The following is a 56,296-nucleotide window of genomic DNA, read 5'->3' on the forward strand; positions in this document are numbered from 1 at the left end:
CCGGACGCGGCTCCGCTGCTCGAAGGGATGCGGGTCAACGGCAGCTTCCAGTTCTCACAACCGCGCGATCCGTTCCGACCGCTGATAGTCGAAGGCGGGATCATCGTGACCGGTCCGGGCACTACCGACCCGGGGACGACGGATCCGGGTACTACCGACCCGGGGACCACTCCGGTCGAGGGCACGGTGGTCCGGTTGGTCGACATCTACGAACTCGGCGGTATCTTCCGGGCGCGCGTCGAGGTGGTCGGCGTCGAGTACGACGTCGGCGTCGGAGACACCTTCGCCACGAATTTCAAGATCGTGAGCCTGGATGCAGACTCCGCGGTGATCCTGTTCGGCGATAACGCTTTCGAGCTGCTCATCGGCCAGGAGATCATCAAGTAGGCGTTTCTGGTTCCTGGTTCTCCCTTCCGGCCTTCTGCAACCCACGACCCAAGACTCACAACCTCGAACCTGTTGCCTGTTACCTGGTACCTTCCTAGCCATGATTCGATTCCTAACTGCCGGTGAGTCGCACGGCCCGGGTCTGGTCGCAATAGTCGAAGGGCTTCCGGCCGGCCTGCCGTTCTCGACAGACGACCTCGCCGCCGAGCTGGCCAGGAGGCGGATGGGATACGGTCGTGGGAACCGGATGAAACTCGAGACGGATGAGCTCGAGGTCATCGGCGGGGTGCGACACGGGTTCACCCTTGGAAGCCCTGTTTGCGTATTGATCCGAAACACGGAGTGGCCGCGCTGGGCAGAGGAGATGTCGGCGGAACCCGGCCATTCCAGGCGGGCCATGACTACGCCCCGCCCCGGACATGCCGATCTCGCCGGGATGCTCAAGTACGACACGCACGACGCGCGCGACATCCTCGAACGGTCGTCGGCTCGTGAGACGGCCGCCAGAACCATCGTCGGTTACCTGTCGAAGCTCCTCCTGTCGCGGGTGGGTGTGGAAATCGTGAGTCACGTCGTTGCCATCGGGTCGATAGAGACGTCTGCGGGCCCTTTGCCGGAACCGAAGGATCGGCAGACCATCGACGACTCACCCGTGCGTGTCTTCGACCCCGCCGGGGAGCAGGCGATGATCGCTGAGATCGATGCGGCGAAGGCGGACCGTGACACTCTCGGGGGTGTCGTCGAGGTGATCGCCTACGGCCTACCTCCCGGAATTGGGAGTCACGTGCATTGGGATCGCCGTCTCGACGCGCGTCTGGCCGGCGCGCTGATGTCGATTCAGGCTTTCAAGGCCGTGGAGATCGGAGACGGTTTCTCCACGGCGCGTGAGCGCGGGTCGGCCGCGCACGATGAGATCTTCTTCGCAGATGGAGAATGGAGCCGGAACCGGGATAGGGCGGGCGGGACCGAGGGCGGGATGACGACGGGTCAACCGGTGAGGGTGCGGTCCTCGATGAAGCCGATAGCGACGCTCATGAGACCCCTGGCAAGCGTGGATGTCACGACCAAGGAGGCCGGCGTCGCATTTCGGGAGCGCTCAGATACCTGCGCCGTGCCGGCGGCCGCCGTGGTAGCCGAGCAGATGGTCGCCTTCGTTCTTGCCGATGAGATGCAACGTTCGTTCGGAGGCGACACGGCCGAGGACTTCGTGCGCAGCGTCGCCGCCTATCGGGCCCGGCTCGCTTCGTTCTGATGCGACACCTCTGGCTCATCGGGATGATGGGATCCGGCAAGAGCGAGGTGGGGCGTCGGGTGGCCGAACTGACCGGGTTTCCGTTTGTCGATCTCGATGAGCGAGTCGTTGCAAATCGAGGGCAATCAATATCGGAGATATTCGCCGGTGAGGGCGAGATTGCCTTCCGACGGCTCGAGCGAGATGAGCTCAGAGCGGCGGCCGACGAGGATCCGGCGGTGATCGCAACCGGGGGCGGCGTGATAACCGGCGTCGGCACCTCCGCGCTCATGCGTGCAAGCGGAACGGTCCTGTATCTGGCCGCGGAACCGGCCACGCTGGCCCGGAGGGTGGGAGCGGATTCTCATCGGCCGCTCCTCACCGGTGGTGATCGGGTCGATATCCTGACCGAGATCCTCCGCCTCAGGGCACCTCTGTACGAGGCGGCGGCCCATCACACTATCGATACGGAGAACCACACGATCGACGAGGTTGCCGGGGAGGCCATCGGGCTATGGAACAGATCCTGATCAGCGAAGCGTCCGAGATCCTGATCGGGCGCGGAGTCCCCGCCCCCTATCTCCCGGTGAGGTCGTCCAGATCGGGCGCGGCCGTGCTTGCGCAGCCGGGAGCACGCGCCGCCGCAGAGCGCGCCGTTGCCGCCATTCGGGATGACGGCATCCCGGCGACCGTGCGGATCGTGCCGGACGGCGAAGCAGTCAAGACTCTGACGGCGGCCGGCGAAACCTACGAGTGGCTTGCAGATCTGGGTATCGGGCGCAACGACACGATCGTGGGAATCGGTGGCGGCGCCGTCACCGATTTCGCAGGCTTCGTGGCCGGAACATGGTTGCGTGGAGTTGAAGCCGTCTACCAATCGACGACCCTGCTCGGCGCGGTCGATGCCGCGGTGGGGGGCAAGACCGGACTCAATCTGAGGGGCAAGAATCTGGTCGGCCTCTTTCGGCATCCCAGCAGAGTGGTTATCGACGTCGACGAACTCGAGCAACTGCCGTCCCATCTGCTGCAGGAGGGTTTCGCCGAAGCCATAAAGGCGGGGTTCATCGCAGATCCAGGACTCGTCGATTTGTTCGAACGGGACGGGTCCGGCGCCGACCTAGAACAGGTGGTCTTCCGTGCCGTGAGGGTGAAGGCGGACGTGGTCGCGGCGGATTTCCGGGAATCCGGACGGCGCGGGATCCTCAACTACGGTCACACGATCGGTCACGCCATCGAGGTGGCGGCCGGCATCTCACACGGCAGGGCGGTAGCCATCGGGATGGTTGCGGCCGGCGCCGTCAGTGAGGTGCGGTGCGGGTTTCCGGGCGCAGCCAGACAGCGAGCCTTGCTCGACATGCTCGGGTTGCCGGTGGTCTCTCCGGAGGTGGATGCCGATGATGTGCGCCGCCTCATCGGCTTCGACAAGAAGCGTGACGCGGGCGGACTGAGAATGGCTCTCCTGGAAGACTTCGGCCGGGTGAGGCTCGAATACGTTTCCGACGAAGACCTGGCGGTTGGCATGGCCGCGATTGGTCTCGCATGACGGCGGTTACACTTCGGCGAGTTCGAAGTCCGAGAGGTATCCGTCCATGATCTCCACCAATGACGTCAAGCCCGGCATGGCGCTTCAGTTGAGCGACGGTCTGTTCCAGATCGTCGAGTACCAGCATGTGAAGCCGGGCAAGGGCAAAGCCTTCGTCCGCATGAAGCTCAAGAACGTCGAGAGCGGCGCGGTGCTCGACAAGACCTTTCGTGCCGACGAGGACGTCGAGCGGGCGATAATCGAGAAGAAGGATCATCAGTATCTGTACCGGGATGACCTCGGTCTCCACTTCATGGACATGGAGACCTACGGCCAGTTCGCCGTCTCCGAAGATCTGATCGGTGACGACCAGCGCTACATGATCGAAGGCATGACCGTTGTGCTGGTGATGTACGAAGGAACACCTCTCGGTGTCGAGCTCCCGGCCGCCGTCGAGTTGAAGGTCACCGAAGCCGAGCCGGGCGTCAAGGGCGATCGGGTCTCCGGGGCGACCAAGCCCGTAACGGTGGAGACGGGCCTGGTGGTCCAGGTTCCGCTGTTCGTCGATGTCGACGACGTGATCAAGGTCGATACGCGCAGCGGCAACTACCTGACCCGCGCGTGACCTCGGAACCGCGCCATGAGGCTCTCGAGCGTCTCTACGAAGCCGAGCAACGCGGTTCGGAAGAAGCGGACCTCAGCGATATTTCCGCGAAAGCGGTCCGCATCATCCGCGGCGTTCTCGAACACAGAGAAGACCTCGATCGATCGATCGAGGAGACTTCAGAACACTGGCGGATGGATCGTATGCCGCCGGTGGATCGCACCGTGCTCCGTATCGGACTCTACGAGTTGCGTCATGAACCCGGGGTCCCTGCCGCGGTCATCGTGTCCGAAGCGGTCGAACTGGCCAAGACCTTCTCCACGGAGCGCAGCGGCTCATTCGTCAACGGGGTGCTCGGCCACCTGGCCCAGTTGGAGCGTCCGCCGGAAGGGGGATAGCCTCGGCCGGTGGGGGAGCAGTGCTACGCTGCCGCCGGACGTCCTTTACGCCGGTCCTGTTAGGCCGACAAGGAGAACACATGCTCAGAGCCTTTTCACCAACCGCCCTCGGGGCGGTTTTCTCGTTGGGGCCGTCGTGACCGGGGCGAGATCCGTCGATCGGGCCATGTTTTGGGAGGTCGGCGGGTGATCGTTCTGCGCGGGGGAGCAATCGTCACGTCCGGCGGACTCGTTCGAGGGGACATCGGCATCGCCGATGGACGAATCGTTTCGATGGGTCAATCGCTGAGCGGTGATGAAGTTGTCGACTGCTCCGGCTGCATGATCGGGCCGGGATTCGTCGACATTCACGTCCACTTCCGTGAACCCGGCCAGGTGTGGAAGGAGGACATCGAAACGGGATCACGGGCCGCGGCCGCCGGAGGATTCACCGCGGTCGTCCCGATGGCCAACACAGAACCCCCTACCGATAGCCGTGCCCTGGCCGCAAGCATGATCGAGCGCGGGCGGCGGGTGGGCCTGGTCGAACTGGTGCCGGCCGCCGCACTGACGCGCGGGCGCCGCGGGTTTGAGGTCTCCCCTCTTGAAGAACTCTGGGACGCCGGCGTGCGGATCTTCAGCGATGACGGTGACAGCGTGGCCGAAGCAGACGTGCTCGAGGAGGCCATGCGGCGTGTTGCCGGGCTGGGTGGGGTGGTAGCACAGCACGCGGAAGATGCCGCGATGACGCAAGGCGGGCACATGCACGAGGGAGCCGTGTCGGCTCGCCTCGCCATCGGCGGCCTGCCTGCCGAAGCGGAGGAGAGGGTCGTTGCCCGCGACCTCGAACTGGCGGCGAGGACGGGCGTCCACTACCACGTTCAGCATGTGTCGACGGCGGGCAGCGTGGCGCTCCTCCGTGACGCCAAAGCGGCAGGCCTCAATGTCACGGCCGAAGCGACCCCCCATCATTTCTCTCTTGATCATCACCGCCTGGAAGACCGCGACACGATGATGAAGATGTATCCGCCGCTTCGCACTGAAGACGACACGGCGGCTGTGGCGGCTGCGGTGCGGGATGGGACGATCGATGCAGTCGCAACCGACCACGCTCCTCACACCGCAGAGGAGAAGGAGGTTCCGTTCGAGCAAGCCCCGCGCGGGGTGATAGGGCTCGAGACCTCGGCCGCCGTCACCTGGTCGATTCTCGAGGCAGACCCCGTCGCCTTCTTCGAACGGATGTCGGTAGCCCCTGCTCGCATCGGCGGTTTCAGACAGCAGGGTCGGTGGCCGGGAGTCGGGGAAGTTGCGAACCTGGTTGTATTCGATCCCGACATGATCTGGATACCGGAGAAGTTCGAATCTCGTTCCCAGAACTCCCCGTGGCTCGGCAGCACTCTGAGGGGCCGCCCCGTCGCCACGTTTCGGCGCGGCCGCCGGATCTACGGGAAAGATCCGGAGTGCTAGTCCTCGTGGTCGATGCGCAGAGAGGTGGAAGGGCGCGCCACGACGGCCGCCGCATTCGGTGGACAGTCCGCCTTCCCTCGGTGCCGTGCGCCCGGACCGGGCGGGGAGATACGGACACCGCGCGGAGCCCGGCGGCTGCGGAGCGGTCATCACTTGAGGTCGATAGCCTGCAAGAGTGGCACCGATGATCGATCTGACGACGACCCTTGGACCGTTGGAACTCCGCACACCGTTGATCGGAGCGGCCGGCACCGTCGGCTCGGTTGTCGACTTCAGCGGTGTCGCCGACCTCTCGATGTATGGAGCCGCAGTGGCCAAATCGGTGAGCGAGGACCCGTGGCCGGGCCGGCCCGCTCCTCGACTGGCTCCATCCGGGTCCGGCATGCTCAACAGCATCGGAATCCAGAATCCCGGGATCGCGGCATGGGTCGAGGAGTTCGGGCCGCAACTGAGCAGTCTGGGAGCACCGGTGTGGGGCTCGGCGGTCGGCAAGAACCCGGCGGAATTCGCCCGCGTGGCCGGCAAGCTCGAACAAGCAGGAGTCCAGGCGATCGAGGTCAACCTCTCCTGCCCGAATCTCGAGGGTCACGGTATGTTCGCACTGGAGGCCACAGCCACCCATGACGTCGTTTCGAAGGTGCGGCAGGCGGTCGATATCCCGATCGGGGCAAAACTGTCCCCGAATTCTGAGGACATCTCGGCCATCGGTCGTGCGGCGGTCGAGGCCGGGGCGGATTGGCTGGTGCTAACCAACACGGTGTGGGGTGCCGGCATCGACGTTAGAACGCGCCGGCCTCTCTTGACGGGGCTGATCGGCGGATACTCGGGACCACCTCTCAAGCCGATTGCGATCCGGTGTGTGCTCGAGACGCGGGAGGCGCTGCCCGAGACTCCGATCGTGGGCTGCGGTGGCGTGACCGTCGGTGAGGATGTGATCGAGTTCCTGCTGGCCGGCGCCTCCGCAGTATGTGTGGGCACGGCCCATTTCGATCATCCGCGAGCTGCTTCGAGAATCATCCGCGAAATAGAGTCGTTCATGGCCGAGCAGGGTTCGAAGTCGATTCGCGACTACATCGGAAGGGTTGAATTGTGGTGAACTACCTTGCTGATCCCCCGATCGTCGTCGCTCTCGATGTGGCTAATGCCGAGGAGGCAATCCGACTGGCCAAGAAGGTTTCGCCGGCAGTCGGGGGTTTCAAAATAGGCCTGGAGCTGCTCATGGGCCCGGGACCGGGTCTCGTCGGGATTCTCGACCAACTGGGAAAGCCGGTGTTCGTCGATGCCAAACTCCACGACATTCCGCACACCGTCGGCCGCGCCGCGCGACAGCTGGGCATGGCCGGAGCACGATGGGTCACGGTTCATGCCGGCGGAGGTCCGGCCATGCTCGAGGCGGCGGTCGAAGGTCTGGAGGCCGGAGCCAGAGGTCGGCAGGCCGGGATCCTGGCCATCACCGTTCTCACCAGTCTCAACGATGCGATCCTTGCTCACTCGGGCGTGCCGGTCACTGCGGGGAAACTCACATCGAGACGAGCCAGGCTGGCCGCCGACGCCGGCGCGGAAGGTGTCGTCTGCTCGGTGAAGGAACTCGGCGTTATCGACGCGGTCGCTCCCGCTCTGGCCAAGGTCACGCCGGGAATCCGACCACCTGGTGAGGATGCCGGCGACCAGCAGAGAATCGCCACGCCGGACGAGGCCATAAGGCGCGGGTCGAGCCTGCTGGTCATCGGCCGACCGATCACCCGCGCCGCGGATCCCCGTGCAGCCGCAGAGGCGATCGCGGCCGGACTGCACGGTGGGCCGGCACAGGGCACTTGATCTGAAGGCAGCAACTCGCGACGAGCCCCTCGTTGGTAGAGTGCCAGCGGACCCAAGAGGAGAAAACGCCATGGCACCACCGGAACTCTCCGACGACCAGCGGAAGGCAGCACTCGAACGAGCCGCGCACGCACGGCGGATCCGGGCCGAAGTCAAGCAGTTGCTGAAGATGGGCACGATCACGTTCCCGGAGTTGCTCGAAAGGGCGGCAGAAGATGATCTCGTCGCCGGGATCAAGGTCTCCGCCATCCTCGAGTCGATTCCCGGCAACGGAAAGGTCAAGTCGAAACGGATCATGGAGCAGCATGGAATTGCCCCAAACCGCCGCATCCGAGGCCTCGGAGCGCGCCAGCGGGAGGCCCTCCTCGAACTCTTCGGCTGAGAGCGGATCGCTCGTTGTGATATCCGGTCCCTCCGGGGTCGGGAAGAGCACTGTGATCGAGCGGCTGCGGGAGCGTCTTCCGTTTCATTTCAGCGTATCCGTCACGACCAGGCGACCTCGCAAGGGTGAGCGAAACGGCGTCGACTACTACTTTGTGAGCCGTGTCGAGTTCGACCGCCTCCTCGAGAAGGGCGAGCTGCTCGAATCCGCCGAGTACTCGGGTCGATCGTACGGAACGCCGCGCGGACCGGTGATCGCCAGACTCGAGAGAGGTGAGCATGTCCTGCTCGACATCGAGAACCGGGGCGCCATGCAGGTGAAGCGAAACTACCCGGATGCCATCACCATCTTCCTGGCCCCTCCTTCCCGTCAGGAGCTGGAGCGGCGCTTGCGATCGCGCCGCGACACCGACGAGGCGGACATCCAGGCCAGGCTGGAAGTAGCAGGATGGCAAGAGGAAATGGCCCGAGTCGAGTTCGACCATCTGGTCGTGAACGACGAGGTTGGTCGGGTAGTCGATGAAATCGTGCGTATAATCGATAATCCCTCCCACTGAATGGAACTAATGAGTACACCTCCCATGGAAGCTGCCCTCGAAGAAACGGGTGGTCGATTCAGCCTCGTCGTGCTTGCAGCCCGCCGGGCACGCCAGATCAACGCATACTTCAACGAACTCGGAGAAGGCATCGGCCACTATGTGCCTCCACAGGTGCATTCACTGAGCCGCAAGCCGCTGACCATCGCCTTCGAAGAGATCGCGGAGCACAAGGTCACTGCTGCAACGCTCGATGACGCCGAGTAGCGACGTGCTGAGGGATCGCCGGATCCTTCTCGCCGTCACCGGCGGCGTCGCAGCCTACAAGGCCGTCTATCTCGCTCGCCGCTTGCTCGAGCGCGGTGCCGAGATCGAAGTCATCATGACCGAGAGCGCCCGTCGCTTCGTGGGGGAACAGACATTCGCGGCCGTATCGGGCCGTCCGGTGTCGACCGACCTGTTCGGGTCGAATCGAGTGAGCCCGCACACCGAACTGGCCAGATGGGCGGAAGTGATCGTGGTTGCGCCCGCCACAGCCGCCACCATGGCGAGGTTGGCCGCCGGTCTGAGCGAGGACCTCGTCACGGCGACGCTGCTCGCATCCGAAGCGCCCGTGTTGCTGGCCCCTGCGATGCACACGGAGATGTGGGAGCATCCGGCCACGCAGAGGAATGTCGAGCGCCTCAAGGCCGACGGCCATCACTTGATCGGTCCGGCCGAGGGCTCACTGGCCGGTGGCGACGAAGGACCCGGACGCATGATCGAACCGGACGAGATCGTCCAAGCGCTCGAGGCGATGTTGACCGGCCCAATGAGAGGCTGGCGGGTACTGGTGTCGGCGGGGGGCACTCGCGAACCTATAGATCCGGTTCGATACATCGGGAATCGATCGTCGGGCAAGATGGGCTACGCAATCGCCTCCGCGGCTGCCGCCCGAGGAGCCGAAGTGCTCCTCGTTACATCTTCCACGCTGCCTCCACCGCCGGGCGTCGAGCCGTTTCCTGTTGAAACTGCAGAGGAGATGGCCACACAGGTTTGGAACCTGGCTCCGGGCGTGGATGTCGCCGTTCTCACGGCCGCGGTCGCAGACTTCCGGCCGGTGGAGGAGGCTCGTTCAAAACTCCGCCGCGCCGACGGAATGCCCGAACTAGCTCTGGAATCAACGCCGGACATCCTGGCAGGGGTCGCGGCGCTGGACGAGAGGCCCTTCCTGGTTGGTTTCGCCGCCGAGGCCGGATCACTCGACGGTGCAAAGCGCAAGGCCATGGAGAAGGGCGTCGATCTCCTGGTTGCCAACGACGTATCAGAAGCCGGCAGCGGATTCGGCACGGACACCAATCGGGTCACGATCTTCCGCCCCGACGGGGCCGCCGACGAGTGGCCGCTGCTGGCCAAGCGGCAGGTAGCCGAGCGCTTATGGGACCTCATTGCGCGAATCCGTCAGAGCTGACACATATACTTCCGGCGTGCGACCCTGGTATTTCACCTCCGAATCCGTAACCGAAGGCCACCCCGACAAGGTGGCCGACCGGATCTCCGACGCAGTTCTCGACGCCGTGCTCGAGGAAGACCCCAACGGGCGCGTTGCCTGCGAGGTTCTGGTAACCGGCGGCCTGGTAGTGGTGGCCGGTGAGATAAGCTCGACCTTCTCCCCGGATCTGGATGCGATCGCCCGCAGGGTGATCAGCGACATCGGCTACACCGACGCAAGACTCGGATTCGCAGCTGAGACCTGCCGTGTGCAGATCGAGGTGCAGCAACAGAGCCCCGACATTGCGGGCGGCGTGAATCTGGCTCTGGAGGGCCGTGGAGGATCGCACGACCAATACGATCAGCTCGGTGCGGGCGATCAGGGGATCATGTTCGGTTTCGCCTCCAATGAGACCCAGGAATTGATGCCGATGCCGATACAGCTGGCCCATCGCCTTGCCGAGCAACTGGCCCAGGTTCGCAAGACCGGAACACTCGACTATCTCCGCCCGGACGGCAAGACGCAGGTCAGTGTCGAATACCTCGGTGCGGAGCCGGTGCGCGTTTCCAGACTCCTCATCTCGACCCAGCATTCCCCCGACGCGTCGCTCGATACGATGGAAGCGGACCTGTGGAAACATGTGGTCGACGCGGTCATTCCCGGCGAACTACTCGATGGTGCGACCGAACTCTTCGTCAATCCTTCCGGCCGTTTTGAGCTCGGTGGTCCGGCCGCAGACACCGGCGTGACCGGGAGAAAGATAGTCGTGGACACCTACGGGGGGTTCGCCAGACACGGCGGGGGTGCCTTCAGCGGCAAGGACCCCACAAAGGTCGATCGTTCGGCCTCCTACGCGGCCCGTTATGCGGCCAAGAACCTCGTGTCGGCGGGTCTGGCCGACAAGGTCGAGCTGCAAATCGCCTATGCGATCGGGCGCGCCAAACCGTTCTCCGTACTCGTCGACACGTTCGGCACCGAGAGAGTTCCCATCAACGAACTGGAGCATCTGGTGGCCGAGACGTTCGACTTCCGTCCGGCGGCGATCATCGATCACCTCGGTCTGCGGGCTGCGATCTACGAACCGACCTCCGTATACGGGCACTTCGGACGCCCGCAGTTCAGCTGGGAAGAGACCGACGCAGTGGGTGCTCTGCAAGCTGCTGCGGGATGATCGCCCGGGTCGTCCCCGACATCCCCAGTTTCTCGGTCGACGACGGTTTCCGCTATTCGATACCTGCAGACCTCGAAGTCGACGTCGGGGCCGTGGTCCGTGTTCCCCTCGGCGGCCGGACGGTGCGAGGCTTCGTCGTCGGTCTCGAATCCGGCGACGGTGAGAACCTGAAGGCGATCCGTGCCCGTTCGGGAAAAACCGCCGTCTTCAACGAGCGACTGCTGCAGAGCCTGCGGTGGGCGGCCCATCACTATGTCGCGCCGCTGTCGGTCCTCCTACGCCGCACCGCGCCGCCAAACATCCCTGCACCGACCACCGGGCCGGCTCCGGCGGTCGACCGGCGGGAAGCCGCCCAGACGCCCGCCGGTGCACTTGGGCGGAGCATCGCCGAAGGGAGAACCCGCAACTGTCACGTGCAAACCACCAACCCGGAGGATCTCGCCGATCTAGTGGGACCGATTCTCGGCGCGGGCATGTCCGTGATGCTGGTCGCCCCTACCGGGCTCGAGGCGGTCCGGATACATGAACGTCTTGCCGCCACATTTGGGGAGGCCGTTCTGGCGATCACGCCCGACACCTCAGATCGTGAGGCGACCGCGGTATGGGCCAAGTGCCGGTCGGCGGCCGGGTACCTGCTCGTCGGGACCCCGCGCGTCTCACTCTGGCCCGTCGCGCAACTCGGCGCGGCAGTAGTGATGGGTGAGGCACGAAGGGGTATGAAGGACCGTCAGACCCCGACGGTACACAGCAGAGAGTTACTCCGGGCGCGCAGCGTCGTCGAGCGATTCGCCTTGGTGACCACCGGGCTGGTTCCCTCGACCGAGACGATTGCCGCCGGAACCGAAGTCATCGTGGCCGGACCGGGTCGACCCTGGTCGCTGATCGAGTTCGTCGACCGGAGTGTTGACCCGCCGGGAACCGGTCCGCTCTCGGACCGGACCAAGACGGCGATTGCAGCGGCTGCGAAAAGGGCGGAGAACGTGTTCGTGTTCACTCATCGCCGTGGTTACGCGCCTGCGTTCCGCTGCGTGCGCTGTCGTGAGCTGCGCACGTGTGGGAGTTGTGGAGCCAGAACCGGCCGTGAAGACACTTGCCGCCGGTGCGAGAGGGAGCAAGGTTCCTGCCGGTCATGCGGGGCGGATCGATTCGAGCCGCTGGGAGCCGGTGTCGATCGGATCGTCGAACTGGTCAAGCGTTTCGTAGATGCAGACAAGGTCGGCCTGGCCGGCGAAGGACGCCTGGTGACGGTCGGTTCGGTTCGCGACGTGCCTGCGATCAGACGGTGTTCCCTGGCCGTTGTGGTCGATGCCGACGGTCTGGTTCTCGGAACCGATTACCGCGCCGGAGAGGATGCCCTGCAGTCGCTTGCCCGGGTGGCGGCGGTCGTCGGATCGGGGCACGGCCGCCGGACCATCGTGCAAACCTCCAATCCGGCTCACCCGGTTCTCGAAGCTCTCCGGCGCGGGGAGGTGCTCCCGTTTCTCGCAGCCGAACTCGAGCAGCGGGCCGCATTCGGGTTTCCGCCGGTCGGGGACCTGATCGTGCTCGAGTGCAGGGGCTGTCCGGACGGGGCGGCACAGCGTCTGACCGAACGGTTTCCAGAGGTCACCGTGCTGGGTCCTGCCCCTGTTGAAGGCGGCTTGCGCTGGCTGCTGCAGGGGAGCGACCTGAGTGCGGCTCGAAGGGAACTGAGGAAGCTCGCCGCCGAGTGGCGCGACGCAGGCGCCTCGCTGCGGATAGACGTGGATCCGATAGATCTGTAGGGGTCGCGGGTCGCGAGTCAGAAACCCGTACCTCTTGGTTGGTGTTGGGGCGGCCGGGTTGGTTGGGGGTGGACTTGGTTGTGTTGGTTGGTGTTGGGGCGGCCGAGTTCGCCAAGGGCGAACTCGAACCTGTTGGCCGGCGTCGTAGACGCCGGCCAACAGGCGACTAGCCTCTCCCGATCATGGCCATCTTTCCCATACGCACCTTCGGAGATCCGGTGCTGCGCGCCGTCGCGGCAGAGGTCGATGAGATAGACGACGGTATCCGTCACCTGGTCGACGACATGATCGAAACCATGTACGACGCACCGGGGGTGGGATTGGCGGCGCCCCAGATCGGCATATCAAAGCGGGTCTTTGTCTTCGACTGGGCCGACGGATCGGGTGTGCACACGGTGATCAACCCGGTGATGCTCGAGGCGTCGGGTGAGTGGGAGTTCGAAGAGGGCTGTCTTTCGGTTCCCGGCAGATACTGGCCGATCCGCCGTCCGGCCTTTGCGAGGGTGCGAGGGCTGGACCTCGATGGAAACGAGGTGGAGTATTCCGGCGACGAGTTGCTGGGCCGTGTTCTCCAGCACGAGTTCGATCATCTCGAGGGGATGTTGCTGATCGAGAGACTCGAGAGGCGTGTCCGCAAGGAAGCTCTGCGGGACCTACGCGACGAGGCGCTGGGCCTTTGATCTCGAGCGTGTTTCTGGGAACACCAGGCTCATCTGTAGCGGCTCTGGAGGCGACTCTGCGCGTATCGGACGTTCGCCTGGTCGTCACACAGCCCGACCGGCCGCGCGGGCGATCCAAGACACCCCAGCCGTCGGCGGTGAAGGAGGCTGCGCTGGGCCTCGGTTTACCGGTGGCGGAACCTTCAGATCGCCTCGAGCTTCTGGCTGCCGTTGCGCAGGCTGCCCCTTTCGACATAGGTGTGGTTGTAGCTTTCGGAATGATTCTCTCGCCTTCCGTGCTGGCGATTCCGAGAGCGGGCTTCGTGAACGTTCACTTCTCGCTCCTGCCGCGGTGGCGCGGTGCAGCTCCGGTGGAGAGGGCGATCCTGGCCGGAGATGAGCGGACGGGTGTCACGCTGATGGCGGTGGAGAGCGGTCTCGACACCGGTCCCGTCATCAGCAGCAGGGAGGTTCCGATCGAGCCCGGGGAGACCTCCGAGGCGCTGCTCGATCGCCTGACCGAACTCGGCGTCGCCCTCCTGGAAGAGGACATGCCGGGCTATGCCTCCGGGGCTCTCATCTCGACCCCCCAGCGGGAGGACGGCGTCACGTATGCGCGCAAGATCGAAACGGTCGAGGCACATATCCCGGTCGAATCCCAGGCCGGCACGGCTTTGCGCTGGATCCGCGCCTTCAATCCCCGCCCGGGAGCGTTCGGGATACTCGACGGTGAACGTTTCAAGGTGTGGGAGGCCAAACTCGCTCCGGTCTCCGATCTCGAGCCCGGCGAGCTCCGAATCGTCGGCGGGCGCCTTTGCCTGGGACTGGGCGAGGGGGCACTCGAGCTGCTCGAGGTGCAGCCCGCCGGAGGCCGCAGGATGGCGGCCATGGACTGGGCCAGAGGCCGGCACGGCCCGCCGGAGTATCTTCATTGAAACCCGGTGTTCAGGCTCGGCGGGAGGCGGCAACCGCCGTAGGCCGGATTCTTCGAAGCGGCGCCTACAGCAATCGTCTCGTAGACATGTCAACCCTGTCTCAACAGGATTCCGATCAGTTCCGGTTCCTCACCTATACGACACTTCGTCACTTGAAACGGATCGACGAAGTAGTCGAGGAATTCAGCAAGCGGAAGATCCCGAAACTCGATGGCGAGGTTGCGGACGTACTTCGGGTGGCGGTGGCCGAGTTGCTGTACGGTCGCGCACCGGCGCACGCGGTGGTGGATTCTGCGGTCGAGTCGATCAAGTCGGGAAAACGGGGCAAGGCTTCCGGTTTCGTCAACGGGGTTCTTCGGGCCATCGTGCGCGATCGTGACAGGCTCCTGCCTCCGATCGACCCGAGATCGGAATACCCGGAGTGGATGGTCGAGAAGCTGGATGCTCAGTGGGAGAGCAGTGAAGTAGAAGCCTTTCTCAGTGCATCGCTGGCGGATGCCCCTCGCCAGGTACGCGCACGGCCCGGCCGGGGAACCGACGGGCTGTCAGTGATCGAAGCGATACCCGGAGCTTACGAGTGGGTCGCCGGCGGCGAACTTCCGGAGGGTTTCGTGGTTCAGGATGCGGCCAGTGTTGCCGTCGGCAACGCGGTGCCGTTGCATCCGGGTGATCTGGTTCTGGATATGGCCGCCGCCCCGGGTGGCAAAGCAGCTCATATGCGTGACCGCGGGGCGAGGGTAGTGGCCACGGATCGGAACCGCCGGCGCGTGGTCGATGGTCGCAAGCGGTGGCCGGAGATCGACTGGGTGGTTGCGGACGGCCTCGATGCTCCCTTCAAGCCCGGGTCGTTCGATCACGTGTTGCTCGACGCGCCCTGTTCGGGTCTCGGCACGATGCGGCGCCGCCCGGAAGTCCGCTACCGGGCTGATCGCCGGTCGATCGTCGAACTGGGCAGACGACAGCGATCGATGCTCGACATCGCTCTCACGTTGGTGCGACCGGGTGGGACGATCACCTATTCCGTGTGCACGGTGACGTCGGAGGAGACGGTCGACGTTGTCGCAGACCTGCCGGCTGAGGCACCGCACGGGGTACCCGGCAAGCCCTGGGGCAACGGCCTCCTGCTGGCGCCGCACCTGACAGGTACCGACGGGATGTTCATCAGCATCGTGCGGCGTCCATGACCCCGATACACTCGCCCCCAATGGACAACATCAAGATCGCCCCCTCGCTACTGGCAGCCGACTTCGCCAACCTGGCCGCACAGGTGGCGTTGGTCGAACCCTATGTCGACATGCTGCATCTGGACATCATGGACGGTCATTTCGTGCCGAATATCTCATTCGGGATGCCCGTTATCGAATCTCTGCGCAGTCACTCCAACCTGCTATTCGATTGCCACATGATGACCACCAATCCCGACGTCTACTTCACGGAACTGAAAGAGGCGGGCGGGGATCTGGCGATGATCCACATAGAGGCAATCACGGATCCCACCGACGCAGCGGCGAAGGCGCGGGAGGCCGGACTTGGATTCGGCCTGGTTCTGAACCCTCCAACTCCCTTTGCAGCGGTCGAACCTTTCGTCGAACTGGCTGATATGTTGTTGATCATGTCCGTTCATCCGGGCTTCGGCGGGCAGTCATTCATGCCCGAGGTGCTCGAAAAGACCGAATCGGCAAGGAAATGGGTTGATGAACACCGTTTGAGTGTCGATATACAGATCGACGGAGGCATCAATCCGGAGACCGCTCGCCTGGCCGGACAGGCCGGGGCGAACGTTTTCGTGGCAGGCACGGCGATATTCCGAGCTGATGATCCCGTCGCCGCGGTCGAGGAACTGCGGCAGGCTGTCAACGGAAGATGATATGACCGCACGGATCCTGGTCGTCGACGACGATCCAGACATTGTCCAGTTTGTCCGGGTGAACCTCGAACTCGAGGGTTTCGAGGTCAGCACAGCCGGTGACGGGCACGAGGCGATGAGCTCTGCTTTGTCCGGCACGCCGGACGTTGTCGTGCTCGACGTGATGATGCCCGGGATGGACGGGCTCAACGTCCTGAAACAGCTGCGGAGTCATCCGGCCGCCGCCAACACATCGGTGATCCTTCTCACCGCCAAAGCTCTGCCGGAGGATCGGGTCACCGGCCTCGATCTCGGCGCGGATGACTACATAACGAAGCCGTTCGACATCAACGAACTCGTAGCCAGGGTCAAGGCCGTTCTGCGTCGGACCAAGGCGCTGCGAGATGTCTCGCCGCTGACCGGTCTACCGGGCAACTTCAGGATCGCCAGTGAGTTGGAGGCCCGCATCGAATCCGGCGACCGTTTCGCGCTCGTCTATGCCGATCTCGACAACTTCAAGGCGTACAACGACCATTACGGGTTCATGCGGGGCGACCAGGTGATCAAGTTCACCGCACACGCGCTGCTGGAGGCAGCCGCGGCTCTCGCCGACCCTTCCTCGTTCGTCGGCCACATCGGCGGCGATGACTTCGTTGCCATCATTCATCCCGACCAGGCCGAGGCGTTCTGCGAGGAGGCCATCTCGGTCTTCGATGACGGCGTTCTCGACTATTACGAAACAGCGGATGCCTTGCGCGGATACATAGAAGTCACAGACAGGCGCGGGGAGCGACATGCGTTTCCGGTCGTTTCCGTCTCCCTCGGCGTCGCAACCAACACGACGAGGGAGATCACCTCGCAGTGGCAGGCATCGGCGATAGCAGTGGAGATGAAAGAGCACGCCAAGCGCATGTCCGGCTCCAGCTATGAAATCGACCGGAGAATGGGCTGAAGCTGCCGGAGACGGATCGGCAGATGGGTTGCCTTCGGTCGTTCCCTTTTCGGCCGGGATTGGCGCTCGGATGAGGCTCCGTCTTCTAGCCACTGCCGTGCAGGTACAATCTCTGTTGCCCCCTTCAGGGCAGGGTGTGATTCCCGACCGGCGGTGATAGCCCGCGAACCCTTCGGGGTTGATACCGGTGAAACTCCGGGGCCGACGGTAACAGTCCGGATGGAAGAAGGAGGGCGGGCTGATTCGCGCGCGCTCCTCGATTGGAGAAGCTGCGTGAACGATCAACCGATGGATCTTGCGATTCGCCTGGCAAGGCAGTTCCGTCCCCATCCCAATCCGCGTGTCGGGGCCGTGATCGTCGACCAGCACGGGCAACTGGTGGGAGAGGGCGCCCACGCGGGACAAGGCTTCCCGCATGCGGAGGTGATCGCAATCGCGGCGGCCGGCGAGCGGGCCGTCGGATCCACTATGTACGTGACTCTGGAACCCTGCAACCACACCGGTGAGACCGGGCCGTGCGCGTCGGCCATCATTTCGGCGGGGATAATGAATGTGGTCGTCGGAGTTCAGGACCCAGACCGCAGGGTGGCAGGGGCCGGTGTAGCCGCCCTGCGAGCGGCCGGGATCTCGGTCGAGTTCGATGCATCGGCGCCGGGTTTGAGGAATCTGGACCCGGGGTATTTCCATCATCGAAGGACCGGACGTCCACGCTTCACTCTAAAGACGGCGCTCACCCTGGACGGGCAGGTTGCTGCCAAGGATGGATCTTCGCAATGGATCACCGGTGAGGAGGCACGCCTGGACGGGCATCGATTGCGGGCCGAAGCCGATGCCGTCCTCGTGGGGGCAGGCACGCTGCTTGCAGACGATCCCCGCCTGGATGTGCGCCTTCCGGGTTACGAGGGGCCACAGCCTCGTCCCATAGTCATCGCCGGGAATAGACGGCTGCCCGAAACGGCTCAGATATTTGGCAGGAATCCGGTCGTCGTCTCATGTGGTGCGATAGCGCAGCCGGGCGAGGAACTCATCGTTCCCACCGGAGAGGACGGCCGACCGGACCTCATGATGGCGGCCGCATCGCTCGGACGGTCGGGTTGGGTGGATGTACTGGTGGAAGGCGGGCCGACGCTGGCCGGCGAGTTCCTGGCAGCCGGCCTGATCGATCGAGGCGTCTGGTACCTGGCCTCAAAACTCGCCGGAGGTACAGGTCATGCAGCATTCAGCCGCGATTTTGAGAGGTTGTCGGATACTCGCCGGGTCGAGATCGTTGATGTTCGGAAGGTAGGAGCCGACCTGCGCGTCGAGTTCGTGATGGAGGACCATGTTCACCGGGATAGTTGAGAGATTGGGTCACGTTGCGGCCGCTGCTCGTTCGGACGGGGGGATGCGCATATCCGTGTCGGCTCCGGATCTCGATCTGAAGATCGGAGATTCGATCGCGGTGAACGGCGTCTGCCTCACCGTGATCGAGAGCCGGCCGGACGGGTTCGATGCCTATGTGGTTCTGGAGACTCTGGACAAGACCAACCTCGGCGAACTCCGCCCCGACTCGACTGTGAACCTGGAGCGACCGATGCGTGCCGACGGCCGCTTCGACGGTCACCTGGTGCAGGGTCACGTGGATGGCATCGGTGTCGTGGTGGCCGTGGAGCCGGAGGGGGACGGAACACGTATTCGTGTGCAGCTGCCCACCGGTCTCTCGAGGTACGTCGCCGTGAAGGGGTCGATCGCCGTCGATGGCGTCAGCCTCACGGTGGCGGCCGCTGCCGGAGATGAGTTCGAAGTCGCACTTATTCCCCACACCCTCGAAGTCACGACCCTGGGAGTCCGGCCACCCGGCTCGCATGTGAACCTCGAGGTCGATGTGATCGCCAAGTATGTGGAGCGCATGTTGAGCGGGAGAGCGAAATGACCTTCGCCCCAATCGAGGACGCGATCTCGGCGCTCGCCGCCGGCGAACTGGTGGTCGTCGTCGATGATGCGGACCGGGAGAACGAGGGCGACCTGATAATGGCCGCCGAGTTCGCCACCCCGGAGCGAATCGGGTTCATGATCAGGCACACCAGTGGCATCATCTGCCTGCCGGCTCTCGGAGAACGGCTGGATGAGCTTCGCATACCGATGATGGTGGCCGACAACACCGATCGGCGCAGAACCGCTTTCACTATCTCCATCGACTATCACCACGGAACGACCACCGGCATATCGCCCGGCGACAGGACCGCCACGATCAAGGCTGTGGTCGATCCGGACACCCAGCCCGATGACCTCAGCCGCCCGGGTCACGTGTTTCCTCTGCGCTACCGGCCCGGTGGGGTCCTCGTTCGGGCCGGCCATACCGAGGCGGCGGTCGACCTCGCCAGATTGGCGGGCCTGTACCCGGCTGCTGCCCTTGCCGAGGTGGTTTCCGACGACGGAGAGCCGGCGCGGCTTCCCTACCTGATCGACTTCGCCAAGGCGCACGGTTTGGTGCTCATTTCGATTGCCGACCTCATCGAACACAGAAGGCGCCACGAGCAGCTCGTTCTGCGATCCTCCGAAGCGAGGCTGCCGACGGCATTCGGTGAGTTTCTCGCCGTCGGTTACGAATCTCTGGTGGACGGACGCGAGCATGTGGCCATGGTGATGGGGGAGGTGGACGGCAAAGAGAATGTTCTCGTGCGGGTTCACTCCGAGTGTCTCACCGGAGACACCTTCACCAGTCTCCGTTGTGACTGCGGCATCCAGCTGAGCGATGCCCTGCGCCGCATCGGGGACGAAGGAGAAGGTGTGCTCCTGTACATCCGCGGCCATGAGGGCCGTGGAATCGGACTGGTTCACAAGCTCGCCGCCTACGCACTGCAGGATCAAGGCCGCGACACAGTCGACGCCAATCTGGAACTGGGTTTTCCGGCCGATGCGCGAGATTACGGAGTAGGCGCCCAGATCCTGAGCGACCTGGGAATCACCACGATGAGATTGATGACCAACAATCCGACCAAGCGGGCCGGCATCGAGGGATACGGATTGACGATCACGGAAACCGTCCCGCTGGAGACCGCCCCGAATCCGGAGAATCTCGATTACCTCCGGGCAAAGGTCGACAGGATGGGGCATCTGCTGCACCTTCCGGAGGTGGACGATGAAACTGCGTGAGGTCGAAGGTCGACCGGAAGGAGCCGACCTTCGGGTCGGGATAGCGGTCTCCACATTCAACGGGACGATTACCGAAGCTCTGTTGTCGGGTGCCGTCGGCGCGCTGGAGGCGGCCGGAGTGACCGAATGCACGGTCGTCAGGGTTCCTGGAGCGCTCGAACTGGGTCCGGCGATTCTGCGACTCGCCGAGGATCACGATGCGATAGTCGCCATCGGTGCGATAGTCGAGGGAGAGACCGACCACTACGAACATGTGGCCACCCAGGCATCGACCGCAATAACTCAAATCACCCTGGCCACCGGAGTGCCTGTCGGAAACGCAGTACTGACTGTGCGACAGATCGCCCACGCGATAGACCGCAGCTTGCCCGGCCCCGGCAACAAGGGTGCCGAAGCAGCCAGGGCGGCGATTGTGATGGCGAACACCCTGCGCGAGCTCTAACAGAGCCTCCGGCGCTGGATCCCTGGTTGCGGTCGTTCAACGCAACCCAAGACCTATATCCCAAAACCCACAATCTCGATACGCACGACTGGACGGCGGCTCCCGCTTGAGTTGCCGTGCCGACTACGTATACTGCATCAAACAATTGAATGACAAAGAGGAGGCCCGCTGCTTCCCACCCGGCCACGACCAAGTGAGCCGCGGTCGATCACTACGACAAATGCAGCAGTCCTTCTCTGCTGCATTTTTCTCGTAGAGGAGGTCACGAGATCGCCGAACCACGCGTCAACAACGCAATCAGGGCAAAAGAGGTGCGAGTAGTCGCACCCGATGGCTCTCAGGTCGGAGTGAAGAAAATAGAAGAAGCCCTTTGGCTGGCCGATCAGCTGGGTCTGGATCTTGTCGAAGTCGCTCCGGAGGCCAAGCCGCCCGTTTGTCGCATGATGGATTACGGCAAGTACAAATACGAACAATCCATCAAACAACGCGAGGCCCGCAAGAAACAGACGAGAACGGTGATCAAAGAGGTCAGGCTCCGTCCGCGAATCGGGGAGCACGATTTCCAGATCGTCCGCCGAAGAGCCGAGGAGTTCCTCACTGAAGGCGACAAGGTCAAGGTGACCGTTCGGTTCCGGGGACGGGAGAACGAACGTCCGGAGCTGGGACACCGTCTTGCCCAACGTCTCTACGAGGAACTGGAAGAGTTCGCCGTTGTCGAACAGTCGGCCCGGAAAGACGGGCGGACGATGACCATGGTCATGGCGCCGACGAGGAAGGCACTCGACATTGCCGCCGCCCATAAGGAAGCAAGTCCTTCACGGCGGCCGGCAGGCGAGAGCCGCAGGCCCAATGTTGCCGAAGAGAGGGAGACCGAGGACGCGGTCGACCTGGTCGGCGATGTTGATTCGGGCGAGGTGGCCGACGACGCGGATGCGGCGTTCGTTGCCGGTGAAGTGGAGGCGGTGGTCGTCGCCGATGGCGCGGATGCTGATGTATCCGACGAGGTTGATGCAGCAGAAGACAATGACGAATCAGGCGATGGCGACGACGGAGGACCCAATGCCCAAGATGAAAACACATAAGGGAACCCAGAAGAGGTTCAAAGTAACGGGATCCGGAAAGGTTCGCCGCCGTCAGGCTGGTCGGGGACACTTGAAGGCGGCCAAGGGCGTGAAGCGCTACCGCCGCCTATCCGGGGAAACAGATCTTGCTCCGGGCGACGAAAAGCGCGTCAACCGGCTTTTGGGACGCTAGGAGGCCGAGTCATGTCACGAGTCAAACGCGCCGTAGGAGGCCACAAGAAACGTCGCAAGGTGATGGACCGGGCGAAGGGGTACACGGGAGCCAGGAGCCGCCGGTACCGCGCCGCTCGCGAGCAAACGATGCACGCGATGCAGGATTCCTACCGGGATCGCCGAGCGCGCAAAGGTGAGTTCCGACGCCTGTGGATCAGTCGCATCAACGCGGCCGCCCGTCAGAACGGGACGACCTACAGCCAGCTCATCGCCGGGCTGAAAGCTGCAGAGATCGAGGTTGATCGAAAGATGCTGGCAGATATGGCAGTCAACGATCCGGAAGCCTTCGGGCACCTCGTCGAGGTTGCGACAGCCGGCAACAACTGAGCCACTGATGGAGCCGGTCCGCTCGCCTCGCAACCAGCGCGTGGCTGCTGCGGCCCGGCTTCGTCGCGCTCGTACCCGGCGGGCCGCGAACTCGACACTTCTGGAAGGGCCCAACCTCATCGGAGCGGCAGCTGCCGCCGGGGCAGAGATCGGGCCCGTCTTTGCCCTGCAAGACGACCGGGGGACGATGCGAGTCGCAGAGGAAGCCGGATATGAGGTCGTGGTAGTTACTCAAGTCGTGCTCGATCGTTTGGCCCCCACTCAGCATCCGCGTGGCCCGGTGGCCGTGATGCGGGTGCCGGCCTCGGTGGAAATCCACAATCGCAATGCGTCGGTCCTCTGGGGCGTACGCGACCCCGGCAACGTCGGGACCCTGATCAGGGCGGCCGCGGCTTTTGGTTTCGGAATCGTGATCGGACCGGATTCGGCAGATCCGTGGAATCCCAAGGTTCTACGGGCCGCGGCCGGCGCCCATTTCCTCGTGCCCATCGAGACAGATGTCTCCGATCTGCGTCGTTTGCAGGCACGCGGGTTCCACACCGTCGGGTCCGTCGTTGAGGGTGGGGTCGCTCCTTCGGACGTTCGAGGGGACGGTCCATGGGCATTGGTCGTTGGAGACGAGGCGAGAGGCCTGCCGGAGGAACTGGCAGAATCCTGTGAAACGCAGGTGACGATCCCCATGTCCGCCGGTCTGGAGAGTCTGAATGCAGCTGTGGCCGGCTCGATCCTCATGTACGAGCTGGCCAAACGGTCCGGCCGACCGATAGCTCCCCCCGACTAACCTGTTCGATTCGATGGAAGCTTTTGACCAAATCCTCGCACAGGCGCCCGCCAGGATCGATCTGGCCGGCGACCTCGATGAACTCGCGACACTGGAAGCCGAACTCGTGGGCAAGAGGTCGCTGATTGCTGAAACCAGGCGCGGTCTGGGTCGGCTCCCTGCTGATGAGCGGCCGGTCGTCGGAGCCCGGGTTCACGAGGTTCAGCGCGTTCTGCAAGGACTGCTGGGTCAACGTCGGAGCGTTCTGGAGAGGGCCGCCGAGGATCTCCTGCTGGCGCAGGATCGCGTGGACGTTTCCCTGAGTGGGTACGAGCCGTCGATCGGAATGCACCATATTCTGACCCAGACGGTCGACGAAGTCGTCGATATCTTCACCGGACTCGGATACCGGGTTGCATCCGGGCCCGAAGTGGAACTCGCCTGGTACAACTTCGATGCGCTGAACACTCCGCCCACCCATCCCAGCCGCCTGGAGAGCGATACCCTGTACGTGGATTACGGAGATCCTTCCGATGAGATGCTCCTCCGCACCCACACCTCGCCGATGCAGGCCAGGTACATGGAGCAAAACGATCCGCCGGTCTACGTGGTGGTTCCCGGCCGGACGTTTCGCGCAGATGCTCTCGACCCGACTCATTCGCCCGTCTTCTATCAGATCGAAGGCCTGGCGGTGGATGAGAACATAACTTTCGGAGATTTGAAGGGAACGCTGGCGCATTTCGCTCGCGAGTTCTTCGGGCCGGAGCGGAAGATACGGCTGATGCCGCATTTCTTCCCGTTCACGGAGCCCTCGGCGGAGATGCACATGTCGTGCTACGCGTGCGACGGGTCGGGGTGCCGGGTGTGCAGCGGATCGGGATGGATCGAGTTGATCGGTTGTGGCATGGTCGATCCGAACGTGCTCGACGCCGTCGGTTACGACAGTTCCAAGTTGTCGGGCTTTGCGTTCGGCATGGGCGCCGAGAGAATGGCAATGGTTCGCCACGGCATCAACCACATCAAGCACTTCTATGAGAACGACATCCGGGTGCTGAGGCAGTTCACATGAAGCTCTCACTCCGCTGGCTCGAGGAATATGTAGACATCCCGACGGATGACCCCCTCGAGATCGAAGGTGTCCTCGCGTCGCTCGGGCACGAGGTGGAGGGATTCGAGGTACTCGAGGTGCCGTTCTCGAAGGTCGTCGTCGGACGGGTCGCCGAGATAGAGAAGCACCCAAACGCCGATCGGCTTCGTTTCTGCCGTGTCGACCTGGGCGACGGAGCCCTACACGATATCGTTTGCGGCGCCTGGAACTTCGCAGCCGGCGATGTAGTCCCGGTCTCCGTGCCGGGAGCCGTGCTCGCCGGAGGCCTCGAGGTAGGTGTGCGAACGATCCGGGGCGTGACATCGCACGGCATGATTTGCTCGGCGGCCGAGCTGGGCCTCGGCGACGACCACAGCGGGATCATGGTGCTCGATCCGGACACGCCTCTCGGAGCGGATTTCGCCGGCTTCGTTCCCTTTCCGGACGTCGTGTACGACATCTCGATTACTCCGAACCGGCCGGATGCAATGTCGGTCGTCGGCCTCGCCCGCGAGTTCGCCGCCTACTACCGGACCGAGGTACGGATGCCCGAGGCGAATCCGGCAACGGTCGACCGCCCGTCCCCGGTGGAAGTATCCATCGAAGACGCCAAAGGCTGCCCCCGCTACGTCGGATGGCAGGTCGATGGAGTGAAGATCGCGCCGTCACCCGTATGGATGCAGCAACGACTCCGTACATCGGAGGTCAGGCCGATCAACAACGTTGTGGACATAACCAACTACGTCCTCCTCGAGCTGGGTCAACCCCTCCACGGCTTCGATCTAGACGAGGTGGCCGACCACAAGATCGTGGTCCGCCGGGCGCGAGAGGGGGAGACCCTCAAGACTCTCGACGGTGTTGACCGGAAACTCGATGTGCTCGACCTGATGATCTGCGACGGAGGCGGGATCGTCGCATTTGCCGGAATAATGGGAGGTGAAGACTCAGAGGTCACCGAAGCCACCACGCGTGTCCTCATCGAGGCCGCCAACTTCCACCCGCCTTCGGTCATGTTCTCGTCGAAGCGGCACGGGCTGCGAACCGAGGCATCGGCCCGCTTCGAGCGCGGCGTCGATCCAAACCTGCCTGCGTTTGCTGCCGGAAGAGCCGCTCACCTGATGGTGGAACTCGCCGGAGGAGAAGCACTGGCGGACGTCAAGGACTGCTACCCATCGATCATCGAACCCTGGACGGTCGACCTCGAGGTCGGAGAGGTGGAGCGCATACTCGGCGTGCCTTTCGATCGGGACACCGTCGTGGATCTGCTGTCCCGGTTCCGGATGGACGTAGAAGGCGACTCGCCGCTGCGGGTGACGATTCCGACCAATCGCCCCGACCTCACCAGGCCGGCAGATCTGATCGAGGAGATTGCCCGGCTGCACGGGTACGACAAGTTCCCGGAAACCCTTCCTTCCGGGCCTGCCGGGGGCCTATCCGCAGCGCAGGTCCGGGATCGGCAAATCCGGGAGATCATGGTCGGCTTGGGCATGCACGAGGCACAGACGATGACATTCCTCGGCAGGGCCGAACTCGACGCCATGGCTCTGCCGGAGGACGATCCACGGCGCCGCGCCATCAGGGTGCGGAACCCGCTCCGGGAGGAGGAGGCCTACCTGAGAACGACCCTCCTGCCGAACCTGCTCAAAGCAGTGCAATACAACGTCTCCCACGGTTTGTCCCACGTTTCGCTCTTCGAGGTCGGCAAGGTGTTCCTTTCGGCGCCGGACCCGGACGATCCGCGGGTACCGGATCAGCCGGTTCATCTGGCTTTCATCGCGGTGGGAGACACCGGGGCCCGGGGTTTGCATTCCACTCCTCGCCCAACGGATGTCTATACATCGACGGGCATAGTCCGTGCGCTCTTCGACCGACTCGGTTTGCCGATGCGGATACGTCAGGGGACACCCGGCGGATTCCATCCCGGCAGGGCGGCTGAGGTTCTGATGGCCGATCGGGTCGTCGGCACCATCGGGGAGTTGCATCCTGCGGTCGGGCGCGCCTTCGGAATCGACGGGCGTGTGGCGGCGGGGGAACTGTTCCTTGCCCCGTTGCTGGCGGACGAGGGTTGGTGGCAGCTCGAGGCGCCGAGCACGTATCCACGTGTGGAGTTCGACCTCGCCTTCGTTCTCGAAGAGCGGACGCCGGCGAGCGGGGTAGTGGAGGCTATTCGGGCGGCAGCAGGGGAATGGCTCGAGAGTGTCACCGTCTTCGACGAGTTCAGAGGGGCATCAATCGGTGAGGGGCGCAAGAGTCTCGCGGTGCGACTGGTGTTTCGCGCTCCCGACCACACCCTCACCAACGAGGAAGTCGCCCCGCACCGGGAAACGATCATCTCCGCCGTGGCCGACGTCACGGGCGGTCTGTTGAGAGGTACTTGAAATGAACTATCTGAGGGTCGCCGATCTCGGTCGGGACGGTTTCTTGAACGCCCTGGATCTCTCGATGAGGGCCAAGAGCGATCCCGCCCAGTTCGGCAGCGCGCTCGCCGGTTATGAAGTGGGCTTGTTCTATATGAAACCCTCGACCAGGACCAGGGTTTCCACCGAGGTGGCGGTTTCGCAACTGGGCGGCCGACCGATGACGCTGCGCAATGAAGAGGTCGGTCTCGGCAAGCGGGAAGCACCTGCAGACGTGGCGAGGACCCTTGATCGGTACCTGGACGTCCTCGCCCTCCGGGTCTTCGAGCACGAACACCTCGACATCATCGGCGCTTACGCAAAGGCACCGGTGATCAATCTGCTCTCGGACCTCGAACACCCGTGTCAGGCACTTGCGGATGTCCAGACGATGTCGGAATCCCGGTCGCTTCCCGGTTCGGTTCTCACCTTCATCGGCGACGGCAACAACGTCTGCCACTCGCTGATGATCGCGGCGGCGATGCTCGAAGTGGAGGTCCGGGTGGCAGCGCCGGAAGGCTACGCACCGCTTCCCGAGTACGTCGAAGCGGCTTCTCAGTACAGCTCGGTGGTGGTGACGGCGGACGTGAATGCCGCAGTTGAGGGTTCCGATTTCGTCTACACGGATGTCTGGGCGTCCATGGGGCAAGAGGACGAGGCCGCCGAGCGCCGCAGGCTGTTCGAGGCATACCGGGTCGATGAGAGACTCTTCGGAAGAGCCAACGACGGCGCGATCTTCCTGCATTGTCTTCCGGCTCATCGGGGCGAAGAGGTGACGGATGGTGTAGCCGACCACCCCCGATCACGAATCTTCGATCAAGCCGAAAACCGGATGCATTCGTTCAAGGGAGTCTTGCTGCACCTGACCCAGTGACCGACAGGCTCCTGGAACTGCTCGATCGACCGGTCGAACAGGCCGCGGCAGGACTACTCGGGTGGCGTTTGCGCACCGAGCTGGCCGACGGGCCGACCGAAGTCGAGTTGTGCGAGATCGAGGCATACGGAGGGGCCGACGATCCGGCGAGTCATGCCTTCCGGGGACGAACTAGAAGGAACTCTTCGATGTTCGCCGGAGCCGGGACCTTGTATGTGTACCGCTCCTACGGTGTCCATTGGTGCGCCAACGTGGTCACCGGGGAACCCGGAGAGGCTGGCGCACTTCTGCTGCGAGGCGGCGTGCCCAGCGTTGGCCGAAACATCATGGAGGGCCGGCGTGGCCGTCAAGATCATCTGACCGACGGACCGGGGAGGCTGTGTCAAGCCCTCGGCATCGACGGCTCTCACGACGGAACCTCGCTCCTGGGCGGCTCGATTCGCCTGCTGCCCCCTGCGGGTCGGCCGGGCGGGGAGATCGTAGCCACACCGAGGATCGGGATCTCGAGGGCAACCGACCGCCTATGGCGCTTCCGGTTCCAGGTTCCGGGTTCCAGGTTCTAGGTTGCGGTGCTGCGGCTCCGGCAGAACTCAGAACCCAAACTTCCCGGCCTCACGGATTGACCCAGAGGATGATCGGTCCTGCGTTGGGAGCACCGCCGGCCGGGTCTTGCTTCCAAACGACACCGCTTCGGCGTCTGGCGTCATCCGGGTCGGACTCGGCTTCGAATCGCAACTCCACTTCGGCACCGATCTCGTCGAGTCTGGCTTTGGCCTGCTGGAAGGGGTAGCCGACCACGGTCGGGAACACGGAACCGGGCTCGGGACCGGCGACCAGTATGTGGATGGAGCTGCCCGATTGCGCCGGTTCCCCCGGCGAGGGGACCTGATTGAACACAGTTCCGTCCGGTAGGTTCCCTGCTTCCGCGTACTCGACCGACACCCGGTAGCCGGCCTCTTCTGCCAGGTGAACCGCCCCGGCGATGCTCTGACCTATCAACTGGGGGACTTCGCCGGAGCCGACGGCGACGAGGCCCTGGGGGTTGTGGATGTGGCAGATGACCGAAGGAACCTCGGCGGCCGGCAGGTAGACCCGCTGCACATTCTCACGCGGACATAGCGGACCGGCCAGCAGACCCGTTGTAACGTCTACGTCGATTGCGATGAGGTCGCCGAGATCGGCCGTCGCCAACTGTCCGAATCCCGTGGTGACCAGGGCGGAGGCGGTGAACTGCGCCCAGATCTGGGCCGGCCAGCTTCCGCCGGTGATCTCGATGGGCGTCGCCGGGGGGACCATCTCTATCTGGGCCTGGGGGTAGCCCACCCAGACGGCCGTCGCCAGTTCGGGCGTATACCCGACGAACCAGGCGTCCCGGTGCTCCTGGGAAGTCCCGGTCTTTCCGGCAACCGGACGACCGATGTCGGCACGTGCCCCGGTGCCGCGTGCGACGACCTCACTGAGCGCAGCGGTGACCTGCCGGGCAACGGACCGATCGATTGCCTCGGTGACGATCGGCACCCCGCTGTATATGTTGACTCCTTCGTTGGTTTCGATCGCAGTGACGAAGATGGGCGAGATGTGTATACCCTCGGCCGCGAAAGTTCCGTAGGCAGAAGCCATGTCGAGAACGGATGCCTCTTGCGCTCCGAGTGCCAGGGCATGAAACGGCTGGAGATCGGCGGTGATGCCGGCAGCTCTGGCGACGTCCACGACTGCTGCCGGTCCGACCGCATCCACGAGCTGTGCGTATACGACGTTGACCGACCAAACCGTCCCATCCAGCAAGGTGAGATTGCCGAAGTTGGCCCCTCCGTAGTTCTCGACTTGCCATGGTCCGGAATCCGTGGCGATCACGATCGAGGACCCGCCCGCGAACGTAGAGGTGAGGGCGAATCCGTTCTCCAGCGCCGCGGCAAGCACGAACGGCTTGAAAGCCGAGCCGGTCTGGCGTGACCCCTGGGTGGCCAGATTGAACTGTGCCACCGGGTCGGTCGGGTCGTAGAAATCGGCTCCGCCCACCAGGGCGCGAACGTATCCCGTCCGTGGTTCCACTGCCACCAGCGCGGCCGACGGTCCATCTTCCGGCATGACGCCGTCGATGGCCAGCTCCGCAGATTCCTGCGTGAGCGGATCCAGGGTCGTATAGATCCGGAGACCGCCCCGGAACAACGCGTTGTACCGGTCTGTTGCCGTTGCGCCCAGCGACGGATCGTCGAGGAGGAGCTGCTTGACCTGCTCCGTGAAGTAAGGAAAACGCATCTGCTCTGGAGGTTGGGGCGGAGCGAGCCTGAGCCCGGCCGCATCGGCGACCTCGGCGTTCTGCGCGGTGAGCCAGCCGAGTTCCACCATCTTTCCCAGAACGACCCTCCGTCGTTCGAGCGCCGCCTCCGGGTGCCGGTACGGATCGGTCTTCGACGGGGACTGGATCAATCCGGCGAGGAGGGCAGACTCGGGAAGAGTGAGGTCGGCCACCGGTTTGGCGAAGTAGTGAAGCGCCGCGGCGCCGACCCCGTAGGCCCCGCCACCGAGATACACGGTGTTCACATAACGCTCGAGAATCTGCTCTTTCGTGAGGTTCTCTTCCAGCCTGAGAGCAAGGGTGGCCTCCTCGATCTTCCGATCCGCGGTGACTTCAGGAGTGAGCAAGACGTTCTTGAGGTACTGCTGGGTGATCGTCGAGCCACCCTGGACGATCGTCCCGGCTTCGATGTTTTGCACGAGAGCACGGGCAATCGATTTCAGGTCGACTCCCGGATGCGCCCAGAACCGCTCATCCTCGATGGCGACTACCGCGTCGATGAGGTGCCGGGGCATGTCGGCGTACTCAATCAGCACGCGGTCCTCTTCAGCGTGCCACTGCGTCAGAACGGAGCCGTCGGCCGCATAGACGATCGTGGTCAGGCCGAGGTCGCCCAGACCCGGGTCATCGAGCGGTCGATAATTGCACGCCGAAGCGAGGATTAGAAGTGCAACCGCCAGCGCCGGCAGTCGTTTCATGAAGGCCCTATCTACAGAACCGAAGGGTACCGGGGCCCTGATGCAAGGCAGCGTATTTGGCAGGAGGCGATTCGGCTTCCAGCTAGGCTGCCCGGCGATGACCAACGACCGCATGAAGCTGTTTCGAGGGACCGACACAGTGCTTCCCGAAGGGGACCTGGAGAAACTCCTCGAAGAGGGTCGCCCGCTACGGGTGAAGCTCGGTATGGATCCGACTGCACCGGCGGTGACGTTGGGATGGGCGGTGGTGCTGAGGAAACTCCGGCAGTTCCAGGAGGAGGGCCATACCGCGGTGCTGATCGTTGGCGACTTCACGGCCCAGGTCGGCGACCCCTCCGGCAAGAGCGAAACACGGCGCCGGCTCACGGCCGCCGAGGTGCGCGGCCACGCCGAATCGGTTCTCGATGGATTTCGGAAGGTGCTGCTGCCCGAGCGTCTGGAGATCCGCTACAACTCTGAATGGCTCGGCGAAATGGACATGGCGGACGTCCTGGACATGACCGCCCAGGTCACGGTTGCGCAGATGCTGGAGCGAAGCGATTTCGCTCAACGATTCGACGCGCATCAGCCGATTTCAGTGATGGAGTTCATGTACCCGTTGCTGCAAGGTATGGATTCGGTTGCGGTTGAGGCCGATGTGGAACTCGGCGGGGCGGACCAGCTGTGGAATCTGATGATGGGGCGAGTCCTGCAAGAACGGCACGACCAGCGACCGCAGATCGTCATGACGATGCCTCTGCTGATCGGAACCGATGGCGAGCACAAGATGTCGCAATCGCTCGACAACTACATAGGCATCGACGACGCGGCGGATGACATGTTCGGGAAGCTGATGAGCATTCCGGACAAGTTGATAGTCCAGTATTTCGAGCTGGCGACGGATGTGGACATCACCGAGGTAGCGGCGATAAGTGAGGGATTGGCAGGCGGCGATCTGCACCCCGGCGAAGTCAAGAGGCGGCTCTCCAGAGAGATCGTGGATCTCTACCACGGTGAGGGTGCCGGGGAGCACGCGGAGGCAACCTTTGATCAGATCTTCAAACGCCACGAGATTCCGGATGACGTTTCCGACTTCGCCCTGCCGGACGGCGACCCGGTGTTCATCCCGGTCCTGCTGAAGGATGCCGGCCTGGTCGACTCGAGCTCAGATGGCAGAAGGATGATCGGTCAGGGAGCCGTCAAGCTGGACGGCGAGATCATCGCCGACATGGAGGTACCGCGTTCCGCTCTGTCCGGTTCGGTACTGCAGGTCGGCAAGCGCCGTTTCGTTCGCCTGATCTGAACTTCGAGGGGTTTGGGTCAGGGTTCTCTTGCTGTGGCGGACCGGCACCTTGAGTTGCTCAGAACGAGCGGCCTCCAAACCGGAACTCACGATCCGGTGTCGCGGCGAAGTCGCTCAAACGAATCGACGATCGCTTGCGCGAGTTCTGCTTTGCGCCACAGCAGAACGCTGGCGTGGCCACCCGGAATCCACCGCAGCTCGGATCCCGGCCAGTGGTCGTGCAGGCGCTCGAACGCGTGTCGCGGAATGTATCCGTCTGCTCTGGGTGCTGCCAGGACGGCGCTGGCGGCATGAGGCGGAGGGGGGAATCTGAGGGCGGACGCATCGCCGAGCGTTGCAGCTATCTCGTCCCGCAGATCGACCCCGCCCAATGCATCCCATGCGATTGCGCCGCTCAGGAGGCCTTCGCTCCAGACCGGTCCGGGGGAGTGGGAAGCCGCCAATCCGGCAGTGGCCACCGGAAACGGAACCGTCGCGCTGATCAGCGCCGCGATGTTCCCCCCCATCGAGTAGCCGGCAACGCCGGGTTGCGGGCCTTCCTGCCCGTGCAGGTCATTCAGGATTGCCCGCCCCTCCAGGACCGCGGCAGCCCCCATCGTGTAGAAATCGACAACGGTGCGAAGGGGTTGGCCCGGGCCCGGCCTGCGGTTCCCGTAGAAAGGGTTCTCGTGGAGAATCGATGCGATTCCCAGGCGCGCCAGGCGGCGGGCCAGTTGCATACGGGTCTTGTATCCGTGGTCGTTGAAGGCGGCCATGATCAGGCACACACCCGCCGGTTCGAAGTTCGGCACGACTTTTCTGAGGGCGGCAACACGACTGGCGGGAGGGAGCAGGTCCGCCATCGGACTGACGAAGGAACCGTCGATGATCTTCATGGTTCCGGCCGCGCCGGCCGAACGCCATTCGATGTCGATCGCCGGTATCGGGGCGATGACTCCGGCCTCTGCACGGAGATCCCGAAGGCGAGCGGCATCACCCCACCCGTCGGAAAACACACGATCGTAGAGGATGGTCCGGGCGGTGAAGGTGCCGGCGAGGCGATCGAGCCAGTGCATGAACACACAACGTATCACGTATGGAGAAGAGCGAAGCGGGGGCGCGTTACAAACACCGAAGTCCATGGAAAATGGCCACACAGGAGGCCCCTGCACCGTGATACGTTGTAGATGATGCCGAGCAGGGGCTCGGATGAACTTGACATGACCGCGCAGATGGCTAATGTGCCTCAAGCGGCGGATCGCTCCGTCGCATTCTTGACCTGTCAGGACATCGGATCTGACAGGCCATCAGTAGAAGTGGTACGATTCTCGTCTGCCCGCGCGAGCGGCAGACAGACCACGCCAGGCTCTTTGACAACTAAACAGTGTGCCAAAAGTCAGTAAGGCGCTTGAGACGTCCTGCATTGCAGGGCGGGCTCGAGCGGACCGTACTTGAATGAATGCCGGGTTACCTACCCGGCGAACTTCAGGTTCGAACTCATAATTGACCTCTTATATGGCTGAGCCCCGGGTGACCGGGGGGAGGTCGAGAGTGTACGTTGGAGAGTTTGATCCTGGCTCAGGACGAACGCTGGCGGCGCGCCTAATGCATGCAAGTCGAGCGACGCATATTGGAGGAGTAATCCACTGGTATGACGGAGCGGCGAACGGGTGAGTAACACGTGAGAAACCTGCCCCGAAGACCGGGATAGCCCGGGGAAACCCGGATTAATACCGGATATTCTCTACAGATCGCATGGTCTGTTGAGGAAAGGCCTTTGTGCTTCGGGATGGTCTCGCGACCTATCAGCTAGTTGGTGAGGTAATGGCTCACCAAGGCAACGACGGGTAGCTGGTCTGAGAGGACGATCAGCCACACTGGGACTGAGACACGGCCCAGACTCCTACGGGAGGCAGCAGCAGGGAATTTTGTCCAATGGGCGCAAGCCTGAGACAGCGACGCCGCGTGGGGGATGAAGGCTTTCGGGTTGTAAACCCCTTTCAGGAGGGACGAAATTGACGGTACCTCCAGAAGAAGCCCCGGCCAACTACGTGCCAGCAGCCGCGGTAATACGTAGGGGGCGAGCGTTGTCCGGAATTATTGGGCGTAAAGGGCTCGTAGGCGGCTTGGTAAGTCGGTCGTGAAAGCCCGGGGCTTAACCCCGGGACGCCGGTCGATACTGCCATGGCTTGGGTCCGGTAGAGGAGAACGGAATTCCCGGTGTAGCGGTGAAATGCGCAGATATCGGGAGGAACACCAGTAGCGAAGGCGGTTCTCTGGGCCGGTACCGACGCTGAGGAGCGAAAGCGTGGGGAGCAAACAGGATTAGATACCCTGGTAGTCCACGCCGTAAACGTTGGGCACTAGGTGTGGCGGACTCATCAACGTTCGCCGTGCCGAAGCTAACGCATTAAGTGCCCCGCCTGGGGAGTACGGCCGCAAGGCTAAAACTCAAAGGAATTGACGGGTCCCCGCACAAGCGGCGGAGCATGCGGCTTAATTCGATGCAACCCGAAGAACCTTACCTGGCCTTGACATTATGGGAAAAGCCGTGGAAACACGGTGTGCGTAAGCGTCCATAACAGGTGGTGCATGGCTGTCGTCAGCTCGTGTCGTGAGATGTTGGGTTAAGTCCCGCAACGAGCGCAACCCCTATCCTATGTTGCCAGCGGTTCGGCCGGGGACTCATAGGAGACTGCCGGGGATAACTCGGAGGAAGGTGGGGACGACGTCAAGTCATCATGCCCCTTATGGCCAGGGCTGCACGCATGCTACAATGGCCGATACAACGGGCAGCGATCCAGCGATGGTGAGCGAATCCCTTAAAGTCGGCCTCAGTTCGGATTGGAGTCTGCAACTCGACTCCATGAAGTCGGAGTCGCTAGTAATCGTGGATCAGCAAAGCCGCGGTGAATGCGTTCTCGGGGATTGTACACACCGCCCGTCACGTCACGAAAGTCGGCAACACCCGAAGTCAGTGGTCCAACCTTATGGGAGGAAGCTGCCGAAGGTGGGGTCGGTGATTGGGACGAAGTCGTAACAAGGTAGCCGTACGGGAACGTGCGGCTGGATCACCTCCTTTCTAAGGAGCAATCAAAGTCCATACGACGGACTGAAGTGTGAGTAGCTAAGCAATAACGGCGATGGCAACATCGCACGGAGTTTCCGTCAGGAAACTCCAACGTGATGCGAAGCATCACGCGCTCTTAGGTTGATGTACTGATTATTCGACTCTCTTGAGGTCTCTTGCAGGAGGAGGTAACTCCCCGGAGAGGTCGCCTGAGAGTTGGGCACACTGTTTAGTTGTGAGGGAGTCGGCGTGATGGCCCAGCGGCCATCACACTGGAGTCTCCGCAAGGGGACTCCCCCTTGCTGTGATGAGTCCGGCATTGCCAGGTTCACATCTGCCGGCTCAGCCGGCAAACAGGCACATTGAGAACTGCATAGCGAGCACTAATGTCTTGGATTCTTTTATGTCCAAGCTACTAAGGGTCCACGGTGGATGCCTTGGCGTTAGGAGCCGATGAAGGACGTGGCAGGCTGCGAAAAGCCTCGGGAAGCTGTCAAGCAAGCGTAGATCCGAGGATGTCCGAATGGGGAAACCCGGCTGGGGTCATGCCCAGTCACTCCGGTCTGAATATATAGGGCCGGTAGAGGGAACTAGGGGAATTGAAACATCTCAGTACCCTGTAGGAAAAGAAAGCAAAAGCGACTCCCTGAGTAGTGGTGAGCGAAACGGGAAAAGCCTAAACCAGTGCGGTGTCAAAGCCCGACGGCGTTGCCGTACTGGTGTTGTGGGAGCCATCTGATAACTCGTCGGAGTTGTCAAGGAGTTACAAAATCAGGTGATAGTCGAACCGAGCTGGAAAGCTCGGCCGCAGAAGGTAAGAGCCCTGTAGACGAAATCGCACTGATCTCCTGATGGAGTTCCCAAGTATCACGGGGGATATCCCGTGTGAATCTGCGAGGACCACCTCGTAAGGCTAAGTACTTCCTAACGACCGATAGCGGACAAGTACCGTGAGGGAAAGGTGAAAAGCACCCCGGTGAGGGGAGTGAAATAGAACCTGAAACCGTGGACTTACAAGCAGTGGGAGGGATCTTCGGATCCTGACCGCCTGCCTTTTGAAGAATGAGCCGGCGAGTTATTGGTGTGTGGCGAGGTTAAGGCGTATGTCGAAGCCGCAGCGAAAGCGAGTCTGAATAGGGCGTACAGTCGCATGCTATAGACCCGAAGCCGAGTGATCTATCCATGGGCAGGGTGAAGCGAGGGTAAGACCTCGTGGAGGCCCGAACCCACCTAGGTTGAAAACTGGGGGGATGACCTGTGGATAGGGGTGAAAGGCCAAACAAACTCGGTGATAGCTGGTTCTCCCCGAAATAGCTTTAGGGCTAGCGTCACGCGTTCCGCATTGGGGGTAGAGCACTGATTGGGCTAGGGGGCCGACAAGCTTACTGACCCCAGTCAAACTCCGAATCTCAATGCGCTAGAGCGTGGCAGTCAGACTGTGGGGGATAAGCTCCATGGTCGAAAGGGAAACAGCCCAGACCGCCAGCTAAGGCCCCTAAGTGTGTACTAAGTGGGAAACGATGTGGAGTTGCCCAAACAGCCAGGAGGTTGGCTTAGAAGCAGCCACCCTTTAAAGAGTGCGTAACAGCTCACTGGTCGAGTGATTCCGCGCGGAAAATGTAACGGGGCTCAAGTACACCGCCGAAGCTGCGGATTTCCGTCAATAGCTCGGCCCTTTTCCTTCGGGAACTGGGTCTAGGCGACGGGAGTGGTAGGGGAGCGTCGAGCAGCCCATGAAGCGGCGGCGTAAGCCAGCCGTGGAGGCTGTTCGAGTGCGAATGCCGGCATGAGTAGCGAAAGAGGAGTGAGAATCTCCTCCGCCGAATGTCCAAGGGTTCCTGGGGAAGGCTCGTCCGCCCAGGGTTAGTCGGGACCTAAGGTGAGGCCGAAAGGCGTAATCGATGGACAACTGGTTGATATTCCAGTACCACCATATGCGCGTTCAGGCAGAACCCAGTTTGCTAAGGAAAGCCCTTCGGGGCCTACCGACCCAACTGGTATTAAGCCAGCAATGGAGTGACGCGGAAAGGTAAGCAGACCCGGGCGTTGGTTGACCCGGGGTAAGCGTGTAGGACGAGGACTAGGTAAATCCGGGCCTCATAAAGTCTGAGGCGCGATGCCGACCCGCTTTAGGGGAAGCTGCCGATCCTATGCCGCCAAGAAAACCTTCTAGCGAGCTCATATGGTGCCCGTACCCCAAACCGACACAGGTGGACAAGTAGAGAATACTAAGGCGATCGAGATAACTCTGGTTAAGGAACTCGGCAAATTGGTCCCGTAACTTCGGGAGAAGGGACGCCCCGGTAAAGTTTAAGACTTCGCGTCTGAAGGCTTGAGGGGGCCGCAGTGACCTGGCCCAAACGACTGTTTACTAAAAACACAGCAGCGTGCTAAGTCGTAAGACGATGTATACGCTGTGACGCCTGCCCGGTGCCGGAAGGTTAAGGGGAAGGGTTAGCTTCGGCGAAGCTCTGAACCTAAGCCCCGGTAAACGGCGGCCGTAACTATAACGGTCCTAAGGTAGCGAAATTCCTTGTCGGGTAAGTTCCGACCTGCACGAATGGCGTAACGATTTGGGCACTGTCTCAACCAGAGACTCGGCGAAATTGCAATGTGAGTAAAGATGCTCACTACCTGCGACAGGACGGAAAGACCCCGGAACCTTTACTGCAGCTTGGCATTGGAGTCTGGTATACGATGTGTAGGATAGGTGGGAGACATTGAAGCAGCGGCGCTAGTCGTTGTGGAGTCAACCTTGGAATACCACCCTTCGTGTATAGGGCTTCTAACCTCGGTCCGTTATCCGGATCAGGGACATTGCCTGGCGGGCAGTTTCACTGGGGCGGTGGCCTCCTAAAAAGTAACGGAGGCGCCCAAAGGTCCCCTCAGTCTGGTCGGCAATCAGACGGCGAGTGCAAGGGCACAAGGGGGCTTGACTGCGAGACCTACAAGTCGAGCAGGGACGAAAGTCGGGCCTAGTGATCCTACCGTGGCGTGTGGAAGCGCGGTAGCTCAACGGCTAAAAGGTACTCCGGGGATAACAGGCTTATACCCCCCAAGAGTCCATATCGACGGGGGTGTTTGGCACCTCGATGTCGGCTCGTCGCATCCTGGGGCCGGAGCAGGTCCCAAGGGTCGGGCTGTTCGCCCGTTAAAGCGGCACGCGAGCTGGGTTTAGAACGTCGTGAGACAGTTCGGTCCCTATCCGTCGCAGGCGCAGGAGATTTGAGAGGAGCTGTCCCTAGTACGAGAGGACCGGGATGGACGAACCTCTGGTGTGCCAGTTGTTCTGCCAAGAGCACGGCTGGTTAGCTACGTTCGGACGGGATAAGCGCTGAAGGCATCTAAGTGCGAAGCCCACCTCGAGATGAGATCTCCCACCGGATTAACCGGGTAAGGCCCCTGGTAGATGACCAGGTAGATAGGCCGGAAGTGGAAGCGCAGTAATGCGTGCAGCTGACCGGTACTAATCGGCCGAGGGCTTGGACTTGAATTCAATACTTAGTGCTCGCTATGGAGTGCTCAAGGTAGCTTGAGTACTAACGAACTCATCGGCCGCGGCCGCCGAGTTCGTGAAGGTTTGTCCGGTGGCGATAGCGGCGGGGAACCACCCGTTCCCATTCCGAACACGGAAGTTAAGCCCGCCAGCGCCGATGGTACTTGGGGAGCAATCCCCCGGGAGAGTAGGTCACTGCCGGACATTATTTGCGAGGGCCGTCCAAATTGGGCGGCCCTCTTTCTTTGACGAAGGAGCAAGAGGTGCCGGGATCACGCGGAGGAGATCCTCGAGGGGATCGACGGAGTACGCCACCCCGCAATCAAACAGGGTCGCGACGCGATGCTTCGAAAGGCGACCGAGAGCCGTCGAAAGGCCGCGCCAACCCGCCCGGAGAACGCAAGCCGGGGCGGAGCCATACCGCGGTGGGCGCCGGCGCAGACCTGCCCCGGTGGCTGCGCGACGAGATAGTGCGGACGACCAAGAAAGACAGGCGCGACGCGACCCTCAACCTTCTGAGCGCGGCGGCCGGTTCATTCGAGGAAGGTCGCTACGCGGCGGCTCGGAAGAAGCTCCTCGAGGCCAAGGCCCTCTCCTCGCGGGCCGGAGCCATTCGTGAGCTCCTCGCCTTGTCGTGTTACCGGATGGGCCTTTGGCAGGAGGCGCTGCGGGAAATCCGCACCTTCCGCAGGATCACCGGCGACACCACGCACATGGCGGTCGAGATGGACTCTCTCCGTGCGCTCGACCGCTTCCCGGATGTCCATACGACCTGGGAAACGTTCCGGGAACTGGGTGGTTCCAAAGCGGCGGAAGCCGAGATCAGGGTCGTGTACGGCTCCTTCTTGCTAGATCAGGGAGACAACCGCAACGCCTGGGAGATCACCCGCCCGCAGCGACTTTCCAGCGACGCCCCCGAATGGGAGGTGCGGCGCTGGTACGTCGCGGCCCGTGCGGCTGCCCGGCTCGGTGACAAGGACACCGCCAAGCAGATTGCCAGAGCGATAGAGGAGATGGATCCCGCCCTCCCGGGCCTGGACCTACTCCACGACGAGATTGCTTAATCGGTTCGAACCGGGCTCCGATAACATCCTGATATGAAAACGGCAGCTCTGTTCGTTCTGGCGATACTCATCGTGCCGGCCGGTATGGCCGCGGCCATACCGTCGATCGACGGCGATTACACCGTCGCCGGGGAGTGGCCGGTACCCGGGCGGTTCAGCTCGGGGGACCACGGACCCTGGGTGGCGGAACTGCAGATCGCTCTCAACGACGCCGGGTTCCGGGCGGGGGAACCCGACGGCTACTTCGGACGCTCCACGCTGGCGGCCGTGTACGCATTCCAGAAAGTGCACGATCTCCCCAGGGACGGAGTGTTCCTCCGGGACCACTGGGGTCTACTCGGCGAACCGCTGGTTGTGCCAGGGGATGCGCCGGAGGACACCCGGGTCGAAGTCGATCTCGGGCGGCAGGTCCTCTATCTCATCGAAGAGGGCGCCGTCGCGTTCGTGTTGCCCATCTCCTCGGCCAGCGGCGACGCTTACAGGCATTCTTCCGGAAGAGTGGTCCGAGCCAAGACCCCGGAAGGCAGCTACGAGTTCTACAAGAAGGTGGATGGGTGGCGGATCTCCTACCTCGGTGCCCTCTACCGGCCGTTCTACTTCTCCGGCGGGTATGCCATCCACGGCTCTGGGAGCGTGCCACCCTACCCGGCGTCCCACGGCTGCATCAGGGTCGAGATGTGGGATATGGACTTTCTGGCCCCGCAACTCGAGCTCGGCATGCCCGTCTACGTCTACGGGGCACGCAACGAGAGGTCGACGATCGTGCCGGAGCCGCCGTTGACCGTCGGTGAGAGAGCCGGGCGGCGCCTGACGGTCGGCCCGGCGGGTTTCCTCCCCGGGTAGGCGGAGTTCCTCGGCCGAGTCACTCTTGACGGGAACTCATCCAATGGCGGATTCCTCTGACCTGCATCGGCCAGAAGGTGGCCCGGTCGTAGGTATCGATGTCCTCCTCCGAGTACCCGTCGGCCCTATGTCGTTCGATCGTCCACCGGCGCAGTCGCTCGGTGGCTGCGTCGTCGTCGAGTTCGGCCACCTGCTCTACGAACCTCACCCACTCCCAGAGCTGTTGTTCGGACGATGCCAGCGCTTCTTCGACCTGATAGTTCGGTCCGAAATGGGCGAAGCCGAGGAAGGCTGGTCCGATGGAACCCATCCGGCGCATCTGCTCGGTGGCCGCCACCGGGTCGAAGTCCGGTGGGGGAGTGACCGGTTGAACGGCATGGCCGTGGGGGTAGGAGAGGCCGAGTGAGTCCCCCACGAACATCCCACCGCTGACCTCCTCGTAGTAGGTGATGTGGTGCTTCGCATGACCCGGGGTATAGAGCGCCTCCAGGGTGCGCCCGCCGCCGAGAGGGATGCGGTCACCGTCATCCAGCACCAGAAGACGATCCCGGTCGATCGGGATCATCGGTCCCCAGTTCGAGGTGAGCCAGTCCTCTCCGAAGACTTGCAAGGCAGAACTCCACAGACGGTCCGGCTGCTCCAAATGCCTTGCCCCCTTTGAATGCACGCCGATTCGGGCCTTCGGGAAGGATTGTGCGATCTGGCCGGCGCCGCCCGCATGATCGATGTGAATATGGGTCACCACGATCGTGGCCAGATCGTCGATCCCCATTTCGTCGAGCGCGGCCGTCAGGTGATGCAGCGTCGCCGACGGGCCGACTTCGACGAGGACGCGCTCGGGTGTGTCGAAGAGGTAGCACGCCAGACGTTGCGGGTGCTCCTCCATCCAGGCGTCGATCGCATATAGGCCATCCGACAGTCGTTCGATGGAGTATTCGGTCATGGCGCGACCCTACCTCACGGTTTTCTGTCACGCCCACGACATACGGTTCCAACAGTCTCCTCCGCCTTCCCCGGAAAGGTCGAACAATGGACTTCAACCTCGTCGTACTCGGCGGCCATCTGGCCGCCCCGCCGGAAGTGAGAGTGTTCGAATCCGGGGCCCGCTTGCTCCGGTACCTGATCACAGTGAAGAATGACGAACCGCGCCGTCGGGTCGACGTGCTGCCGGTGACCCTGTGGGATCCATCCGATGACTTGCTCGGCCGGGAGTCGCAGGCGGGCGATCGACTCTGGTGTGTCGGAAGTGCGCAACGACGATTCTGGGACGGTCGAGACGGCCGGCGAAGCCGCATCGAGCTCGTCGCCGCCAGCGTGAGCCTCCGGGACCCTGCCGGCCTGTTCCCCGATCCTTCCAATACATGAGTTCCGAACGTGCGGCAGGTTCATGTGCTTCGCTCACAAGCGGCTACCCTGCCGCAGCGATGACCCAAATCGTTGTAGCAGCATCGTCGCAGCTGGCGGCCGACGTCGGGGGACGCATTGCGGATGCCGGGGGGAACGCGGTCGACGCCGCCATTGGGGCCAATCTGACGGCGATGATCACCGAGCCGGGCGTCTGCGCGATCGGCGGCGGGGGCTTCGTTACCGTCTGGCCGCAGCAATCCGATCCCGTCACCATCGACGGGTACATGGAGATGCCCGGCCGGGGACTGGCCTCGGAGAGATTCGGGGGTGGCGCATTCGACGTGACGATGCCATACGGCGGTGGTGTCACCACGACGGTCGGCCACGGCTCCGTGGCAACGCCCGGTGCACTCGCCGCATTCAACCGGGCCTCGGAGAGGTTCGGGGCGATACCGTGGCGGGAGATCCTTGGTCCCATCATCGAAGTCGTGCGAGATGGTTTTCCGCTGTCGCAAGCATCTCGCTTGTATCTCGAGTTTTCGGCCGAATCAGTGTTCGGGTGGGAGCCTGAAGGTCGTGCTGCCCTCTTTCCGAACGGGGAGCTACTCGGAGCAGGCGACCGCGTCTCCATCCCCGAACTCGTCGAAACACTCGGTGTGATCGCCGACCTGGGCGTTGAATCGTTCTATGAAGGTGACCTCGCCCGACTCATGAGCGATGACATAGTCGCCAACGGCGGAATCCTCACGAGGGAGGACCTGGCGGCCTATCGCGCCATCGAACGCCCGTCCCTGCACTCGGAGTTGGACGACTGGCAAATCGCCACCAACCCGGCTCCGGCGATCGGGGGAGCGGCGCTGGCAGCCATGCTGTTCCTCTTGGAAGGAACGGGTTTCCCCGGCTGGAATATAGAAGGAATGCATCACCTCGTCCGGGCGCAGCAGGCGGTCCTCGGGTTCCGGCGAGACTTCGTCGACACGGCGCAAGACCGCCCGGCGGTCATCCAGCGCCTCCTCGATCTTTCGCAGACAGGGGATTGGCGACGGTTGCTCACGTCACCTTCGACCGTGCATACGTCGGCCGTCGACGCAGCCGGCAGCGCCTGTTCCATCACCATGTCCGCCGGATACGGATCGGGTGTGATGCCGCCGGGGACCGGAATGTGGATGAACAACTCGCTTGGTGAACTCGAGCTGAACCGGCTCGGTTTTCATTCGCTTCCCCCCGGTACCCGGTTGGTGTCGAACATGGCACCGACGGTCGCACGCCGCACGGACGGCGCGGTACTGTCGATCGGATCACCGGGAGCCGACCGGATCACGACTGCCATCCTCTCGACCCTTCTCAACCTGATTCACCTCGGGATGGACCTGGATGAGGCCGTTCAGCATCCGCGTCTTCACGTCGAATTCACCGACGAGGGTGGTCGCATTGGTTATGAACCCGGACTCGATGTGGGCAGACTCGGCCTGATATCCCGCCGGTTCGAGACAACGGATATGTTCTTCGGCGGAGTCGGCGCCGCTCTGTTCGACCCGGACCTCGGTCTGACCGCGGCGGCCGATCATCGCCGGACCGGCGGCATCTCCTTCGGCGGCGCGTAGCGCAATGTACGCCTTTCTGCGGCGACCGGCATGGTTGGCCCTTCAACTCGTCGTCCTCGGCCTAGTTGTCTCCTTCCTCCTGCTTGGAAGATGGCAACTGGACCGACTCGACGAACGGAGGTCCGAGAACGCCCTCATCTCCGATCGGCTTGCCGCAGACCCGACCGGTTGGTCGTCCTATTCCGCGGTTCTGCCACCCGAATACACGCTCCTCACCGTCAAAGGTGAATTCGATACCGGCGAGGAGGTGCTTCTCCGCAGTCAGGTCGACCTCGGACGGCCGGGTTTCGATGTACTGACACCGCTCTATCTGGACTCCGGATCGACAATTGTCGTCAACAGGGGGTGGGTGCCGCTGGCGCTGGATCAAGTGCCGGTCGAGGAGGCGACTCCTCCCGACGGCGTCGTGGCCGTCGACGGGTACGTCCGTTATCCTCTCGCCGGCGCTTCGGCAGGGTCGGGATCCGATGGTGACTCTCACATCTTTGCCCGGGTGGACCTGGATCGGTTTGACCTACGGACCGATGGTGATCTGGAACCGTTCTATCTCGAGTTGACCTCGATGAAACCGGCCGGCGGTTCGCTACCGGTCACAGAAGGGCTCCCAGAGTTGAGCGACGGCCCGCACCTCTCCTACGCCGTGCAGTGGTTCGCCTTCGCTCTGGTCAGTACGTTCGGGCTGGCGGCTCTGATCCGATCGACCGCCCGACGCCGTTCCCGGATCAGTCGTCGTGAAGAACCTCAGCAGCCTGACTCATGGTGAACCGGCCGGCGGTTACTTCACGGCCGACGATAACGCCGCCGAGTCGCTTCCCGTCGCTTTCGAGTTCATAGAGCGCCTGGAGATCGGCGAGGTTGCGAGCTCCACCGGCCGCGATCACGGGCTCGTCGACGATCGCAAGTGCGCGCCGGAGGATTCCGAAGTTCGGCGGCTCCTCCAGCGCGTCGCGGCCGGCCTCTGAGACCAGGTACGCCGCCGCTCCGCCTGCCGACAGTTCGATGAGTACCTCTTCGAGGAACCTTCCGGAGTGGGCAGTCCATCCACGCACCACCAGCTCCTCATCCGGCAGGACGTCGAGGCTGACCGCCACCTTGCCGGGATAGGTTCGAAACAGGTCCCATGCCATGACCTGTTCTTCGATAGCGGCAGTGCCCATGACGACACGCCATGCCCCGGCTTCGATCATGCGCGCAGCCTCCTGCGGGGAGCGGATTCCGCCCGCTACCTGAACGGGGATGTCGAGGGCTTCGATGATTTCGCGTATCAATGGGCGGTTCCGGTAGTCGCCGTAGGCGGCGGCGTCGAGATCGACGATCTGAATACGGGTCGCACCCTTTGCAACCCACCCTCGGGCTCGCTCGAGGGGATCGGCATCCAGGGCAATAGCTTCGTGCACGTCTCCGTGGGGAAGCCTGACGGCGCGGCCCTCGAGGATGTTTACGCGTGAGTAGAGATCCATACCACCAGCCTACCGGCTGCTTCGGATCAAGTTGGCTTGCTCCGCCCGAGAGGATGTGACTAGACAGCTTGCGCGCCGGCAGGATGGCTCTGTGGAAATGCCGGCACCTGCCGACAAGAACCATAGGCAATCGACGAGGAACAGGGCATGAAGAAGCACAAGAGCCAACACCACCATTCCTATCGTGTCCACGGCGTTGGGGCAGGACTCCAGCGAGCCGTGTGCGCCGAGTGTCACCACATCAGTATCCGTGTCATCGAAGACGGAGGTGTGCGCGCGATAATCAACCAGCCCGAGCCGAAGATGCCGGTGAGCCTGGCGGGAGCCGTCGCCGGCTAGCCAAACCGCTCTTTCGTCCCGACTGCCTGAAAAGTGAGCGTCCCCGGCATTTGCCGGGGACGCTCGTGATTTTGGGTCGGCCTACTCCGGTTGCGGGTCAGGCGTTTGCTTCTGCGTCTTCTTTGGCCCGTTGCTCGGCAATGGTCTTGTGAACCTCGTCCATGTCGACTGCCAGCACCTGCTCGATCAAGTCATCGAATGCCGGTGCGGGAAGTGCACCCGGTTGCGAGAACAGGACGACGTTCTCGCGAAACGCCATCAGTGTTGGGATCGAGCGGATCTGGAAATAGCCAGCCAATTCCTGCTGGGCCTCGGTATCGACCTTGCCGAAGACGACGTTGGCGTGCTTTTCGGAAGCAGCTTCAAACGTGGGCGCGAACATCCGGCACGGCCCGCACCACTCCGCCCAGAAGTCGACGAAGACCACGTCGTTGTTGGTGATGGTCTCTTCGAAGTTGTCTTTTGTCAGCTCAACAGTTGCCACAGCGGCTCTCCAGTGGTTATCGGATGGTGTCTTGATACTCCGGGGGGTATCCTACATCATGTTCTGGTTCATGCCAACGTTGGTGGGCTCCGGAACATTCCGCGCGATCGATCAGAAATGGAGACGTCCGGTCCGTGGTACCGTGCCGAACGGTCAATCGCTCGGTGCTCACTTATGTATTCCTTCGGCCATCTCTCTGTTCGAACTCTTCTGATCTCCGGTCTCGCGCTCGCGCTGGGGGCGTGTGCAGGAGCCGGAGTGCCGTCGGCGGGTCAACTGGAGGGGATCGTGGTCGACAACCCGACCCACAAACCGTCGTTCGTTCTCACCGACACCGAGGGCCAAGCCTTCGACTTCTCAGAAGAGACGGCCGGAAGGCTGACCTTTCTCTACTTCGGCTATACGAACTGTCCCGATGTGTGCCCGGTGCACCTTGCGCAGCTGAAAGAAGTCTTCGAGCGTCTCCCGGACGTCCGCCGGAACTCGACGGTGGTGTTCGTCACGGTCGATCCGCAGCGCGATTCGCCGGAAGCCATAAGGTCGTACCTCGATGCGTTTCACACCGACTTCATCGGACTGACCGGCTCTCCGGAGGAACTCGAGGCAGCTCAAATCGCCGCAGGCGTGGCCGTCGCCGTGAGAGAAGGGGACGGCGACGCCTATACGATGGGACATGCCGGTCAGGTACTCGTCTACGCGCCCGACGGACTCGGTTACAGCGTCTACCCGTTCGGAACTCGCCAGAGTGACTGGATGCACGACCTTCCGATTCTTCTTGAGCGCACCGGACCATGAGGTGGGCGACGCTGCTGATGCTGCCGGCCCTCGTGAGCGTGGCAGCCGCGTGTGGAGGTGCACCCGCGATCGAAATCCGGTCTCCGGTTGTCGCGATGCCGGCCGGTCCGGTCACCGCGGCCTACTTCGAGGTCGTCAACAACGGAGACACGGCGGATCGGATAGTCGGAGTGCGCTCGGAGATCGGCCGAGCGGAGATCCACCGCAGTTTCTACGACGGAGAACTGATGCACATGGAGCCGGTGTCGGAGCTGCCCGTCGCCGGGGGAGGGGTTGCCGTCTTCCAACCCGGTGGCCTTCACGTGATGCTGAGCGACCTCGGCGACCTCGACATCGGGCAGACCGTCACCGTGACCCTCGTCTTTGAGGTGGCGGGACCGATCGATTTCGAGGCGCTGGTTACGACCTATGCAGAGATCGCCCCATGAAGAGAATGCCGGTCGGAGTGCTGGTTGTTGCATTGATGGTCTCGGCTTGCGGCGGGCTCCCTGCGCTGTCCGACGAGGCAGCCGAGGGCCGCGAACTGATCGTCTCCCTCGGATGTACCGGATGTCACGGCGAAACCGACGGTATGGCTCCTTCCCTGACAGGGTTATGGGGTACGCTGCGCCCGCTGGTCGGCGGATCTACTGTGTTGTTCGACGGCGACTATGTTCGGGAATCGATAACGGAACCGGGGGAGAGGATCGTGCAGGGGTATGACCCGCGGATGCCCGGCTTCTCGTTGAGTGACGGCGATCTCGACGCGATCGTCGCGTATCTGGAGGAGTCGAGATGAGCATCTCCTGGTGGTGCACCGCTATCAGTGAACCCTGGTCGTGGAAGTTTCGAGCGTACCCGGGCATCTGGCTGACGGTGGCCGCTCTGGCAGGGACCTACCTGTGGAGCGTGCGCCGCAACCGTTCCGTCGAGCCGCACTCTCGAAGGCAAACGGCCTTCTTCATGGTGGGGGTGGCCGTCTTCTGGATTGCCTCCGACTGGCCGCTGGGAACCCTGGGAGCCGGATATCTGGCAAGTGCTCACATGGTGCAATACATCCTGTATGTGCTCGTCGCCGCACCGCTACTGTGGCTGGGCACTCCCGAGTGGATGGCCCGTCGAATACTGGCAGCCACGCGCATCTATCGGCCCGGTAGATCGCTGCGACGATTCCCGCTGGTGATGGGAGTCACGTTCAACGCGACGTTGGTGCTGTCCCACACGCCGATTGCGGTAGACGCGCTGCGGGCTTCGCAACTCGGGTCGTTCGCAATGGATGCGATCTGGCTGCTGTCCGGACTTGCCCTGTGGGCGCCGATCGTCGGAACGGTCACCGAGTTCCGTGAGCGGTCCTATCCGGCCCGGATGGTCTACCTGTTCTTCGCTTCCGGAATCGTGACCATCATCCCGGCCAGCTTCCTGACATTTGCCGAGTTGCCCCTCTACCAGACCTATGAACTGGCGCCGAGAGTATTCGGGTTGAGTGCCGTCGACGATCAGCAGATCGCCGGGCTCATCATGAAGCTGGCCGCAGTTCCGATCGTGTGGCCGGTGCTGGCCGCCATGATGTATCGGTGGGCGGCGTCGGAGAAGGCTTCGGCGTAAGTAGGGTCCTCGGTTCTGTGGAGCTTCTGAGGTAGTTTCATCACTGTTATGAAACGTCGTATCGCGCAGAAGTGCATCTGGTGTGGGGAAGAGTTCCTCGACACCCCGGGACCCGGACGACCGAGGCGATACTGCAGGTCCAGCCACCGCCAACGGGCCTATGAGGCGCGCCGGCTTGGAGAGAGCCGGCAGCTGGGCCCGGACGAGGTAATCGTCTCCCGGCGAGCATGGGATGCATTGAGGGACGCCCTATACCGATTGGAAGCGGCCGCCGAGGATGTCGCGATCGATCTCGAGGCGGGGACGCCGACCAAGTCCGACTACGTGCAAGCCCTCGCACACCTCAGCGAGGCGGTTCGCGAGTTGCAGGACGTCTCGGTCGAACCGGTGGCCATCGGAAGCGAGTGATCTCCGGGCGTTGCACAATCCGTCACAGTGATGTAATCAGCAGCGAGCCGAGCACCGAGAGGGGAGCGTTCGAACCGGCCCGAATCTGTACTTCGAAGGCGATCGGGGACCCGAACGCCTTCGCCCGATTCAAGGGACCCGCCGATCGCTGTTCTTCCAGTGAGCAGGCAGTCGAGCGGGTTCCATCACGGTGACGTATTGCACCTCGAGGAAGCCGTCGTTGAGCATCCCGGAAGAGCGGTCGCGCGACGACCAGGACCGCCTCGGTTCGGATCATCGGAGATCCGAATTCAAGACACAGTGCTCCGGTCCAGAGTACATAACGGGCCATGGGAAGCCACCGGCCTCGCCTGGTGGTTGCGGGCCGAGCGCTCCGGCTCGATGTGATCGGCGCTTCCACTCTTCTAAGCAAGCGCCCATAATCATCGTTATGTCAAGTAACTCGGAATCGGCCCGAATTCACCCTGGTCCACCAGTGCACCGCCCTCACTGCTGCTCCAGGCGCTCTGCGGTCTCGGTGAGCTCGAGCCAGCGGCTTTCGGCCTGCTCCAGCGCGTCGACCGCGGCGGCCAGTCGGATCGACAGATCAGCGAAGTGCTGATAGTCCCCTGCTCCCTCATCCACGCTTCCCAGCAGTTGATCCCGTTCGGCTTCGAGAAGCGGGATGATCTCCTCGAGGCGTTCGAGTTCCAGGCGTTCCTTGTATGAGAGACCCCTGGGTGCCTGGCGGATTCGTTTCGACCCGGTGGCCGGTCTGGGCGCCTCCCGGGTCTTGGCGGCGGCCGACCGGTATGCCGCCCATCCGCCGGGATGGTGGACCACCGAGCCGTCCGACTCGATGGAGACGATGTCGGTGCAGGTCCTGTCGAGGAAGTATCGGTCGTGACTGGCCACGACTACGGCACCGTTCCAACCGTCGAGGTACTCCTCCAGGGTGTTGAGGGTGTCGATGTCCAGGTCATTCGTGGGTTCATCGAGAAGGAGCAGGTTGGGGGCTTCCATCAGGCTCAGCATGAGCTCGAGTCTGCGCCGCTCACCACCGGAGAGGTCACCGACCTCCGCTTGTTGCTGCTCTCTGCTGAACTGAAACCGCTCGAGCAGCTGCGCGGCGGACACCCGGATCCCGCTCTCGAGCAAGACCTCGTCGCGATGTTCCCGAACAGCCGCGTGGACCCGTGTTCGAGGGGAGATTGGGCGAGGGTCCTGGCCGTACCACCCACAGTGAACAGTTGAGCCGACGGCCACCCTCCCCTCGTCCGGTTGAATCCGCCCGGCTATCAGGTTGAGCAGGGTGGTCTTGCCGGCCGCATTCGGGCCGACGATGCCGATTCTGGCGTCAGGCGCAAGCTTGAGCTCCACGTGTCTCAGTACCCATTGGTCCCCGTATCTCTTTCCCGCATCGTGGAGTTCGACCACCCGGGCTCCGAGCCGGCGGGCGGGCAGTTCGATCGACAGGTCTCGGCGCACCTGCCGGCGTTGCCCGGCGATCAGGTCCCGGGCCTGGGAGACACGGGCACGCGACTTGGTCGTACGTGCCTTCGGGGAACGCTGCAACCAGGCCAGTTCGGTTTTGATCCGTTGCCGAAGCCGATGCTCGACCGCAGACTCGTGGAGGTCACGGTTGACGGCCGCCTCGAGGTATTCCTCGTAACTCCCCTGGTGTGAGAAGAGGGCGCCTTCGTGGATTTCGACGATGCGGTCGGCAACGCTGTCGAGGAGGAATCGATCGTGAGTGACCATGAGCAATGCCGCGGAGCGTGCGCGCAGGTGATCCTCCAGCCAGTCGATCAGATCGACATCGAGATGGTTGGTCGGCTCGTCGAGAATGAGAAGATCGCAATCTGCCGACAAAGCCAGAGCCAGAGCCAGGCGCTTGCGCTGCCCGCCGGACAAAGCAGACCAGGGCGACTCGGCGTCCGTCAACCCGAGGCGGTGTGCCAGAGCTACTGCGGCCCGATCGTTGCCTACGATTTCGCCGACCGTCGCGTCGGCACGGAAGGCCGGATCCTGCTCCAGGTGGGCAATTCGCAGACCCCTGGCACGAACCATGGAACCATCGTCCGGCTCGACCGTGCCGCCGATGATGGCCAGCAGGGTCGACTTGCCGGAGCCGTTTCGACCGATGACCCCGATATGCTCCCCGGCGGAGATGCCCAGCGAGACGCCGGACAGAACCGGCTTCTCCGGATACGCCTTCGAGATTCCTTCCAGGCTGAGCAGGTGCATGAATCGGCTTTGTCAGTCCCAGAGCGTGGGAATGATCGTTACCGGCCTGGCGGTCGCTTCGCCGGCTTCGGGAGGTCCGACGAGTTGTTCCACCAGAGAAGCCCAGTCGAAGGTGTCGGTGACCTCCGACGCCCGGATGGTGACCAGTCTCTCCATCGGCACATAGTTGGGAAGAATGGCATCGAGTATCGTTTCGATCTCGTTGCGGAACCTGGTGTTGGTGCTGCGAACCCCGTCGATCTTGAGCGGTACGTCCGGGAGCAACCTCACAAAGAGATCGTATGTTTCGCACCACTTCCGGACCAGCGGCTTGATATCGAAAGGGTCCTCTCCGCCGGTTGCTCGAAGGAAGTATGCGAAATTGTCGATCACGGCTCGATCGGTGACCAATACCTCGGCGCGGTTGCGCAGTTCGAGTTCCTGTTGAATCTGCGCCATGATCACCCACAGCTGGGCTTCGGGCGTCGCTCCTTCATTGAGACCGAGCGGGTTGAATCGGATTACTTCGCGCCCGACCTCTACGCTGCGGCCGCTGCGGCCCACTGCACCCGCGAAGGAGTGCACGGCGTTCGTCTTTCTGACCGAGTGCGATCCGATGAAGGCGATCTTGGAAGGTTTGGACATAGGTTTCCAGTTCGAGAACACAGGCACGGTACTGTGAACCACCGCTCTACCCAAAGGCGCGAAAGCGCTGCATCACGCCGGCTTCATCCGAACCGGGAGCAAGAGGCACGTTGCGGGTGTGCTCGCCGCAGCCGGCTTGGCCCCTCGCCTTCCGGGGACCCTGGGCTTGGCCCCTCTACGATCGGACTCGGCATTAGGCTCGCTGATCGTATGAGTATCGAACAGGACGTCGCACGGGAGCTGAATCGGCGGATCCTCGTGCTGGCGCGACAACACGATCACCGGGCACTCCTCGAGATCGACGGCGACCCCGAGACCGAACGGCTACTCGGCTTGCTGTCCGACGATCTGGCCAGCGCCGCATTGCTGCATCTTCAAGGGGCGCGCGCATGGAGGCGCCGGAAGACGGAGGCGAACGGGCGCCGGCTGGCCGAAGCCCGTACGGCCCTCGATGGTTTTGACCTGCCTAGAGCGCGCTCGCTCTTGCTGCGCATCGAGGAGGAGTTTCTGTCTCCGGCGATCGCCGCCGAACGCGATGCGCTCCTGATCGAGTTCGAGGCCCGCTCAATGGAGAACGAACAGCTTCAAGACAGCGCCGACCAGATCATCGATGAGTACACGCCCAGGTGGCGCCGATGGCTGCGGAAGCGACGGTGACCCGATCGCCCTTCACTTCTTCGCCAGATTCGGTGGAGTAAGGCCGGAAACTGCGTGCGGCCTGTACGGTGCCTCGAGAATGGACATCTCCTCGTTGCTGAGGTCGATGTCGAGGGCGGCGACGGCATCCTCGAGATGAGCCAGCTTCGTTGCCCCAACGATGGGCGACGAAACGACCGGGTTGGCGAGCAGCCACGCCAGGGCGATCTTTGCCGGAGATTGACCCCGCTCCCCCGCCACCGACCTGACCGCCTCGACGACGTCCCAATCCGCCGAGTCGGTGTAGAAGATCTGGTCGACCTGGTCGGTCGACGATCGCAGGGTGGAATTGTCTCCCAGGGTCGTTCTGGTGCCGGCCAGCATGCCCCTGGCCAGCGGAGACCAAGGCATGACGCCTATCCCCTCTTCGCGGCACAGGGGCAGCATCTCACGCTCCTCTTCGCGGTAGATGAGGTTGTAATGGTTCTGCATCGAGACGAACTTGGCCCAACCGTTCCGCTCGGACACTGACAGCGCCCGCATCAGCTCGTATGCATACATGGAACTTGCACCGATGTACCGGACCTTGCCCTGTTCGACGAGATTGCTGAGGGCCGCCAGGGTCTCTTCGATGGGAGTGAGATGGTCCAACCTGTGGATCTGATACAGATCGATTGTTTCGATCCCCAGCCGCTGCAGGCTCAGTTCCGCGGCCTGTTGAATGTGTTTGCGGGATAGGCCCGAGCGATTCGGCCCATCGGAATGCGGGAAATAGACCTTGGTGGCTACGACGATCTCATCCCGGTTGGCGAACTCCTTGAGCCACCGACCGGTGACCTCCTCGCTGGCGCCTTTCGAGTACATGTCTGCCGTGTCGAACACATTGATCCCGAGCTCGACGGCGCGGCGGAAGAACGGTTTGGCCGCGTCGGCATCGAGAACCCACGGGCGCCATTCGGGCGTTCCGTAGCTCATACATCCGAGCGTGATCCGGGAGACCTCTAGTCCTGAGTGTCCGAGTCGTGTGTATCGCATGGTCCGAGGCTAATCGGACGTCATTCTCGGCAATACTCTGCATCTCCAGCATCACCAGTATTGCTGAGAAAGCTAATGGGCGTTGAGGAGGAGTTCCGGAACCTCCATTTGGCAGGCCCGCAGATACTCACCCAGACCCTTGGCCTGACCGTCCAACCGAAGTGAAGAGTTGACGCCTTCGCCCAGAATCCCGTGGACCAGGAAATTCAGTGACCAGATATTGGGAAGCTCGTACCTGTCGATCTCCAGGTGTGCGACATCGGGCATCAACACCCGCAAGCGCTCCACCGACAGCGTCTCTGCCATCCACGCATAGGCGAGTGCACTCCTGGCAAACACGCCGATGTTGCCGATTCCGCCCTTGTCTCCGGAGCGCGCTCCGAGGATGCTGCCGAGAGGGGCCCTCCTCGTCGGGCCGGATGGCACCGACGGAATGTCGATCGGATCCGGCGTGACCGGTTCCCGCTCGCCGGGCACCGTCTCCTCGATCTCGAACGTTCGGCCGTCCAGCTCGACCTGTTCGACGATAACCGAACGGTCGACCGTCGTCGGCCAGTATCTGGCGAACGGTGTGGCGGGACTCGGCGGATGCACGATGAACAAACCGGGTACTGAGCCCAGCAGCACGCTGACTGCCGCGTTCGAGAAGGCCCGTCCGACGCGTTCTTCGTCGCGCGACTTCACCGCCATACGCCAAAAGCTCGTGGCTTCCTCATTCGAGGTGGGGTCCTCGGAGCCGACGCCGATCAAGGCCTCGTCGACCCCGTCGTAGTCTTCCCGCGTCCACGGTAGAACCCGCCAGACCTGGTCTGAGATGGTCTTTGCCTTGGCCTCGGCGTTCAATCCTGTCAGCCCGAACAGCATCGAGTTCCGGTAGCCGCCCACCGTAGAGGCCGCCACTTTCAGTGTTTGTGGAGGGGGTTCGCCGCGGACACCCGATATCGCCACACGGTCGGGGCCCACCTGGCGGAGCTGTGCAGTGTCGAAGCGAGCCACCACATCGGGCGCCGCGTAGGCCGGCGGGCCGATCTCATACAACAACTGGCTGACGACGGTGCCGACGGAGACCTCGCCGCCGGTCCCGTCATGCTTGCCGATCACGGAGCTTCCGTCGTCTGCGACCTCCGCCCAGGGAAAAGCCGGATACGTCATGTCCCCTATGTCGCTGAAGAAGGCGTAGTTGCCTCCGGTTGCTTGCATGCCGCACTCGACGACGTGGCCTGCGGCTACCGCGCCGGCCAGTCGGTCGTAGTCGTGGCGATCCCAACCATGCCACCAGGCGGCCGGGCCGGATACGACCGAGGCATCGGCGACACGACCCGTGATGACGATGTCGGCGCCTTCGTGCAATGCACGGGTGATTCCCCAGCCGCCCATATAGGCGTTCGCCGTGACCAGTTCGGACGCCAGCCGCCCCAACGGCTCTCCGGTTTGAAGATTGGTGAAGGTCTCGCCGCCCGCTTGAAGCGAACCAAGCCGATTCATCAAATCATCTCCGGCTATCGAGGCCACCCCGGCAACGAGGCCCTGCGCCTCGAGAGATCGACGAATCGCCTCGGCGGCCCCCCGTGGATCGAGTCCTCCGGCATTGACCACTACCTTGATGCCCCGTTCGATCACCAGAGGAAGGACATCGTCCAATGCCTCCACGAAACTGCGTGCGTAGCCCCCATCCGGCCGGCGCGTCCTCGTCTTCGCCAGGATCAGCATCGTCAACTCGGCCAGGTAGTCGCCGCTGAGCACGTCAACATCGCCACCTTCGATCTGTTCTCGCAGAGCGGCAGGCCGGTCGCCGAAGAAGCCCGAGATGTTCGCGATGCGGATGGGACGTTTGGACATCGGTATGCGCGCTCCCTTCACTCGTCGTCGAGCGTCAGGACGAGTGGACAATCTCGATCCGGGTGCGGAATGACCCGCATCCGCTGCTTGTAGACATCAGAGAGGATATCGCTTCTCAGCACCTCCTCGGGGGAACCGGAGGTCCGAACACGGCCGCCGTCGAGCAGGATGATCCGATCCGCGTGTGCCGCGGCCAGATTGAGATCGTGGAGGACCGCCAACACCGCGGTGCCTCCTGCGGCCGTCGTGCGCAGGAGACGCATAACGGCTTCCTGGTGTCCGATGTCCAGCGCCGAAGTCGGCTCGTCCAGAAGGACAACGAGGGTGTCCTGGGCCAACACCCGGGCGAGGCCGACCCGTTGCCGCTCACCCGTCGACAGGCTGGCGACGGGCCTGGTAGCGAGGTGTGCCACGTCGGTGCTGTTCATGGATTCCTCGACGACTTGATCGTGTTCGAGTCGATCGATTTGCGCTCTCCGGTAGGGATGGCGGCCCATTGCCACCACGTCACGCACCGCGAATGGATTGTCCGCCACCCCCTGCGGGCCCAGATAGGCCCGCAGCCGAGACATTTCCTGCAACGTGGTCGTGGCGGCGTCGTGTTCGTTGATCATCGCCCGACCGGAGGTTGGCGACAGGTCGCCCGCCGCGATGCGCAGCAGGGTGGTCTTTCCGGCGCCGTTCGGCCCGACGATCGCGAGAATCTCCCCTACATCGGCGGTCAAGGTAACCCGATCGAGCAGCACCCTGTCCCCGACGCGAAACCCTGCTCCCTCGATTCTCAATGCCGGACTCATGACAGCGACCTTCCGGCACGAATCAGAAACCAGACGAAGACGGGAGCACCGACGATGGCCGTGAGCAGACCCACGGGAATCTCGATGGGAGCGGCCGCCGTTCTGGCCAGAGTGTCGACGGCGACCACCAGGGCCGCTCCACCGACGGCCGACAACACGAGTAGCCAGCGGTGAGCCGGCCCCACCCAGCGCCGGAGGACCAGTGGGACGACCAGACCTACGAATCCGATGACTCCCCCGAGTCCGACTGCGCCGCCGATTCCAATCCCTGAAGCGATCAGGACCAATCGGACGACGCGATCGACGTCTACACCGAGGTGTCTCGCCTCGGAGTCGCCGAGTGCCAGCAGGTCGAGTGGTCTCGCCATCACGAACAGGGCAAGTAGAGCGATCAGAACGAGGGGCGTTGCGGCGGCCAATGATGTCCAGGTCGCACCGGAGAGGCCGCCGAACACCCAGAATGTGAATGTTGGAACACGCGGGCTATCCCAGGCGAGGACGATCGCCCCCAGCCAGGCCAACATGCCCAGCCCCAGGGCCAGGCCGACCAGCAAGAACTGGGTCGTTTCGAGGACTTGCTGGGCGATTCTCCTCATCAAGAGGGCTACCGCGGCACCGGCGAGGGCCGCCGACAGCATCATGATGACCGGGCTTCCCCCGGCAGGCGTGATCGCGATACCCGTGACCGCTCCGAGGCCCGCCGCCGGAGCGAGGCCGGTGAGATGCGGATCGGCCATGTGGTTGCGAAACGTTCCCTGGAGGGCGGCACCGGTCACGCCCAGGGCTGCGCCGACCAGGGCTCCGGCGAGAACTCGGGGCAGGCGGATGGCCCACAACACGGAGTCGGTGAGCCGTTCGGGATCGTCGGAAAGTCCGAGACGCCTTCCCAGCATGTGGAGCAGGTCGGGGAATCCAACCGGGACCGCGCCGGCAAGCATTCCGAGCAGGAAG

The 56,296-nt window shown here is 63.0% G+C and carries 56 protein-coding genes, 3 rRNA genes and 1 riboswitch (2 of these 60 only partly in view); of the genes, 48 read left to right on the top strand and 11 right to left on the bottom strand.

From position 1 onward, the window contains the following. From VLT15_11615 to VLT15_11770, 32 genes are all read left to right on the top strand, one after another. Window positions 1-387, top strand: partial view of a hypothetical protein gene (locus tag VLT15_11615; protein ID HSR45860.1) — the 3' portion only. 159 nt of this gene lie to the left of the window's left edge; only the last 387 of its 546 coding nucleotides appear in the window; the start codon falls outside the window, past its left edge; its stop codon occupies window positions 385-387. Window positions 388-487: 100 nt separating this feature from the next. Beyond that, window positions 488-1,639, top strand: coding sequence for a chorismate synthase (aroC, locus tag VLT15_11620; protein ID HSR45861.1), 1,152 nt, complete (start codon window positions 488-490; stop codon window positions 1,637-1,639). Continuing rightward, entirely contained in the window at window positions 1,639-2,148 is a 510-nt protein-coding gene (locus VLT15_11625; protein HSR45862.1) for a shikimate kinase, read from the top strand. Before aroC ends, VLT15_11625 begins: the two co-directional genes overlap by 1 nt. Further along, window positions 2,133-3,161 (top strand): 3-dehydroquinate synthase family protein, encoded by a 1,029-nt coding sequence (locus VLT15_11630; GenBank protein HSR45863.1) that lies wholly within the window; start codon window positions 2,133-2,135, stop codon window positions 3,159-3,161. The genes VLT15_11625 and VLT15_11630 overlap by 16 nt, the downstream gene beginning before the upstream one ends. A gap of 46 nt (window positions 3,162-3,207) precedes the next feature. After that, the gene (gene efp, locus VLT15_11635; protein ID HSR45864.1) at window positions 3,208-3,765 is read left to right on the top strand and encodes an elongation factor P; all 558 of its coding nucleotides are present in this window, start codon (window positions 3,208-3,210) and stop codon (window positions 3,763-3,765) included. After that, window positions 3,762-4,142: a transcription antitermination factor NusB gene (gene nusB, locus VLT15_11640; GenBank protein ID HSR45865.1), complete on the top strand. Its 381-nt coding sequence runs from the start codon at window positions 3,762-3,764 to the stop codon at window positions 4,140-4,142. Before efp ends, nusB begins: the two co-directional genes overlap by 4 nt. 186 nt (window positions 4,143-4,328) lie before the next feature. Then, window positions 4,329-5,588 (top strand): dihydroorotase, encoded by a 1,260-nt coding sequence (locus VLT15_11645; GenBank protein ID HSR45866.1) that lies wholly within the window; start codon window positions 4,329-4,331, stop codon window positions 5,586-5,588. A gap of 184 nt (window positions 5,589-5,772) precedes the next feature. Then, window positions 5,773-6,684: a dihydroorotate dehydrogenase gene (locus VLT15_11650; GenBank protein ID HSR45867.1), complete on the top strand. Its 912-nt coding sequence runs from the start codon at window positions 5,773-5,775 to the stop codon at window positions 6,682-6,684. Next, window positions 6,678-7,406, top strand: coding sequence for an orotidine-5'-phosphate decarboxylase (gene pyrF, locus VLT15_11655; protein HSR45868.1), 729 nt, complete (start codon window positions 6,678-6,680; stop codon window positions 7,404-7,406). Before VLT15_11650 ends, pyrF begins: the two co-directional genes overlap by 7 nt. A 70-nt stretch (window positions 7,407-7,476) precedes the next feature. Further along, window positions 7,477-7,788 carry an integration host factor, actinobacterial type gene (gene mihF, locus VLT15_11660; GenBank protein ID HSR45869.1) on the top strand — a complete coding sequence of 104 codons (312 nt, stop codon included), beginning with the start codon at window positions 7,477-7,479 and terminating at the stop codon, window positions 7,786-7,788. A 16-nt stretch (window positions 7,789-7,804) separates the two neighbouring features. Continuing rightward, window positions 7,805-8,344 carry a guanylate kinase gene (gene gmk / locus VLT15_11665; GenBank protein ID HSR45870.1) on the top strand — a complete coding sequence of 180 codons (540 nt, stop codon included), beginning with the start codon at window positions 7,805-7,807 and terminating at the stop codon, window positions 8,342-8,344. A gap of 9 nt (window positions 8,345-8,353) precedes the next feature. Then, a complete protein-coding gene (gene rpoZ, locus VLT15_11670; GenBank protein ID HSR45871.1) occupies window positions 8,354-8,590 on the top strand; it encodes a DNA-directed RNA polymerase subunit omega in 237 nt (78 codons plus the stop codon). Window positions 8,591-8,594: 4 nt separating this feature from the next. Beyond that, a complete protein-coding gene (gene coaBC / locus VLT15_11675; protein HSR45872.1) occupies window positions 8,595-9,773 on the top strand; it encodes a bifunctional phosphopantothenoylcysteine decarboxylase/phosphopantothenate--cysteine ligase CoaBC in 1,179 nt (392 codons plus the stop codon). Window positions 9,774-9,789: 16 nt separating this feature from the next. Beyond that, window positions 9,790-10,965: a methionine adenosyltransferase gene (gene metK / locus VLT15_11680; protein ID HSR45873.1), complete on the top strand. Its 1,176-nt coding sequence runs from the start codon at window positions 9,790-9,792 to the stop codon at window positions 10,963-10,965. Beyond that, window positions 10,962-12,728, top strand: coding sequence for a hypothetical protein (locus tag VLT15_11685; protein HSR45874.1), 1,767 nt, complete (start codon window positions 10,962-10,964; stop codon window positions 12,726-12,728). Before metK ends, VLT15_11685 begins: the two co-directional genes overlap by 4 nt. A 182-nt stretch (window positions 12,729-12,910) precedes the next feature. Beyond that, window positions 12,911-13,408 (top strand): peptide deformylase, encoded by a 498-nt coding sequence (gene def, locus VLT15_11690; GenBank protein ID HSR45875.1) that lies wholly within the window; start codon window positions 12,911-12,913, stop codon window positions 13,406-13,408. 8 nt (window positions 13,409-13,416) lie between these two features. Next, window positions 13,417-14,322, top strand: coding sequence for a methionyl-tRNA formyltransferase (gene fmt / locus VLT15_11695; GenBank protein HSR45876.1), 906 nt, complete (start codon window positions 13,417-13,419; stop codon window positions 14,320-14,322). Further along, window positions 14,319-15,506, top strand: coding sequence for a transcription antitermination factor NusB (locus tag VLT15_11700; protein HSR45877.1), 1,188 nt, complete (start codon window positions 14,319-14,321; stop codon window positions 15,504-15,506). The genes fmt and VLT15_11700 overlap by 4 nt, the downstream gene beginning before the upstream one ends. Window positions 15,507-15,526: 20 nt before the next feature. Further along, the gene (gene rpe / locus VLT15_11705) at window positions 15,527-16,189 is read left to right on the top strand and encodes a ribulose-phosphate 3-epimerase (GenBank protein ID HSR45878.1); all 663 of its coding nucleotides are present in this window, start codon (window positions 15,527-15,529) and stop codon (window positions 16,187-16,189) included. 1 nt (window position 16,190) lies between these two features. Then, window positions 16,191-17,120, top strand: a complete 930-nt coding sequence (locus VLT15_11710) for a response regulator (GenBank protein ID HSR45879.1) — start codon at window positions 16,191-16,193, stop codon at window positions 17,118-17,120. Between the two features lie 116 nt (window positions 17,121-17,236). Continuing rightward, window positions 17,237-17,355, top strand: a riboswitch (FMN riboswitch). 53 nt (window positions 17,356-17,408) lie between these two features. Then, a complete protein-coding gene (gene ribD / locus VLT15_11715) occupies window positions 17,409-18,461 on the top strand; it encodes a bifunctional diaminohydroxyphosphoribosylaminopyrimidine deaminase/5-amino-6-(5-phosphoribosylamino)uracil reductase RibD (GenBank protein ID HSR45880.1) in 1,053 nt (350 codons plus the stop codon). Further along, window positions 18,442-19,032 (top strand): riboflavin synthase, encoded by a 591-nt coding sequence (locus VLT15_11720; GenBank protein HSR45881.1) that lies wholly within the window; start codon window positions 18,442-18,444, stop codon window positions 19,030-19,032. Before ribD ends, VLT15_11720 begins: the two co-directional genes overlap by 20 nt. Continuing rightward, a complete protein-coding gene (locus tag VLT15_11725) occupies window positions 19,029-20,255 on the top strand; it encodes a bifunctional 3,4-dihydroxy-2-butanone-4-phosphate synthase/GTP cyclohydrolase II (GenBank protein HSR45882.1) in 1,227 nt (408 codons plus the stop codon). The genes VLT15_11720 and VLT15_11725 overlap by 4 nt, the downstream gene beginning before the upstream one ends. Continuing rightward, window positions 20,242-20,697, top strand: a complete 456-nt coding sequence (gene ribH, locus VLT15_11730) for a 6,7-dimethyl-8-ribityllumazine synthase (protein HSR45883.1) — start codon at window positions 20,242-20,244, stop codon at window positions 20,695-20,697. The genes VLT15_11725 and ribH overlap by 14 nt, the downstream gene beginning before the upstream one ends. Window positions 20,698-20,966: 269 nt before the next feature. Next, window positions 20,967-21,779, top strand: coding sequence for a translation initiation factor IF-3 (gene infC / locus VLT15_11735; GenBank protein ID HSR45884.1), 813 nt, complete (start codon window positions 20,967-20,969; stop codon window positions 21,777-21,779). Beyond that, the gene (rpmI, locus tag VLT15_11740; protein ID HSR45885.1) at window positions 21,757-21,951 is read left to right on the top strand and encodes a 50S ribosomal protein L35; all 195 of its coding nucleotides are present in this window, start codon (window positions 21,757-21,759) and stop codon (window positions 21,949-21,951) included. The genes infC and rpmI overlap by 23 nt, the downstream gene beginning before the upstream one ends. A gap of 11 nt (window positions 21,952-21,962) precedes the next feature. After that, window positions 21,963-22,319, top strand: a complete 357-nt coding sequence (gene rplT / locus VLT15_11745; GenBank protein ID HSR45886.1) for a 50S ribosomal protein L20 — start codon at window positions 21,963-21,965, stop codon at window positions 22,317-22,319. 7 nt (window positions 22,320-22,326) lie between these two features. Continuing rightward, complete coding sequence (locus VLT15_11750; GenBank protein ID HSR45887.1) at window positions 22,327-23,100, top strand: RNA methyltransferase; 774 nt, start codon at window positions 22,327-22,329, stop codon at window positions 23,098-23,100. Window positions 23,101-23,113: 13 nt separating this feature from the next. Beyond that, complete coding sequence (gene pheS, locus VLT15_11755; GenBank protein HSR45888.1) at window positions 23,114-24,148, top strand: phenylalanine--tRNA ligase subunit alpha; 1,035 nt, start codon at window positions 23,114-23,116, stop codon at window positions 24,146-24,148. Further along, window positions 24,145-26,544 carry a phenylalanine--tRNA ligase subunit beta gene (pheT, locus tag VLT15_11760; GenBank protein ID HSR45889.1) on the top strand — a complete coding sequence of 800 codons (2,400 nt, stop codon included), beginning with the start codon at window positions 24,145-24,147 and terminating at the stop codon, window positions 26,542-26,544. Before pheS ends, pheT begins: the two co-directional genes overlap by 4 nt. A 1-nt stretch (window position 26,545) precedes the next feature. Continuing rightward, window positions 26,546-27,436, top strand: coding sequence for an ornithine carbamoyltransferase (argF, locus tag VLT15_11765; GenBank protein ID HSR45890.1), 891 nt, complete (start codon window positions 26,546-26,548; stop codon window positions 27,434-27,436). Further along, entirely contained in the window at window positions 27,433-27,999 is a 567-nt protein-coding gene (locus tag VLT15_11770) for a DNA-3-methyladenine glycosylase (GenBank protein ID HSR45891.1), read from the top strand. Before argF ends, VLT15_11770 begins: the two co-directional genes overlap by 4 nt. Window positions 28,000-28,048: 49 nt before the next feature. On the opposite strand, the gene VLT15_11775 is transcribed toward VLT15_11770, so the two are convergent. Continuing rightward, window positions 28,049-30,433: a PBP1A family penicillin-binding protein gene (locus VLT15_11775; GenBank protein HSR45892.1), complete on the bottom strand. Its 2,385-nt coding sequence runs from the start codon at window positions 30,431-30,433 to the stop codon at window positions 28,049-28,051. 97 nt (window positions 30,434-30,530) lie between these two features. On the opposite strand from VLT15_11775, the gene tyrS reads away from it, so the two are divergent. After that, window positions 30,531-31,715, top strand: coding sequence for a tyrosine--tRNA ligase (tyrS, locus tag VLT15_11780; protein HSR45893.1), 1,185 nt, complete (start codon window positions 30,531-30,533; stop codon window positions 31,713-31,715). An 86-nt stretch (window positions 31,716-31,801) separates the two neighbouring features. Here tyrS and VLT15_11785 read toward each other — a convergent pair whose 3' ends face one another. Continuing rightward, complete coding sequence (locus VLT15_11785; GenBank protein HSR45894.1) at window positions 31,802-32,770, bottom strand: alpha/beta hydrolase family protein; 969 nt, start codon at window positions 32,768-32,770, stop codon at window positions 31,802-31,804. Between the two features lie 479 nt (window positions 32,771-33,249). Between VLT15_11785 and VLT15_11790 the strand changes: the two genes are divergently transcribed. From VLT15_11790 to VLT15_11810, 5 genes are all read left to right on the top strand, one after another. Next, window positions 33,250-34,776 (top strand): 16S ribosomal RNA (locus VLT15_11790). A gap of 393 nt (window positions 34,777-35,169) precedes the next feature. After that, window positions 35,170-38,254: ribosomal RNA gene (locus VLT15_11795) — 23S ribosomal RNA — on the top strand. Window positions 38,255-38,347: 93 nt separating this feature from the next. Then, window positions 38,348-38,464: ribosomal RNA gene (gene rrf / locus VLT15_11800) — 5S ribosomal RNA — on the top strand. Together the 16S, 23S and 5S rRNA genes form the textbook arrangement of a ribosomal RNA operon. Before the next feature lie 221 nt (window positions 38,465-38,685). Then, window positions 38,686-39,324 (top strand): hypothetical protein, encoded by a 639-nt coding sequence (locus tag VLT15_11805; protein ID HSR45895.1) that lies wholly within the window; start codon window positions 38,686-38,688, stop codon window positions 39,322-39,324. A 33-nt stretch (window positions 39,325-39,357) separates the two neighbouring features. Continuing rightward, window positions 39,358-40,167 (top strand): L,D-transpeptidase family protein, encoded by an 810-nt coding sequence (locus VLT15_11810; protein ID HSR45896.1) that lies wholly within the window; start codon window positions 39,358-39,360, stop codon window positions 40,165-40,167. A 19-nt stretch (window positions 40,168-40,186) separates the two neighbouring features. Here the strand turns inward: VLT15_11810 and VLT15_11815 are convergent, their stop codons facing one another. After that, on the bottom strand, window positions 40,187-41,110 hold the full coding sequence (locus tag VLT15_11815) for an MBL fold metallo-hydrolase (protein ID HSR45897.1): 924 nt from the start codon (window positions 41,108-41,110) through the stop codon (window positions 40,187-40,189). A gap of 86 nt (window positions 41,111-41,196) precedes the next feature. Here VLT15_11815 and VLT15_11820 point away from each other — a divergent pair, with 86 nt between their 5' ends. The 3 genes from VLT15_11820 to VLT15_11830 are packed head-to-tail and all read left to right on the top strand — an operon-like array spanning window position 41,197 to window position 43,881. Beyond that, window positions 41,197-41,532: a single-stranded DNA-binding protein gene (locus VLT15_11820; GenBank protein HSR45898.1), complete on the top strand. Its 336-nt coding sequence runs from the start codon at window positions 41,197-41,199 to the stop codon at window positions 41,530-41,532. A 59-nt stretch (window positions 41,533-41,591) separates the two neighbouring features. After that, window positions 41,592-43,118 carry a gamma-glutamyltransferase gene (locus VLT15_11825; GenBank protein ID HSR45899.1) on the top strand — a complete coding sequence of 509 codons (1,527 nt, stop codon included), beginning with the start codon at window positions 41,592-41,594 and terminating at the stop codon, window positions 43,116-43,118. 4 nt (window positions 43,119-43,122) lie between these two features. After that, complete coding sequence (locus VLT15_11830; GenBank protein HSR45900.1) at window positions 43,123-43,881, top strand: SURF1 family protein; 759 nt, start codon at window positions 43,123-43,125, stop codon at window positions 43,879-43,881. On the opposite strand, the gene VLT15_11835 is transcribed toward VLT15_11830, so the two are convergent. Continuing rightward, window positions 43,841-44,578, bottom strand: coding sequence for a HisA/HisF-related TIM barrel protein (locus VLT15_11835; GenBank protein ID HSR45901.1), 738 nt, complete (start codon window positions 44,576-44,578; stop codon window positions 43,841-43,843). The genes VLT15_11830 and VLT15_11835 overlap by 41 nt on opposite strands. Before the next feature lie 147 nt (window positions 44,579-44,725). On the opposite strand from VLT15_11835, the gene VLT15_11840 reads away from it, so the two are divergent. Then, window positions 44,726-44,917 carry a hypothetical protein gene (locus VLT15_11840; protein HSR45902.1) on the top strand — a complete coding sequence of 64 codons (192 nt, stop codon included), beginning with the start codon at window positions 44,726-44,728 and terminating at the stop codon, window positions 44,915-44,917. Between the two features lie 97 nt (window positions 44,918-45,014). Here VLT15_11840 and trxA read toward each other — a convergent pair whose 3' ends face one another. Next, window positions 45,015-45,401 carry a thioredoxin gene (gene trxA, locus VLT15_11845; protein ID HSR45903.1) on the bottom strand — a complete coding sequence of 129 codons (387 nt, stop codon included), beginning with the start codon at window positions 45,399-45,401 and terminating at the stop codon, window positions 45,015-45,017. Window positions 45,402-45,689: 288 nt separating this feature from the next. Here trxA and VLT15_11850 point away from each other — a divergent pair, with 288 nt between their 5' ends. From VLT15_11850 to VLT15_11870, 5 genes are read left to right on the top strand one after another with little or no spacing between them, the layout of a single operon-like run. Further along, window positions 45,690-46,196 (top strand): SCO family protein, encoded by a 507-nt coding sequence (locus tag VLT15_11850; GenBank protein ID HSR45904.1) that lies wholly within the window; start codon window positions 45,690-45,692, stop codon window positions 46,194-46,196. After that, window positions 46,193-46,624, top strand: a complete 432-nt coding sequence (locus VLT15_11855) for a copper chaperone PCu(A)C (protein HSR45905.1) — start codon at window positions 46,193-46,195, stop codon at window positions 46,622-46,624. Before VLT15_11850 ends, VLT15_11855 begins: the two co-directional genes overlap by 4 nt. Continuing rightward, complete coding sequence (locus tag VLT15_11860) at window positions 46,621-46,974, top strand: cytochrome c (protein ID HSR45906.1); 354 nt, start codon at window positions 46,621-46,623, stop codon at window positions 46,972-46,974. The genes VLT15_11855 and VLT15_11860 overlap by 4 nt, the downstream gene beginning before the upstream one ends. Continuing rightward, window positions 46,971-47,780, top strand: a complete 810-nt coding sequence (locus VLT15_11865) for a cytochrome c oxidase assembly protein (GenBank protein ID HSR45907.1) — start codon at window positions 46,971-46,973, stop codon at window positions 47,778-47,780. Before VLT15_11860 ends, VLT15_11865 begins: the two co-directional genes overlap by 4 nt. Before the next feature lie 48 nt (window positions 47,781-47,828). Continuing rightward, window positions 47,829-48,188, top strand: coding sequence for a hypothetical protein (locus tag VLT15_11870; GenBank protein ID HSR45908.1), 360 nt, complete (start codon window positions 47,829-47,831; stop codon window positions 48,186-48,188). 486 nt (window positions 48,189-48,674) lie between these two features. Here VLT15_11870 and VLT15_11875 read toward each other — a convergent pair whose 3' ends face one another. Beyond that, window positions 48,675-50,414, bottom strand: a complete 1,740-nt coding sequence (locus VLT15_11875) for an ABC-F family ATP-binding cassette domain-containing protein (GenBank protein HSR45909.1) — start codon at window positions 50,412-50,414, stop codon at window positions 48,675-48,677. A gap of 12 nt (window positions 50,415-50,426) precedes the next feature. After that, window positions 50,427-51,038, bottom strand: coding sequence for an AAA family ATPase (locus VLT15_11880; GenBank protein ID HSR45910.1), 612 nt, complete (start codon window positions 51,036-51,038; stop codon window positions 50,427-50,429). Between the two features lie 210 nt (window positions 51,039-51,248). Here VLT15_11880 and VLT15_11885 point away from each other — a divergent pair, with 210 nt between their 5' ends. After that, on the top strand, window positions 51,249-51,695 hold the full coding sequence (locus VLT15_11885; protein HSR45911.1) for a hypothetical protein: 447 nt from the start codon (window positions 51,249-51,251) through the stop codon (window positions 51,693-51,695). 12 nt (window positions 51,696-51,707) lie between these two features. Here VLT15_11885 and VLT15_11890 read toward each other — a convergent pair whose 3' ends face one another. The 4 genes from VLT15_11890 to VLT15_11905 all read right to left on the bottom strand — a co-directional run. Next, window positions 51,708-52,709: an aldo/keto reductase gene (locus VLT15_11890; protein ID HSR45912.1), complete on the bottom strand. Its 1,002-nt coding sequence runs from the start codon at window positions 52,707-52,709 to the stop codon at window positions 51,708-51,710. A 72-nt stretch (window positions 52,710-52,781) separates the two neighbouring features. Further along, the gene (locus tag VLT15_11895) at window positions 52,782-54,548 is read right to left on the bottom strand and encodes an acyclic terpene utilization AtuA family protein (protein ID HSR45913.1); all 1,767 of its coding nucleotides are present in this window, start codon (window positions 54,546-54,548) and stop codon (window positions 52,782-52,784) included. Window positions 54,549-54,565: 17 nt separating this feature from the next. Next, window positions 54,566-55,345 carry a heme ABC transporter ATP-binding protein gene (locus tag VLT15_11900; protein ID HSR45914.1) on the bottom strand — a complete coding sequence of 260 codons (780 nt, stop codon included), beginning with the start codon at window positions 55,343-55,345 and terminating at the stop codon, window positions 54,566-54,568. Then, window positions 55,342-56,296, bottom strand: partial view of an iron ABC transporter permease gene (locus tag VLT15_11905; protein HSR45915.1) — the 3' portion only. It continues 83 nt past the right edge of the window; the window shows 955 of its 1,038 coding nt (coding positions 84-1,038); its start codon lies off the right edge, out of view; its stop codon occupies window positions 55,342-55,344. The genes VLT15_11900 and VLT15_11905 overlap by 4 nt, the downstream gene beginning before the upstream one ends.

This window comes from Acidimicrobiia bacterium (genome assembly GCA_035471805.1).
Taxonomy (GTDB): domain Bacteria; phylum Actinomycetota; class Acidimicrobiia; order Spongiisociales; family JAHEDJ01; genus JAHEDJ01.

What these genes read in the sequence shown, in the direction of transcription:
- aroC (HSR45861.1), top strand. Translation starts at nt 488, where the DNA reads ATGATTCGATTCCTAACTGCCGGTGAGTCGCACGGCCCGGGTCTGGTC.
- VLT15_11625 (HSR45862.1), top strand. Translation starts at nt 1,639, where the DNA reads ATGCGACACCTCTGGCTCATCGGGATGATGGGATCCGGCAAGAGCGAG.
- VLT15_11630 (HSR45863.1), top strand. Translation starts at nt 2,133, where the DNA reads ATGGAACAGATCCTGATCAGCGAAGCGTCCGAGATCCTGATCGGGCGC.
- efp (HSR45864.1), top strand. Translation starts at nt 3,208, where the DNA reads ATGATCTCCACCAATGACGTCAAGCCCGGCATGGCGCTTCAGTTGAGC.
- VLT15_11650 (HSR45867.1), top strand. Translation starts at nt 5,773, where the DNA reads ATGATCGATCTGACGACGACCCTTGGACCGTTGGAACTCCGCACACCG.
- mihF (HSR45869.1), top strand. Translation starts at nt 7,477, where the DNA reads ATGGCACCACCGGAACTCTCCGACGACCAGCGGAAGGCAGCACTCGAA.
- rpoZ (HSR45871.1), top strand. Translation starts at nt 8,354, where the DNA reads ATGAGTACACCTCCCATGGAAGCTGCCCTCGAAGAAACGGGTGGTCGA.
- VLT15_11685 (HSR45874.1), top strand. Translation starts at nt 10,962, where the DNA reads ATGATCGCCCGGGTCGTCCCCGACATCCCCAGTTTCTCGGTCGACGAC.
- def (HSR45875.1), top strand. Translation starts at nt 12,911, where the DNA reads ATGGCCATCTTTCCCATACGCACCTTCGGAGATCCGGTGCTGCGCGCC.
- rpe (HSR45878.1), top strand. Translation starts at nt 15,527, where the DNA reads ATGGACAACATCAAGATCGCCCCCTCGCTACTGGCAGCCGACTTCGCC.
- VLT15_11710 (HSR45879.1), top strand. Translation starts at nt 16,191, where the DNA reads ATGACCGCACGGATCCTGGTCGTCGACGACGATCCAGACATTGTCCAG.
- ribD (HSR45880.1), top strand. Translation starts at nt 17,409, where the DNA reads ATGGATCTTGCGATTCGCCTGGCAAGGCAGTTCCGTCCCCATCCCAAT.
- VLT15_11720 (HSR45881.1), top strand. Translation starts at nt 18,442, where the DNA reads ATGTTCACCGGGATAGTTGAGAGATTGGGTCACGTTGCGGCCGCTGCT.
- VLT15_11725 (HSR45882.1), top strand. Translation starts at nt 19,029, where the DNA reads ATGACCTTCGCCCCAATCGAGGACGCGATCTCGGCGCTCGCCGCCGGC.
- ribH (HSR45883.1), top strand. Translation starts at nt 20,242, where the DNA reads ATGAAACTGCGTGAGGTCGAAGGTCGACCGGAAGGAGCCGACCTTCGG.
- rpmI (HSR45885.1), top strand. Translation starts at nt 21,757, where the DNA reads ATGCCCAAGATGAAAACACATAAGGGAACCCAGAAGAGGTTCAAAGTA.
- rplT (HSR45886.1), top strand. Translation starts at nt 21,963, where the DNA reads ATGTCACGAGTCAAACGCGCCGTAGGAGGCCACAAGAAACGTCGCAAG.
- VLT15_11750 (HSR45887.1), top strand. Translation starts at nt 22,327, where the DNA reads ATGGAGCCGGTCCGCTCGCCTCGCAACCAGCGCGTGGCTGCTGCGGCC.
- pheS (HSR45888.1), top strand. Translation starts at nt 23,114, where the DNA reads ATGGAAGCTTTTGACCAAATCCTCGCACAGGCGCCCGCCAGGATCGAT.
- pheT (HSR45889.1), top strand. Translation starts at nt 24,145, where the DNA reads ATGAAGCTCTCACTCCGCTGGCTCGAGGAATATGTAGACATCCCGACG.
- argF (HSR45890.1), top strand. Translation starts at nt 26,546, where the DNA reads ATGAACTATCTGAGGGTCGCCGATCTCGGTCGGGACGGTTTCTTGAAC.
- VLT15_11775 (HSR45892.1), bottom strand. Translation starts at nt 30,433, where the DNA reads ATGAAACGACTGCCGGCGCTGGCGGTTGCACTTCTAATCCTCGCTTCG.
- tyrS (HSR45893.1), top strand. Translation starts at nt 30,531, where the DNA reads ATGACCAACGACCGCATGAAGCTGTTTCGAGGGACCGACACAGTGCTT.
- VLT15_11785 (HSR45894.1), bottom strand. Translation starts at nt 32,770, where the DNA reads ATGCACTGGCTCGATCGCCTCGCCGGCACCTTCACCGCCCGGACCATC.
- VLT15_11810 (HSR45896.1), top strand. Translation starts at nt 39,358, where the DNA reads ATGAAAACGGCAGCTCTGTTCGTTCTGGCGATACTCATCGTGCCGGCC.
- VLT15_11815 (HSR45897.1), bottom strand. Translation starts at nt 41,110, where the DNA reads ATGACCGAATACTCCATCGAACGACTGTCGGATGGCCTATATGCGATC.
- VLT15_11820 (HSR45898.1), top strand. Translation starts at nt 41,197, where the DNA reads ATGGACTTCAACCTCGTCGTACTCGGCGGCCATCTGGCCGCCCCGCCG.
- VLT15_11825 (HSR45899.1), top strand. Translation starts at nt 41,592, where the DNA reads ATGACCCAAATCGTTGTAGCAGCATCGTCGCAGCTGGCGGCCGACGTC.
- VLT15_11830 (HSR45900.1), top strand. Translation starts at nt 43,123, where the DNA reads ATGTACGCCTTTCTGCGGCGACCGGCATGGTTGGCCCTTCAACTCGTC.
- VLT15_11835 (HSR45901.1), bottom strand. Translation starts at nt 44,578, where the DNA reads ATGGATCTCTACTCACGCGTAAACATCCTCGAGGGCCGCGCCGTCAGG.
- VLT15_11840 (HSR45902.1), top strand. Translation starts at nt 44,726, where the DNA reads ATGAAGAAGCACAAGAGCCAACACCACCATTCCTATCGTGTCCACGGC.
- VLT15_11855 (HSR45905.1), top strand. Translation starts at nt 46,193, where the DNA reads ATGAGGTGGGCGACGCTGCTGATGCTGCCGGCCCTCGTGAGCGTGGCA.
- VLT15_11860 (HSR45906.1), top strand. Translation starts at nt 46,621, where the DNA reads ATGAAGAGAATGCCGGTCGGAGTGCTGGTTGTTGCATTGATGGTCTCG.
- VLT15_11865 (HSR45907.1), top strand. Translation starts at nt 46,971, where the DNA reads ATGAGCATCTCCTGGTGGTGCACCGCTATCAGTGAACCCTGGTCGTGG.
- VLT15_11870 (HSR45908.1), top strand. Translation starts at nt 47,829, where the DNA reads ATGAAACGTCGTATCGCGCAGAAGTGCATCTGGTGTGGGGAAGAGTTC.
- VLT15_11875 (HSR45909.1), bottom strand. Translation starts at nt 50,414, where the DNA reads ATGCACCTGCTCAGCCTGGAAGGAATCTCGAAGGCGTATCCGGAGAAG.
- VLT15_11880 (HSR45910.1), bottom strand. Translation starts at nt 51,038, where the DNA reads ATGTCCAAACCTTCCAAGATCGCCTTCATCGGATCGCACTCGGTCAGA.
- VLT15_11885 (HSR45911.1), top strand. Translation starts at nt 51,249, where the DNA reads ATGAGTATCGAACAGGACGTCGCACGGGAGCTGAATCGGCGGATCCTC.
- VLT15_11890 (HSR45912.1), bottom strand. Translation starts at nt 52,709, where the DNA reads ATGCGATACACACGACTCGGACACTCAGGACTAGAGGTCTCCCGGATC.
- VLT15_11895 (HSR45913.1), bottom strand. Translation starts at nt 54,548, where the DNA reads ATGTCCAAACGTCCCATCCGCATCGCGAACATCTCGGGCTTCTTCGGC.
- VLT15_11900 (HSR45914.1), bottom strand. Translation starts at nt 55,345, where the DNA reads ATGAGTCCGGCATTGAGAATCGAGGGAGCAGGGTTTCGCGTCGGGGAC.